This window comes from Olleya sp. AS48, assembly GCF_038900355.1.
In the GTDB taxonomy this organism is placed as follows: Bacteria; Bacteroidota; Bacteroidia; order Flavobacteriales; family Flavobacteriaceae; genus Olleya.
Genome location: NZ_JBBMRD010000008.1, coordinates 1 through 57671, shown reverse-complemented (window position 1 = coordinate 57671; position 57671 = coordinate 1). Strand labels below are relative to the sequence as shown.

The window sequence follows — 57671 nt, the reverse complement described above, 5'->3', positions numbered from 1 at the left end:
AACTCTTATTTAATACCGATTTTAATTTGTTTCCTCCCCAAATACGGTAGCTAAAAACTGGATTGAAAGTTAAGGGATATAATTTCATTTTATTTAAGTTGTTTGATATGACCAATAAATTTTTTAGTCATAGTTTTAAGATGTATGTTAGTGTTTTGCATGGCATCATCTAAGTTTTTTGCTTCGTTTATTATTTGTGAAGCATAATTAATTCCCATGTTTTTTAGTGCTTTTTCGTTAATGTCAATCGCACCACAAAAGACTGCTACATTAATATTATTTTTAGTTGAGGTATCTAAAACACCTTGAATAGTTTTTCCGGATAACGTTTGATTATCCAATTTGCCTTCTCCAGTAATAATCCAGTCTGCATTTGAAATTTGATTATCAAAATTTGATAACTGTTTAATTAATTTATTTCCGCTTTCAAGCGTTCCGTTTAAAAATATTTTAGAAGCTATTCCCATGCCTCCTGCAGCTCCAGAACCAGGTATTGACTGTGGATCTATTTTAAAGATTTGACTGATTAATTTTGAAAAATCTTTAAGTCCTTTATTAAGTAATAAAATATCTTGATGATTAGCTCCTTTTTGGGCAGCATAAACGTAAGCAGCACCTTTTTTACCATATAATGGATTAGTAACGTCACAAGCTATTTTAAAATCTGTTGAAAAAATTTGTGGATTTGCTTGACTAACGTCAATGGATTTTATAGATGACAGGTTTTTGCCAATAGGGTTTACTATTTCACCTTTTTTATCCAAAAAACGGTATCCTAATGCAGTTGCCATGCCAATACCACAATCGTTTGTAGCACTTCCACCAATACCAAGTATTATTTTTTTTGCACCTTTGTTTAAAGCGTCCAAAATAAGCTGGCCGGTTCCAAATGTTGAAGTTATTTTACAGTCTAATTGCTCTGGTTTTAAAAGCTTTAAACCTGAGGCTTCTGCCATTTCTATAAATGCAGTTTCATATTTTGGTGCATAAATATAGCTGGCCTCAATTGCTGTAAATAAAGGGTTACACACTGTAGTCTTGATAGTTTCTCCATCTAAATAATGTTTGACAATGTCAATGGTACCATCACCACCATCTGCTAATGGTAGTTTTACGATATTGGCATAAGGCAACTCTTTTTTAAGCTGTTTTTCAACGATATTACAAAACTCTAAACTGGTTAGTGAATTTTTAAACTTATCTGGAGCAATTACTATTTTCATGTTAACTTTTAATTTAAAATTTCACTAATAAAAATTGCAAACAGCACAATTAAAACAAAGTATGATAATAGTATAATGACTTCTTTTTTACCTGCTTTATAGACTTCAATATCTAAACCTGGTTTGGTTTCTTTTTTAATAACATAGCTTACAATTAAGGCTATTATAACAGTCACTAAACAACCTATTGCATTCCACCAAAACCAAAATATACTTGGTACATATAGCCATAAATACATATTAAATAACACACCTATAACGATACCAATATTAGCACCTAAAGCGTGGGTTTTTTTAGTTAGAATAGCTAATATAAAAGCAGCTAAAATGGGACCATAAAAAATAGAACTTATTTTGTTAATAACCTCAATAACAGTTCCTTCTATACTTCCGGCGAAAAACGCAAAAAACAAACATACTAATCCCCAGAATACAGATAATAAACGTGAGTATTGTACGTATTTTTTGTCTGGCATATCAGGATTAAATCGTTTTATAAAGTCTTCTAAGGTTACTGCAGATAATGAATTTACTGTGCTGCTTAAAGAGGACATTGCAGCAGACATTATTGCAACTATTAAAATACCGATTACACCATTTGGTAAGTATTTAATTATAAAAACAGGTACCATTAAGTCGGCTTTTTTACCTTCTAAACTTGTAATATTGGATTGGTAAACTGTATTTAATAACTCTTGAAAACTAGCGTCTTGTAATAATAATGTTCCTAAAATTAATCCCATTATACAATAGGTTAATGTAATTGGGAATCTAAACAATCCATTAGCTAGTAATAATTTTTTTATGGTAGGTAATCCTTTTGCAGATAGTAGTCTTTGTGATTGTGTTTGATCTGTACCATAATAGGAAGCATACAAAAAGAAACCTCCAATTACCATTGGCCAAAAACCAAATTCGTCATTTTTATCGGCATTATTAAATCCCCATTTAGAAAAATCTACTGCAGTTAATCTGTCTTTATCAACAAGATTTATAAAATTATCATAACCACCTAGCTCGCTTAAACCATAAAATAAGCAAATAATTATACCAAAAAAGAGAATACACATTTGTATGACGTCTCCCCAAATTACAGCCTTCATTCCACCTTGAAAGGAGTATACCATAGTTATAACACCAATAATTAATATCGAAATCCAAAACTCTATACCAATGGTAGCTTGTAAAATAAGTGCCATAGTATATACCATAACACCTGTTGCTACAGAGCGACTAATTTGAAAAACAAAACTAATAAGTAGCCTTGAAGAGGCATCAAAACGACGCTCTAGATATTCATAAACACTAACAATACCAGAATTATATAAGGTAGGTATTATGGCAATTAGTAAAAACGCCATAGCTAAAGGTACACCAAACTCATAGGTTAACCATTGCAATCCACCACCTTCTTTTAAACCAACAAATGCTGGTGCAGATATAAAGCTAATAGCCGATAATTGGGTTGCCATAGTTGATAAACTTAACGGGAACCATCCCATTGATTGACCACCAAGGAAGTAATCTTTAGAGTTTTTATTTTCTTTAAAGAAATACCCTATCCCTAAAAATCCGATTAAATATAATATGATGATGATGTAGTCTATATAATTCATGTGGTTAAAGCTAGTGGGTTATTTATTCATTTAATAAATCTATAAATAATGCAGCACTCCATGAAAAATTATGACCTCCATAACCTGCGTTACCATTTTTATGTTCTTGTTTTCTAGAATCAAAATACTCGTAAAACCCATTGTTATCAATAATCTCAATGGTATCCTGTTTCATTCTTTTGGCGATGTCATAAAAACCATATTGTTTTAACCCATAATATAACATCCAATTTAAATTCACCCAAACTGGACCTCTCCAATATTTTTTAGGATTAAATCTATCACTAGTTGGATCAAATGATGCACACAGATATTGATCTGGGTTACCAAATTTTTCCATCATTATATCTACCATTTTTTCTGCTCTAGTCTCACTTGGTAGATTAGCAAAAAGTGGTGCAAAAGAAGAGGAAGATATGTGTTTTAATAATTTTTCGTTTCTTAAATCGTAATGTACATAAACACCTAGTTCTTCATCATAGAGTTTATTATTAAATGATTTAGTCCCTTTGTCTTGCCATTTTTGAAGTTGGTGTATCTTATCGTTATTGTTTTTATTTCCTATAATACGATATAAATCTATTAGACTTTGATTAGATTTTAAAAGTACTGCGTTAAATAATGGATCTTGAACTAAAAAGGGAGAAAGCTCTGCTATTTTTTGATCATTGTAATTGTTTTGTTTGGCAATTTCAATAATGTGTAAATAATGATCGTATTCTCTTTTAGAAGGTCTTTGTGCAGCATCAACATGTGTTGTGTCACGTCTTTCAAAAGTATATTCAGGAGGATTCATAGTGTCCCAAATATCATCCCAAATAGGAGAGTTGTCTGTACCTGATTCCCAGTTATGGTATATGTAAACTAAACCTTCATCTTGAGGATCACGTTGGTTGTAAAAATATTCGTGATTTTTATACACTTTATCAATTACGGACTCTATAAATTTTAAAGTAGCGTCTCTATCCTTGCTAATACGGTATAAATCTTCTAAAACAAAACCAGTAACAGGAGGTTGTGTCATACCTGTAGATTTATATTTTTTGGAAGATTCTGGATGTAAATCTGAACGATGAAAATCAGGTCCAGGAAAATAGGTGTCAGTTTCGGTATGAAAAATAATATGAGGAATAAAACCATTACTCCATTGTGCATCAAGCAGTGTTTCTATTTCTTTTTCGGCTTTAGGCATGTCAAAATGAGCGAAACCAATTGCGATTAATCCTGAATCCCAGAACCATTGAAAAGGGTAAAGCTTTGCGCATGGAATGCTAAATTTATCTTTCCAGTTATTGTTTAATACTGTAATAGCGTTGTTTTGTAAATCCTTCATACACATTAAAGATTGTAAGTTTTTTTGATTTTAAAAAAATAACCCATCACTTTACTTAGCATAAAAAATGATGAGTTATATGACTAATTAAATTATTATAAATTAAAAATTGAATGTTGCTGTTAAGAACATACGTCTAGGTAAGATTGGTCGTCCAACAAAAAACTCGCCATCTCCAGATTGACCAGCAATACCAGCTCTTGGGTTTCCTTCTGTAATACCAGAACTATCAAATAAGTTAAATACAGATAATCCAAAACGTAAGGACGTATCTTCGTTAGTTTGTATTGTATAACCAGCACCTAATCTTGCAATTGTAATAGCATCTAACTCTACGTTATTAGTGTCGTCAGTAAACTTTTTTCCTGTGTGGTTAACAGCAAAGCTTGCATCAAAAACTTTGTTATCGTAGTTAAGACCTAAGTTTCCTAAAAGGTTTGGTTGTCTTGCAATTTCATTACCTTCATTAATAGTACTTGTTGTACCATTGACTAAATCTTCAGTTTGATTAGTTGTAATTTCATGATCTTGGTATGTTAGCGTCCCAGAAACATTTAAATGCTCTGTAAATTTATATCTTCCAGTTGCTTCAAGACCTAATGTTTGTGTTGATTGCTCACTTCTAGCTTGATCGACTAATTGACCTCCAGAAATTGCTTGATCTATACGTATACGGTCGCTTAACCCAACATAGTATGCAGCCACAGAACCAGAAAATTTATCTGTTCCAAATTTGGCTCCCATTTCACCTTGTAAAATCGTTTCAGCCTCATAATTGGTATCTCTTATTCCTGGAGTTGGTCCAAAACCACGTTGTTGCGGAAAAAAGTATCCTTTTGAGAAGTTAGCATATAAATTTGTGGCATCAGTTAGTTTGTATAAACCTGCTAATGATAATGCCCAATCTGTATCTTTAATTTCGCCAGTTGTAAAAGTACCATCAGCAAATTGAACATTTTGTAAGTTGGTTGTTAAGTCAGCGTCTTCATACACTTGAGTGGTTTCTAATCCTCCTTTTCTAAAGGTACCAGTTGTAGACTCTATACGGAATCCAACATCAAAACGCCATCTGTCAAAAACCATTTCATCTGTAAGATAAAAAGCAGTTCTACTTTGCGTTAGGTAATTATTGGCTGTCATACCAATCCTGTTGTATAAACCACCTTCAGAATAAATTACATTATTACCTCCAGCGTCAGTGTAGCTTAAGTTAACTAATTGCGGATTATTATTAAATTCTGAAAGGACTCTATATTGATAGTTAACATCTTCAGCTTCTGTTCTGGCTAAGAATGTTCCGGCAGTATAGGTGTGTATTCCATCATCAGAATTTAATATAAAGCTAGCCTCTCCAGAATAATCTGTCATTGGTCTTAACCTATCTACGTGTAGATTTTCTACCACTAAATCGTTACCGTTAATTTGGTTACCAGCACCACCTTGATATGTTGCGCTAAATGCTGTATTATCTGGTGCAATAGCAGCTACATAATCATTAATAGTAATTGGATTACCATAATCACCACTACCACCTACATATAATGCAAAATTATGTTGGTAGTTGGCATATTTTACTTTTGATTTAAATTTTAGATTGTCATTTAGGTTATAGTTAAAATCTGCTAAAAGGTAACCACCTTTTGTGTAGACACCATCTTCAATAGGACTTTCATATACACCTCCTGGAGTTAAAAATGAAGTGTTTGCCAGTTCACCAGACAATAGTTGGCTTACTTCTTCACCATCGTTACCATTTAAACGTTCTCTTGACGCTCCATCTAATGGTAATGGTAAGTAAAATTGAGCTCTATCATTAATATATTGTCCATGTACTGTAAAGGATCCGTTTTCAAATTTTTGTTTGATATTACCTCTAAACTGCACTCCTTTTGTGGTTAAACCAGTTTCAATTGGACCATCATCTTTTCTAACAAAACCTGTAAAAGCGTAATAAGTGTTAGAATCTTCGCTACCTAATTGTCCACCAGTATAAAAGTCAGTTTTTAATCTACCGTCATTTCCCCATTCTACATTAATTAAATTTTCGTCATTAGAATCTCCAGTTTTACTTGTATAGTTAATTATACCAGCAACCGATCCAGCACCATAAAGTACAGCAGATCCACCTCTAACAAATTCGACACCTTTAAAACCAACATCAGGTCTAGCGTAAACATCATGTGCAGATGAGTTTAATCCAAACGTGCTCATAAGTGGCATACCATCGTATTGTAAAGGGTTAAAGACATATTGTCCACCAGAAGGTAAACCTCTAACAAATAGGTTGGTTGCAGTTTCTCCACCACCACCTTCAGCAGTAATACCAGGTACATCTCTTAAAATATCTGCTTGACTGTTAGCCGATAGTCTAGTAATTTCTTTAATGCCTTTACTACTAATGGATAAAGGCGCTTGTTTTTGTGATCTAAAAGTAGAAGAGGCTGTAAGAACAATTTCATCTAAATTATTACCTTCTTGTAAGATAATATCAAGTGTTAATGGCGTACCGTTTAAATCTACTTTTTTAATCAAAGTAGTATAGCCAATGTAAGATACTTGTAACTCCTTAGACCCTGTAAGTTCAGGTACCGTAAAACTAAAATTTCCGTCAAAATCTGTAGAAGCTCCAACGTTTGAGTTAATAATTAAAATGTTAGCGTTTGGAATTGGTAATCCAGCTTTGTCTTTTACAGTTCCGGATATTTCTGTTTGTGCAAACATTGAAAAACAACAAAATAATAATAATAGTGTGGTGGTTAGTTTTTTCATTTTATTAAGAATTAGTTAATGTTAGGCTAATATAATTACGAATTAAGCATTGTTGTGTGCTAAAAAGTACGATATTTGTATGCAAACGTTTGCGAAAACGTTTGAAATTTTATTTTTATGAAGAAAGAAGTTACCACTTTAAAAAAATTAGCTCAGACTTTAGAATTATCAATATCAACAGTTTCTAGAGCATTAAATGATCATCCAGACATTAGCGTGCAAACTAAAGAGAAGGTAAAGGCATTAGCATTAAAATTAAATTACGTACCAAACATTTTTGCCAAAGGTTTTAGAAATCATAGATCTAACATTATTGGTGTTATCGTACCCAATATAACACATTACTTTACTACGACTATTGTTAGAGGTATTATGGAAGAGGCAGAAAGTAAAGGATTTAGGGTAATTATATCAGAATCTAACAATGATGTAGAAAAGCAAAAAGAGATGTTTAATACCATGATACAATTTGGTGTGGATGGTATATTAGCTTCACTAACCAAGCGTACTAGAGAAGTTGATCACATATTAGCAACGTTAAATACAATTCCAATTGTTTTATTTGATAAGGTTTCAAATAAAATTCCATGCACCCAAATTACAATTAATGATGAGGAAGCAGCCTATAATATAGTTGAACATTTAATTAATATTGGAAAAAAGCGAATAGCTATAATTAAGGAAGGTGAATATTCCTATAATTCGGAAAAAAGGTATTCGGGTTATTTAAAAGCTTTGAAGGATAATAACCTTGAGCTAGATCCCAAAATGGTTATTAGTGTCGAGGATATATCAATGAAAGAGGGAAAAAGAATGACCAATATATTATTGAGTTCAAAAGTACGACCTGATGCTATTTTCGCGATTACAGATGGTGCAGCAATAGGCGTAATACAAACACTAAATAAGTTTAATGTAAAAATACCTGAAGAAATAGCAGTTGTTGGATTTAGTAATTCTGTTAACTCTATTATAATAGAACCCAAATTAACCACAGTAGATCAACCTGGAGAAAAAATAGGACGTACAGCAGTACAATATCTTATAAATGAAATTAATGTGCCTGAAGATAATATTATTAGTAAGTTAGTTGAAATTAAAAGTAATATAGTAATTAGGGACTCTTCCTTTAGGTCATAAAAAAACGCCCTGAAATCAATGCTTCAGAGCGTTTAAAGTGGAGTCGGAGAGAATCGAACTCTCGTCCAAACAAGTAACCAAAAGGCTTTCTACACGTTTATTCTTTTCTTAGGTTTTCGATTAAAAGCTGGTTAAAGACAACCCACTTTTAACTTATCTTTTTTAGTTTCAACAAAGCATCAAAGCGCTACTAAGTCTATATTGACATTTTCGATGCCTCAAATGGAACGCTGTCAATCAAAGCTTTCCGGAGACATAAAGCTCGTACACCTTGTGTACCGAGGCTTAATCCTACTATAATTCGGATTAGGCAGCTAAAGCGTAGTTATTCTCGCCGATTAAAAAGTTGATCAAGTGTTTAACGAGTACAAAATCATTACTCGACGTGCTTACAATTTAATTAATCTCGATGTCAAAACCAGTCGACCCCATTTTAATAAATTGTGTTATTTATTGGATTGCAAAATTACTAAAAATTATAATGCAAAGGTTGTACCATTTAAGATTTATAATAAACTTAAGATAATATTAAGCCATATTTTTTAAATTGAAATAAAAAATAGAGATGATAAAAACAGGAACAGAAGTACAATGGGATTGGGGACACGGAACTGCTAAAGGAAAAGTAGAAGAAACCTACACTAAAAAAATAACAAAAACTATTAAAAGTACCAAAGTAACCAGAGAAGGGACTTCTGGAAACAAAGCGCTTTTTATAAAGCAATCGGATGGTGACTACGTTTTAAAAAGTGAAAACGAAGTAAAGCGTGTATAGTAAATTTGATTTGCTAAACCCTAATATTAAAGGTAATTTAGCAAGAATAAATTTAGATATATGAAATTTGCAATTATAAAAGAAGGTAAAAATCCACCAGATAGACGTGTCGTGTTTTCTCCTAATGACTTAAAAAATTTAAAAACTTCCTTTCCACAAGCAGAAGTAATGATTGAGGCTTCGGACATTCGTGTGTTTAATGATGATGAATATGAAAAAAATGGCTTTCAGATTTTTGATGACGTTTCAGATGCAGATGTGATGTTTGGTGTAAAAGAAGTGCCAATAGAAACGCTTATTCCTAATAAAAAATATTTTTTCTTCAGTCATACAATAAAAAAGCAACCCTATAATAGAGCGCTTTTAAAAGCTATCCTTGATAAAAATATTGAAATGTATGATCACGAAACTATTGTTAGACAAAATGGCGCAAGACTAATTGGTTTTGGACGTTATGCTGGTTTGGTAGGTGCTTACAACGGTTTTAGAGCTTTAGGACTTCGTGATAATTTATTTACACTACCTAAAGTAGAGCATTTAAAAGATTTAGATGAAGTAAAAAGCGAACTGGATAAAATTAAATTACCCAACATAAAAATTTTGCTTTCTGGTACTGGTAAAGTAGCTAAAGGTGCACAAGAAATTTTAGATCATCTTAAAATTAAGCAAGTCAGTGATGCTTTATACTTAACCTCTAATTTTACTGAGCCTGTTTATTGCTTAATTGATGTTATGGAATATAGTAAGCGTAAGGATGGTAAAGTGGGTAATAAAGGACAGTTTTATAAAGATCCTTCAGGTTACGAAAGCAATTTTATGCCTTATGCTAAACAAACAGACTTTTTTATAGCAGGTCACTTTTATGGTGATGGAGCTCCTTATTTATTTACAAGAGAAGATGCAAGACATCCAGATTTTAAAATTAACTTAATAGCCGATATTTCTTGCGATATTGATGGACCTGTAGCATCAACAATCCGTCCATCCACTATTGCTGACCCTTTTTATGGTTATAATGCAAAAACTGAAAAAGAAGTAGCTTATAATGATAAAGATGCAATAACTGTAATGGCAGTAGATAATTTACCTTGCGAACTACCAAAAGATGCAAGTGAAGGTTTTGGAGAGATGTTTTTAAAACATGTTATTCCTGCGTTTTTTAATAATGATGCAGATGGTATTTTAAAAAGAGCTAAAATTACCGAAAATGGTAAATTGACTAAAAGATTTAGTTATTTACAAAACTACGTAGACGGTAAAGAGTAATATCAAGTTAGGACTTTTTGGCCTTAATCTGTTATATTAATATAACCATTACAAAACTTAAAAGATGAAAAAACTAAAGTTTATAGTATCATTATTTGTTGTTTTATTAATTTTTTCTTGCGAAAAAGACAATAATATTCCGTTAAACCAACAACAAGTAGATGGTCAAGCTGGCAATCCTTTTTTAGAAAATTTTGGTGCATCTATGGATGCAAGATTTATAGGAAGGGTTATAAATGAAGAAGGTGACCCAATTATTGGAGCTAGTATTAACGTAGGTAACATGATGACCGTAACAGATGCAAACGGAGTGTTTTCAGTGGAGTCTGCAACGGTTTATGAAAAATTCGCCTATATAAAAGCGTCTAAAGTTGGTTTTATTGATGGTTCTAGATCTTTGGTGCCTACAAGTGGTGTCAACCAAGTAGACATTATGTTATTGGATGCCGATCCAAATGCTACAATTGGAGCAGGGCAACCTTTTAATATTGGCTTGCCAAACGGAACTTCTGTTAATTTTTCAGGTGATTTTGAAACTGAAAATGGTTTTGAGTATTTAGGAAATGTTCAGGTTGTTTTAAGACATTTAAATCCAGATAATGAGGCTATGGCTTTGCAAATGCCAGGAGCTTTAATAGCAGAAAATACGAGTGGTAATTTACAAGCTTTAGAAACTTATGGTATGATAGCTGTTAAGTTAATTGGAGAAAATGGTGAGGTTTTAAATATCGCAGAAGGTACCACTGCAGAATTATCTGTTCCTGTGCCTACTAATGCTACTAATCCTCCGGAAACAATACCATTATGGTATTTTGACGAAACATATGGATATTGGAAGGAAGAAGGTACAGCTGTTTTACAGGGTAATAAATACGTTGGAGAGGTATCTCATTTTAGTTTTTGGAACTGTGACATTGCTTTTGATACCGTTCAACTGTGTATTACTGTAGTGGATGATAATAACAATCCTTTGCCTAATACCATTGTACAATTGCAACGCGAATCGGTATCATGGACATCTGCAACTGCAGGGTACACTAATGCAAATGGTGAAGTTTGTGGTATTATTCCTGCTAACGAAACATTAACAGTAACCATTCCGGATTTTGGTTGTATTGATAATGATTATACTGAGATTGTTGGACCGTTTGATATAGACACTAATTTGACCATAACAGTATCAGATAGTAATGCACAAACGACTAATGTAACTGGTGTTTTTAACGATTGTTCTGGTACTCCAGCTACAAATGGTTATGTCTTTTTAAATTATAATAATTCTGTATCTATTATTCCAATAACCGACGGAATCTTGGATTTATCTATAGATTATTGTTTGACAGATACCGAGTATACCATGCAGTTTTTTGATATAACAAACAATCAATCTACAACTTTTGTAACAGGTAATTTTACAGTTCCTATCACAGATTTAGGCACGCAAATGTCTTGTACAACACTTTTGGATGCTGATGCAGATGGTGTGTTAGATTTTAATGAAGACTTAAATGCTAATGGCGATTATACTGATGACGATACAGATCAAGATGGTGTACCTGACTATTTGGATACTGATGATGATGGTGATGGTGTTGATACTATTGATGAGGATTATGATAGTGATGGAGATCCAATGAATGACGATAGTGATGGTGACTCAATACCAGATTATTTAGATAATTTAGATGTCTTAATTTACGCAACAGAGGTTTCAGGAATAGGTTGTATCCCATCATTAATTTATGATTTTGATAGTATTGTTTCAGAGGTTTATTTTGAATTAATTAATAATACCTATACTTTTTACTTAACTGAAGCTGATGCATTAGCTGATGTTAATCCATTAGCTAGTCCATTTATAGATGATGGGAATACGCAAATTATTTATGTAAAAGCGGTTAATACAATAACAAATCAATTTGATATTGCAGAAGTATACTTGTATCAGGAATATTTAGACACAGATGGTGATGGATTAACAGATTGCGAAGAGTTATCAGGTATTGATAGTGACCTTTCTATCTGTAATCCAAACGGTAATATAACAGATCCTAATGTGGCAGATAGTGATGGAGATGGTTTTGATGATTGTATTGAAGCTGCTAATGGTACAGATCCAAGTGATGACACTAGTGTGCCAACTAGTCCAAGTATAATTGTAAATGATCAAACGGTAACAGAAGGAGATATTTTGGAATATGCTTTTACTTTATCTAGTCCAGCTATCGATGATATTGTTATTAATTTTGAAATTGTTTCTAGTGAAGTAGATTTTGAAGATTATCAAATTGAAGGTATTTATGGTAATAACAATATTAATATTACCATTGAAGCAGGTAGCACAAATGGTGTATTTGCAATTGTAATTACAGATGATACAGAAGCTGAAGGGACTGAAAATTTTACTGTTGTAGGAACATTAATAAGTGGATCTGCAAGTGCGATAGGAGAAGCTACGATTTCAATTATAGATAATGATTAAAATTAATTTCATATTTAATTAGTATAAAAAAAAGCTTCCTAATGGGAAGCTTTTTTGTTTGTAGTGTAATTTGTTTTTATGGCGTAATAACAGACACATAAAAACAATCCAAATACAATTGTAAATAGCCACGCTGTGTAATTTAAATTTGGATTTAGTATTATAAATACTGTTGTTTCTAATATAGTCCATGGTTTATTTAATACTTCCCAAGAATTAAATCTTAAAAAGCGACCTAAGTAAACTCCAAAACCAACTAATATAAATAACAACGGAATACTGAATGCAACAATATGTTTTTCGACGTAAGTCTTAAAAATAATTTCCATGGTCCAAACAGATTTAAAAAACAAAATTAATCCGGTAATAGCAAACATGGTGATAATTAACGTGTCTATCCAGAGTAAATGTTGACTACTATATTTTAAATGAAATAAGTCCGTAACTATATAAGGTGCGTTTGGTAAAAATAGTAACCATAGTAAACTGTTAGTAATTAGAGTTGATGATTTTATGTGTTTAAAAGTTGCTAAATAACTACTTATTAAATAGGGTAGTCCTGCTAAAAATAAATTCCAGATTAAAAATAAATAGTAGTAATTATTAGTTAATTTAATTCTTATTAGTAATAAAACCAAACTAAAAAAAGTTAGGAATATTATAGATAGTATGGTTTTATGTTCTGCTTGGATGATTTGTTTAATTGTTTTCATTAGTGATGTAATTTGTATCTATAAAATAGATAGTGATAATACCTAATGTATATGCGACTAAGTCAGCTATACTAAAGTGGCTGCCAAGCACGATTGAGGCTATTTTGTTATGTTTTAAATGTAATGTGTCAAGTAGGTTTGTTAGTTGGGCAAACTCAATACAAAAAGAGATTGCTAATGCCCAAATTGAAGCCTGAATACAATGTATTTTAAAAATGCTTTTTAGGCCACAATAGACTAATATAGAAGCCAGAAAATCGCCAACTGTAAATCGTATAAAACCATTTTTTAAGTAGTATGCAATTGCAATTTCTGTTAAAAGTATAATTAGTGTTAGCGCTAAAAATTTAGTATCAATTTTTATTGTCATTATAAGCTTATTTTTGGACCCAAAAACTTAGGTTGTGTATTAATAATAACATCTATAATTGCTTTGGTACGTGCTAAATACTCTCTTGCTTTGGTGCGCAAACCGTAACGTCTTATTACATCTTTTGCGTTAAAGGCAATAACGTTTAAATTATAGTGTTGTGCTAAATAAATGGCACGTTGGTTATGAAATTTTTGTGAGATTATTGTAAAACTATCCAAACCAAATATTTTGTTGGCTCTAATAACAGAATCTAATGTTCTAAATCCAGCATAGTCTAATATTATCTTATCTGCAGGAATACCAAGATTGATAAGGTCTTGTTTAAATGTTGAAGGTTCGTCATAATAACTAGTACTGTTATCTCCACTAATCAAAATACGTTCAACTTTTTTGTTTTTGTAAAGTAAATAAGCAGCTTCCAAGCGGTATTTGTAATATAAGTTTATAGTGTTATTACTTGTGTATTTGCTGGTGCCAAGTAATAAACCTACCTGGTTTTTAGGAATTACGTTTACGTCATTATAAAGTTTGTCTTTAGCTTTATAATTAATATAAAAGTGCGCCATTAAAATGGCGAGTACCATTATAGTTATGGCAATAATTATAAGTTTGATATAGGTTTTCATTTTAATAATTTAGATTAATAAATATAGAGCTTCTTAAAGTGCTAACTGAGGTGTTTAGTAATCCTTTATAATTTAGATTGTAAAAGGCATTTGCATTTTTGCCTATACGATACGATTTTATATAATACTTCCAATATTCTGGTAATATTAAGGAGCCTATAGTAATCACGCCAAACAAGTATATGCTGCGTTTACCATTACCAAAGCAAAGGTATTGTAAGGCTATTTCGTCTTCCTCAGTGGTATTATAGCCAGTCATTACGTGGTAGGCGTCGTGACGTTCTACTTTAGGAATTAACTCAAACCCATTGTGTTGTAAAAACAGGCCTAAATGATAACCAAAGGTGTCTTTTGGAAATTGTAATAGGTGTTGTTTTTTTATATGCCAAGGTTTGTTTTTTTTGAAGTATTTGGTGTAAATATGTTGTGTTATTTTAAATAACCATGCGACTAATTGTTTACGATGTGTTTTCATATTTTAAAGTACTTTGTTTTTCAAAGTGAATAGATAAAAAAATAGATTACTGTTTTTTGATTAATTTTTCAAGTGCATTAATGTGTTTTTTAAATTCGGCTTGACCTAACTTAGTAACACTATAACGTGTGTTTGGTTTACGATCTATAAATTGTTTTTCTACTGTGATATAATCTGCTTTTTCTAATGCTTTAGTGTGACTTGCTAAATTACCATCTGTCGCATCTAATAACGTTTTTAGGGTTTTAAAATCTGCGTACTCATTTACCATTAAAACAGACATAATTCCTAGCCTAATCCTATGGTCAAATACTTTATTGATGTTGGTTATTATACTCATTTTATATTATGCGAAAATAGGAATCTTTGCTAATTAATCTGTTATCATAAACTTTTTAACTTTTGCTACCACATTGTTTTTAAAAGTGATTTGTAAACTATGAAACTGAACACCAAAGCCTGCACTAGATATTCCTAAATCATAAACCCACTGATTATCACTAGTGCTATTAGAAGGATTTCCCAGAAGCGTAACAACTTCAGACTTGTTTTTTAGTTTTAAAATTTGATTATCAATTATGTCATCTCTCATTTTATATCTTGATGTTTTTTCTGTACGCCATTTTTGTTCATTAAATGTTGACTCTGGTATGTACTCGATATAACTTATCAATAATAATATTAAACCATAATACACTAAAGGAGTGCTAATAATACTTATAACTATAGCTGTGATTTTGGCTTTTTTTAAATTATGATTGTACTTTTTTACAACCCAGAAAGTTGTGTAAAATAGTATTATTGCTATGATTGTTAATATAATCGGAACTTCAATGCTCATTTTTTATCGTATTTAAAATGCATATAAGTACCATAAATAATGTGCATAAAGCCAAAACCAATAACCCAAATCCAAAAACCATAACCAGGATAAAGTGTTGCTATAAGTCCTAAAATAATTTCGGTATAGCCCAAATATTTTATGTTTCCAATACTATATTTAGAGGCATTTATTAATGCCAAACCATAAAATATTAGCATCAAACCACCTGTTTGACCATAGCGACCTTGGCTAAGTATTATTAAAATATATAAACCACCAACGACTAACGGAATTAGAAAATTAAATATTAATCGTCTTGATGAGGTGTCCCAAATTTTTTCGTCATTTTTTTTTGCCTTTTTAGTAGTTAAATAAATACCAGTAACAATACTTAAAAAAGCAACCATAAATAGTATAAATATTATGGTTTTAAAAACCCATCCATCTAATAATAATGTACCATAACTATAGGTGGTTACGTAATAATAGGTCATTGCAGCACCTACAAGTGCATAGATACCAGCTAAAATTCCAGATAAACCACTTAGCGAAATAAACCTAGAAGACTTATTCATAAGGTTTTTAATCTCGCTGATATCTTTTAAATAATCTTTGTTGCTCATAATTAAAGTACTTTGAATTACAAAGTAAGTTTAATTAATTAGAATATAAAAGTTAAAGGTTTATTAATTTTCATTTTAACATTTGCCCAATGCATGGTTTATTTTTCATAAATTTATAATCTAACCAATTTAAATCAAATAAATCATGGCATTAACAGGATTACTATTAGACATTGCTAACATTTCTGGAGGCTTATTATTAGGATTAGCTACTTTAGATAAATGGGATGGTGAAGCTAATTTTTTTAATAAAATTGCAGGTGTTTTAGCACCTTTTCAAACCGTTATTGGTGGCGCACTTATAGTGTTGCCTATTTTAATTATACTAGGAGGAGGGTTTGGTATTTTTAGTATTGTAAGTATTATTGGAGGTATACTATTGTTAACTCACGTATTTGGAAAAGTGCCTGCTTTAGAAGAGACATTAAGAAAAATATCAGACAAGTTAATGCCTTTTAAAGCTATTATAGGTGTAGCATTATTAGCTATTGGTGTGCTTAGCTTACTACATATATTATAGAAAAAAGTGAATCCTGCAGCGCATTATATTTTAAAACAACCGGAACCCTATCGTTCTATATTATTGCATTTGCAGGTTATTATTGAGCATGCAATAATCAACTTTGAATTAAAGTACAAATGGAGCATTCCGTTTTATTACGTAAACGGAATGCCATTTTGTTATTTAAATGCAAGTCATAAAAATCAATTTGTTGATTTGGTTTTTGTTAAAGGCAATCAATTAACTGTTTTTAAGACACATCATGTTATTGAAAATAGGAAAAAAATGATATCATTAAGATACAAGTCTTTGGACAAAATAGATGATACCGTAATTAATGCTGTATTGCAAGAAGCTTTAACGTTGCAATAGACTATAGTCTAAAGCGTCCACCAATTGAAAAAACACGTTGTAAAAACCAAAAATGTTGCGATGCACTCTCATTAGCATTACTTGTTGTTCTAATATCTGGCATATTAATAAAGCCACCTCTTAAATCTGTTTGAATAAAAAAATATTTAAAAAAGGTAAGGTTTAAACCTACAGTTGCAGAAAATCCATATCCAGATAAATGAAACTCGTCATAAGTATCTTTACCTAAAAGTGTCGTATTAGATTTAGGATATAGCACTCCAGCACCAAGACCTTCAGTAATATTTAATTGAAATTTATCAGTGTTATTAATTTTAAAGATAGAAGAAATATCATCAAATCTATTTAACTCTAAATACACGTAGTTTAACCCATTGGTATGTTCAAATTTTAAAAAATCTTCTGAAACAACATACTCACTTCCATCAAATTCTTGGTTAAACACACTACCTTCTTCATCTGCAGGAAGGTTAACATAACCTGTAACATTCTGGCTACGGTTTCTGTTCATTACATATTTCATATGATCTACACCAAGTGAAATATTGTATTTGTCAGAAATAAAATAACCAGCTTTAAAATTAGTTTGTGGTATGGTCATTCTAGTTGGATTAATATAATCTATATGCCAACCTTTAGGTTTGTCTTCGGCAGTAGCGTTGTCAATAGTAAAGTCGTAACCATTACCTTTAAACCTAATGTCAGATTCAGAAAATGTTTCTCTGTTTCCTCCCCAACTGATATAAAACTTTCCTTTGTTGTTAGCAGTGTATTTTTGTAAGTCAATATTGTCTTGAGCAAATGTTAATGTAGACAATAGGGTAAGACCCACTAAGGCTATTTGCCTTAATAAATGTTTCATTTGTTATTATGTTTAAGGGATATTATAGGCTATTAATAGTCTTTCTAATAGCAGTTAAGTTAGTTAATAACGCTTCCAAGTTATCTAGGTGTAACATATTGGCACCATCACTTTTTGCATTTGCAGGATCAAAATGTGTTTCGATAAATAAACCATCAACATTATTTACAATTCCAGCACGAGCAATAGTTTCGATCATATCAGGTCTTCCACCAGTGACACCAGCAGTTTGATTAGGTTGTTGTAAAGAGTGTGTTACATCTAATACAGTTGGTGCATATTGACGCATTGTTGGGATACCTCTAAAGTCCACAATCATATCTTGGTAACCAAACATCGTCCCACGATCTGTAATCCAAGCTTTGTCGCTTCCTGCATCTTTTACTTTTTGTACCGCATGCTTCATTGCTTCAGGACTCATAAATTGTCCCTTTTTAAGGTTAACAACCTTACCTGTTTTTGCAGCAGCAACTACAAGATCTGTTTGACGTACCAAAAATGCAGGTATTTGTAAAACATCTACATATTGTGCAGCCTTTGCAGCATCACTAACTTCGTGAATATCTGTAACCGTTGGAATGTCAAATTTTTCAGACACTTTAGCTAAAATCTCTAAAGCTTTTTCGTCACCAATACCTGTAAAACTGTCAATCCTACTTCTGTTAGCTTTTTTAAAACTACCTTTAAATACGTAAGGTATTTCTAACTTATTAGTAATAGTAACAACTTTTTCGGCAATTCTATAAGCCATCTCTTCGCCTTCAATAGCACAAGGACCACAAAGTAAAAAAAAGTTGTTGCTAGCTGTATGTTTAATTTTAGGGATATCTTGAAGTGTCATAATCGTAATAATTTATCTTGCAAAGATAAGTTAATTTTCAGAAGATAGTAGACTTGTATTAGGTCTTAACATTTGTTTGATTTTACTATTAGTATGTTTACGATAATACAGGGCTAAGCTAATAAAAATCAATACGCTTAATATTACAGAATAAATTATAGAAGTTATATTTGGTTGTACTTGTAAAACACTTAAATATGGCGAAAATATATACTTACAAATAATACTAAGGGTTAGTGCTATAATAATTGAAACAGCTAAAATTTTAAAAGCAATAGCATGATATACTTTTGCTATTTGTACTTTAGAGTATCCTAAAAAATGAAGTTGTGTTATGGTTTGCTTATTTTTTAGAATAAGTAAATTAATGTTAGTAATAACAAGATAAATAGACAGAATGGTAATTAATAAGCCAATACCTAATACAATACTAAGTATTAGTTTTAAAACATAGCTAAGTTTAGAGTTTTGAATGTCGTTGGATAAGTAATTGTATTTTTTTGAAGCTAAAAATTCTAATAATTTAGGGTCAGATGGATTAATAACATCAAGTATAATACGTGATATTTTATTTGCCTTTAAAGGACTTAATTTTTTGTTGGTATAGTTTAAAAAGGATTCTGGGACTAATATAGAATTTATTTTTTCTGAAGCATCTAAAATATACGCACGATAATTTTCTGTTTTATGTGTTCCGGATAACGTTAAGTCTATAGGGACTTGTCTTATTATTTTCTCGTTAACTTGTGGTAATCCAGAGCTAGTTGCATATCCAAAATTATATAAATTAATATAGTTTTTAGGAATAATTATTGGCACTTCTTTATCTCCTGGTTGCCATTTCCAGTCTTCATTGGTAATGTCAATAAACTCATCAGACACAGCCTCTAAAAACATTTCGGTTGATATTCCTGCATGATTAGGAAACGTAACACTTGCCAAAACACGATAAGTACCATGTGTAAAACCACCTGTTTTATTAATAAATGGTTGAGCGTTTAACTCAGTAATTTCATCAGATGTAAAAGCATTATCACGTCCTAAGTCCTTATATATTATTAAATTTTGGTTACCTAATAAGTCGTTTTTAGAATTAAAGATGGATTGTGTATCAACTAATAATTGAACTACAATTAATAAAATACCTAATCCTAAACTAGAGCTTAGCGCAAAAAATAATAGCTGTGATTTATGGACCTGTTTTTTTAAAAGTTGATCAATCATAATAATATTGTTTTAGTGTAGTCAATATTATATGTGTCTCCTAAACTAGCAATTATTAAGGTTGCTTGGTTAGTGGCAACTTCTTTATTTACAAGCGTGATGGCATTTGCAATTTGAGCCTCATCAATATGGCTAAAGGGTTCGTCAAGTAGTAACAATTTAAAAGGTTGGCACAATGCTCTGATAATAGCAATACGTTGTTGTTGACCGTAAGACAGGGTTTCAGCTTTTTTATGTGCTAATTGGTCGACCTCTAATTGTGACATCATCTCCAAGATTTCAGTCTCAGTTTTATGATTTGTAAGAGTGTTTTTTAACTGAATATTTTCTAAAGCAGTCAGTTCTGGAAACAATTTTAATCCCTGAAATACAATAGCGATTTGTTGCTTTCTAATAGTTGTCCAATCAGTATCTGTGAATGACGAAATTGAGGTGTCGTTAAACAAAATAGAGCCAGAGTATCTATTATTTAAACCGTACATAAAATTAAATAACGAGCTTTTTCCGCTTCCTGACACAGCTTTAACCAAGTATTTAGAATTAGGTTGAAACTCAAAATTTTTACTCCAGACTTCTGACGAAGCTGGAGTAAAATAATCTGGTACTATGGATTGTATATTGACTTGCACTTAGTCTAGTTTGATTCTGTAGATTCGATAACGGTTTCTTCAATTTCTATTTCATCCTCATCCTCATCTTTATTATTGTTTTCATATATAGTACTCATAGTTTTTGCTACTTCGTCACCATATAAAATGGTCTGTATTAATGAGTTTTTGTTTCCTTTAGTATAAGTAAAAGATTCGCCTCCATCTGTGTCAATAAAATAATGGTTTTCGCCATAATATTTAGTGTAAATCTCACTGCTTTTTTCTGAAATTTCATCCATAGCTGTATCGTTTCCATATCTATTGTAACTACTATAAGGATTGTACATATTGCCTAAACTTTTTGTAAAGTCATTGCTAAGTTCTGCAATATTTCCTTTTGTGTAAAGGTAAACGCTGTGTGATAATTTATCTTTATGTTTAAAGTCGCTTAAATTGTTGGCAAGTTTTCCGTTACTACTTATTTCATCAGCTTTACTTTGATCGTTTGTAAAAAAGATGTAATCTTCTGTAATAACCATAAAAGTACTACCGTCTATTTTAAAATAATTGGAGTTTAAGGTTTCTATTTGTGCACCTTTCTTTTTTACAATACTAAAAAACTGGTCAAATTTATTTTTATCTTTTAGGGCTACTGTACCGTACATGTTAGGTGTTTTTTTATCTACTACTTCATAGGTTTCTTCGTCAGTAAAATAATTATAATCATAAATAGTATCTTTTATTGTTTTACCTTCTGTCATGGCAAACATTAATGATCCATCAAATATTTTAGAAAAAGATTTAACGTCCATGCCTAGTTCTTTTTCTGTTTCGTTATTAGAATTTTTTATGTTTTTTCTTAATTCTTCTCTAGCTTGGATAGGTAAAGTTTTGTTGTCTTGTAGACTTAAAATATGCTCGTATAAGTTTTCAGGATCAATAGATAATTTTGCAAATAACAATGGGTTATCAGGCAATGCATTAAGCATAGACTTATCGTAGGACGTAGACATCCATTTTTTATAACCAATTAATGATTTAAAATCATCATTTAATTTTAAATTGGTTTTAGTGTATATGTGGTCTTGCTCAAAGCTACCATAATAAGATAGGTTGTTGTTTTCTAGATTAACATCCAAACCTGCAAAAGTATTTAGTAATCCATCAAATGCATCTCCTAATGGAGTAGAGGTTATGTGTAAACCCATGTCTTGTTTAGTGTCAAAAAAGGCATCAAAATAGTTGGTTGCTAATATGCAATTTTCTCTTTTTAATGTGGTAAGGTCCTTTAATTCTGCAGCAGCATAATTATTTGCACCAATAATTAATGCAGTTTTACCATTCCATCCAATTGCAATTTCTTTGTTTGCGTAAATAGTAAATTCTTGATCTTTACCAACATTAGTTTCTTTTTCTAAATTAGGAACTTCATCAATCATTGGTTGTATAAAGGCTTCAAAAGACGCTGCATCCTTAATAGGTAATATTAATCCACCAACACCAGATAGTCTTTTAAACGTACCAAAGCCTAAAATATATTCTTTTCTAAAGGTTTTATCTAAATTATCTTTTGATAGTAACTCTTGCACAAAACGCTTAATCTCTTTGGGTGCTTTATCTTCAATAAGTGTATTAATGTTTAATTGATTAAAGTCTAAATCTTTACTTTTTTCTGAAAGCGATTTTAAATTAACATACATAACACCAATAGCGTCTTTTGGTACAAAGTATGATTCTTCAATTTTTTTACTACAACTAGCAAATAATAATACGATAAGTAATACAAAGATAATTTTTTTCATGATGTGGTGAAAATGGTTTTTAAGTCGTTGATTAATAAGAATACAAAACTAATGATATATTGTTTTTGAAGAAATTTATTGGTTTAATTTACAAATATTTTCTTTAAATAGGCCTAACTATCTGTGTCTGTTAAGTTCAAAAAGTTACAATTTTTTAAAATGAATTTGTCAAATATAAATTAAAACGCTTTTTTATATAAAAAATGAGTACCTTTGCACGCTTAAAATAAGGCACAATTATGGCTAATATTAAAAACATTGCAATTATTGCACACGTTGACCACGGAAAAACGACGTTGGTTGATAAAATCATGTACCATTGTCAACTGTTTCGTGAAAACGAAAACACAGGAGACTTAATTTTAGATAATAACGATTTAGAACGTGAACGTGGAATTACGATTACATCTAAAAACGTATCAGTTATTTATAAGGATACTAAAATTAACATCATTGATACACCTGGTCACGCCGATTTTGGAGGAGAAGTAGAGCGTGTATTAAACATGGCAGATGGTGTTGTGTTATTAGTTGATGCTTTTGAAGGTCCTATGCCTCAAACGCGTTTTGTATTACAAAAAGCGATTGACTTAGGGTTAAAGCCTTGTGTGGTTGTAAACAAAGTTGATAAAGAAAACTGTACTCCAGATGAAGTACATGAAAAAGTTTTTGATTTAATGTTCGAGTTAGGAGCAGAAGAGTGGCAATTGGATTTTCCAACAGTTTACGGTTCGGCTAAAAATAACTGGATGAGTGATGATTGGAGAAAAGAAACAACTAACGTTGAGCCTTTATTAGATATGGTTGTGGAGCATGTACCTACACCAGTTTTTCCAGAAGGAACAACACAAATGTTAATTACATCTTTAGACTTTTCTTCTTTTACAGGTCGTATCGCGATTGGTAGATTACAAAGAGGAGAATTAAAAGAAGGTCAACAAATATCTTTAGTTAAAAGAGATGGTTCTATAACTAAAAGTAGAGTAAAAGAACTTTTTATATTTGAAGGTTTAGGACGTAAACGTGTTGATAGCGTACAAACAGGAGATATTTGTGCTGTTGTTGGTATTGAAGGTTTTGAAATTGGAGATACTATTGCAGATATCGAAAATCCAGAAGGTTTAAAATCAATTGCTATTGATGAGCCTACAATGAGTATGTTATTTACAATTAACGATTCTCCATTTTTTGGTAAAGACGGTAAATATGTAACATCTAGACACATTAAAGATCGTTTAGAAAAAGAATTAGAAAAAAACTTAGCACTTAGATTAGGTGAAACTGGTAGTGCAGATAAATTTATGGTTTTTGGACGTGGTGTATTACACTTATCAGTTTTAATTGAAACTATGCGTCGTGAAGGTTATGAATTACAAATTGGACAACCACAAGTTATCATTAAAGAAATTGATGGTGTTAAATGTGAGCCAGTTGAAGAGTTAACTATTGACCTTCCTGAAAGTGTATCAGGTAAAGCTGTAGAGTTTGTAACTTTACGTAAAGGTGAATTGTTAAGTATGGAAACAAAAGGAGATCGTATGATTTGCGAATTCTTAATTCCTTCTCGTGGTATTATTGGTTTACGTAACCAATTATTAACTGCAACTGCAGGTGAAGCTATTATGGCACACCGTTTTAAAGAATACCAACCATTAAGAGGTGCTATTCCTGGACGTATTTCAGGATCTTTAATCTCTATGGAAAATGGTAAAGCAATACCTTACTCTATCGATAAATTACAAGATAGAGGTAAGTTTTTTGTTGAGCCGGGAGAAGATATTTACGAAGGTCAAGTAATTGGTGAGAACTCTCGTCAAGATGATATGGCTGTAAACATTACTAAAGCTAAAAAGCAAAGTAACGTACGTAGTTCTGGAGCAGATGATAAAGCTAAGATTGTACCAGCTATCAAATTCTCGTTAGAAGAAGCTTTAGAATATATCCAAAAAGATGAGTATGTAGAGGTTACACCAAACCATATTCGTTTACGTAAGATCTATTTAACAGAAAACGATCGTAAGAGAAATAAGATTGCTTAATATTAGATTAGTTGTAAATACAACGGTCTAAATTATATAATATTAAAAGAGGTTTCTAGTTTAGAAACCTCTTTTTTTTGTTTACTACTAAATCTATCTTTATGCTTTAAGATAGATCTAAAACTGTTTAATCAAAGCGCTTGCAGTTTCATACTTTTAAATTTAGGTTTGCTGCGGTACATACTGTGTCTACCCTTATATTTATTCAGCAATTGGCTATAACTTATTTTTATAGTAAATTCTTCAATAAAAATTAGTACTTTCATTGCTTAAATAAAAGTGCGCTATTTTTTCTTTAACCATATATTCCGCTAAACATAAAAAGCTTTGGAACAGTTTTATTACTGAATCCAACAATGCAACATTTTTATTAAATCGAAATTTTATAGAATACCATAAAGATCGATTTGATGATTTTTCAGTGCTTATTTTTAAAGGAGAAAAACTAATTGCGGTTTTACCAGCAAATAAGGTTGGTGACACACTACATTCTCATCAAGGATTAACGTATGGTGGATTGGTAACACATAAGGCTCTAAAATTTAATGAAGTCTTAGAGGTCTTTAAATTACTTTTACAGTTTTTAGAAGATCACAATATATTGTATTTAAATATCAAGAGTTTACCTTCAATTTATGCTTCAGGACCAGACAGTCAGTTAGCCTATTTAATGTTTTTACTAAAAGCTAATGTACTAAGGCGTGATGCATTATCTGTTATTGATTATAACTTTATGCCAGAATCGATTTCTAGTAACAGAAAAAGAGGGTTTAAAAAAGGACAAGCCAATAATTTAGTAGTAAAGGAGGAAAGCAGTTTAGAAAATTTTTGGAATGCTATTTTAATACCTAATCTAAAAGCACAACATAATGTCAAACCTGTGCATACTTTAGAAGAAATGACATTGCTGCAATCCCATTTTCCAAATAATATACGACAGTTTAATGTATATAAAGGCGATACCATTGTAGCTGGAACAACTATTTTTGAAACTAAAAACGTCGCACATGCGCAGTACATTTCGGCTAATAGTGATAAGCAAGAACTTGGTAGTTTAGATGTATTGTTTCAATATTTAATACATATCGTTTTTAAGGATAAATTATTTTTTGATTTTGGAACATCAAATGTAAATAATGGATTAAATATTAACAAAGGACTATTGTATTGGAAAGAAAGTTTTGGAGCAAGAATGATTGTGCACGACTTTTATAGTGTTAGCACAAAAAATCACGAATTATTAAATTCAGTGTTTATATGATTAAGTTTTTAGACCTACCAAAAATAAACGCAAGATTTGAGACCCAATTTAAACACCAATTTGATTCGTTTTTAAGTACAGGTCAATACATATTAGGCGATGGTGTTAATACCTTTGAAACTAACTATGCAGCCTTTTGCGGAACTAAACATTGTATTGGTGTTAGCAATGGTTTTGACGCCTTAGTATTAATTTTTAAAGGATATATGGAGCTTGGTATATTAAATAAAGGAGACCAAGTTATTGTGCCTGCTAATACATTTATTGCTTCCATTTTGGCTTTGTTAGAAGTTGGGTTGGAACCAATCTTGGTGGAGCCTAATCCAATTACCTTTAATATTGAAGCTAAAGACATACAAAAAAGTTTATCCCATAAAACTAAAGCTATTTTAGTAGTGCATTTATATGGTCAGCTTAGTGATATGGAAGCTATAAAAAGTTTAGCAAATCAAAAACAATTATTAGTTATTGAGGATGCAGCACAGGCACATGGAGCTTTACATAAAAGGTTAAGTACAAAAGCAGGAAATTTAGGAGATGCTGCAGCGTTTAGTTTTTATCCAAGTAAAAACTTAGGGGCTTTAGGAGATGCAGGTGCAATTACCACTAATAATAGCCAATTAGCTGACATGATTTTTAAATTAAGAAATTATGGTACTAGCACTAAATATGAAAATGAAGTACTAGGTGTTAATAACAGAATGGACGAAATACAAGCTTTGTTTTTGGATATAAAGCTTAAAGCGCTAGAAAATGATAATAGCCATAGGCAATCAATAGCTAAACAATATATATCCAAAATCAACAATAATAAAATAAAACTGCCTTTTTATGATGGTACTAAAAACCATGTATTTCATTTATTTGTGATTTTAGTGGATAATAGAGAACAGTTTTTAGACTATTTAAAAGTAAATAATATAGAAGCAGCAGTACATTATCCTATTCCGCCACATAAACAAATTGCGCTTCAACGATTTAACCATATAAAATTTCCAATAACAGAAAAAATTCACGAAACTTGTGTAAGCTTACCTATTAGTCCAATAATGACTAGTTTAGAGGTAGATACAGTGATTGAAAAATTGAATAATTACTAATTGAAAAAAGTTCTAGACTACATAAATAATAATGTCCTAGTTAAGGTAGCTTCCCTTAATTCTGTGTCTGTAATTGTAAAAATTATAGCTGGATTTTTAACATCCAAATTTATAGCATTATTTGTGGGTTCAGAGGGTATGGCATTAGTTGGTAACTTACGTAACTTTGTAGGTTCTGTGCAATCCTTATCCATTTTAGGACTTTACAAAGGTGTTGTTAAGTATATCGCTCAGTTTAAAGATGATGCTTTTCAATTAAGTAAAACAATTTCTACCGTATTTTACATGGGATTTTGTTCTACACTATTAATGTCTATTCTAGTTTATTTTAAAGCAGAATTTATTAATGATTTAATTTTTAAAGACTACAACAACTACGCGTACGTTATTAGGATATTCTCTATGGCACTTCCGTTTTACGCGTTAAATATGTTTGCTTTTTCCATAATGAATGGCTTTGCAAAATATAAATACTTGATTGTATTTAATATTTTTGGTCAAATTTTAGGTGCTGTTATTACCATTTTACTGATTTGGCAAGAAAAAATTGATGGTGCATTAATCGCAGTTGTGATAGCAGAGTCCATTATTTTTTTAATAACACTTGTAGGTATTGCAAACCGAAAAAACTTTATTCCATTAATTAAAGCCAGTAACTTTAGTTTAAACTTTGCTAAAAAGCTTGGGTCATACTCAGGAATGGCGTTGTTTTCTGCAATTATTTTACCCTTAGTTGCAATATTAATTAGAAGTTATATTATTGATAATATAGGTTTAGAACAAGCCGGTTTTTGGGAAGCAATGAATCGGATTTCTAAATATTACTTACTATTTGTAAGTACATTATTAACCATGTATATTTTACCTAGATTCTCTGAAATAGACAATATTAAGGATTTTAGAAAAGAGGTATTTAGTTTTTATAAAACAATAATTCCAATATTTGCTTTAGGTTTAATCGTAGTCTATTTTTTAAGAAGTTTTATTGTTAGTTTAGTTTTTACTGAAGAATTTAGACCAGTTGAAGACTTGTTTTTATGGCAATTATTAGGCGATTTTATCAAAGTACTTTCAATTGTTATAGCTTACCAATTTTTAGCTAAACGTATGTTTTGGCATTATATAATTACCGAAGCTTTTTCAGTTACAACATTGTACTTTACTAGCAAGTATTTTATAGATGAGTTTGGTTTAGTTGGAGCAAATATGGCACATTTTGCAACTTATGTTATGTACTACGCTATTATCTTACTAATTTTCTATTCGTCATTATTTGGTGTAATTCCGGATAAATTAGAAGAGGATTAATTAGTTTTTATTCCAAGTATCTAAATAACGTTGTGCTATTGTAATGTAATCATGATGTTGCTTTACAAATGCGCTGGCATGACTTCCTATACTTTGTATTTGATTTGGATTATTAATTAACCATTCAAGTTTTTCAACTAAATAATCAGCATTAGGTAAGGCGTTAATAGCGACACTATTTTCTTTTAAGTTATAATATTGTAACCATTCTTTTTCAGCTCCTGTAAATAGCACTTTACCTTTATACATGGCTTCTAATGCATTGTATCCTTGGTCATATGAATAGACTTGATCTAATATTATATGTGCTTGATCGTAACTTTGTATGTACTTAGTATAGGGTAGATCAATGGTGCTAGATATGCTAACTTTTTCCGGATATTTATTAGCAATAATTTGCAACGCTTCAGAAAAATAATTGGCACCTTTTTTTAAACTTGATGTCGAGTTAATACCATGGAAAATATGAATTTTACCATCTGTTTCTAATGGTTTAAATTCTAATAAATCTGTGTTAATTGGATTTGGGATTAACCCTAAATATTTAGAATGGTTTATATAAGCTCTGTGGTAATCCATATCAGAACAGATTACACCATTAATGTTTTTGTTTATAAACTCATGTAAGTTTTTATAAGCTTTTGTTGTGTATTTTAACGAAAAATTAAATGTGTTTTTTAAGGCAGTATTGTTTAAATAAGGTGTTAAAACAGAATAGCCATTTGCTGGATTTAAAAAATAATTTATGGTTACATAATCTTCTCCACAAGCCAATAAATAGATAGACTTATTTTGCTTAAAAAGCTGTGAGTATAATTTTATAGACTGTTTTGGTGTTACGCCAAGTGCATCTTCATTTATTAATTGGACAACATCAAAATTTTTAAATTGTGGTAATAATTTTTTAAACTGCTGGTAGTATTCATTCTGAATTAAATTAACACCAAAAAGTCTAATTAATCCAGAGTTTAATAAACTTAAAAAGCGATTATTTTTAATTTTTGAAGTTAACAGATAATCAGATTCAAATTGTTTTAAGCCATCACCAGAACTAACTAAAGTCACCTGATGTCCTAAAGCAATCAAACCTTCTTTTAAAGAATTGTGTAGTCTGCTATATTCGCCAATTAATAATATCTTCATTTATATTTTATACATTTGTTTTCAAAGATAGAAGTTAATGGGCAATGCCAAAAAGAAAGATGTAAAATTAGAGTTGTTAGTAGCAACTATGTTTCAGACATCTATGGATTTTCTATCAAATATGTTTCCAAATAGTTCTTTTAAAAACTATAACATCCTGATAATTAATCAAACAGATCAATCTCACATTTTGGAGTCGACTGTAGATAATATTAGAGTGATAAATAGTTTTGAAAAAGGTTTGGCTAAAAGCCGAAACATGGCAATAAAAAATACGATTGGTCAGTTATGTTTAATTGTAGACGATGATGTTAAATTTAAACCAGATTTTGATAAAATTATTTTAGAAGCATATAATAGTAATCCTAATGCAGCTATTATAACTTTTAAAATGGAAGATTTTGAAGGTAATTTATTTAAAAATTATCCTCAAGTTAAGTGTCATGATTTAGAGTCCATTAAAGAAGTTAATTCTGTAGTGATTACGTTTAACACTAAATTAATAAAGCAAAACAGCCTACTTTTTAATGTCAATTTTGGATTAGGGTCCACTTTTGAAACCGCAGACGAATATATTTTTATGCGAGAGGCTTTAAAATTAAAAATGCAGACTATATTTGAGCCCAAGGTAATATTGTCGCATCCGTTTTTTAGTTCAGGCAAAGACTCTGGAAATGACAAATTAGTATATGCCAGAAGTGCCTTATATTACAAATATTCTGGTGTATTGGGATACTTAAAACTATGTAAATATTTATACATTGTACATAAGCAAGGTGCAATAAAAACAAATCAAATTATTAAAAAATTTAAAGTAGGTTTAAAAGGAATTTCAACTTATAAAAATCTAGTTAAATTAGGAATTGAAAAGTCTTAAAATGAAATTAAAATCAACGACTGTAAACGCAGTATCTATTATAGAAATACCTAAAATCACTGATGAAGAAGGACGTGGTAATTTGTCAGTTATAGAAAAAGATTGCGTTCCATTTGATATCAAACGCGTGTATTATTTATACGATGTACCTAGTGATGCTTATAGAGGAGGTCATGCTCATAAAGCTTTATTTCAGTTTTTGATACCCTTAAGTGGTAGTTTTGATGTGATTTTAAAAGATGGTAAAAACACTAAAACAGTCAGTTTAAATAAGCCTAATAAAGGGTTGATGATTGTACCAGGTATTTGGAGAGAACTTGAAAATTTTTCTTCAGGAGCAGTATGTTTAGTCTTAGCATCAGAGGTTTACAATGAAGAGGATTATGTTAGAGATTATAGCGAATTTGAATTACTTAAAAGCTGATAAGTAAATGTTGTTTTTTATTAAAAAACTATGAAGCTTTTTTAATCCAATTAAAATAGAGGAAGGACAATTTACAAGGACTTTTTGTTTATAGTTTAAATTTTTAAAATCGATGTCTTGCTTTACTTTTTTAGCGTCAATAGGTTGGTCTAATAATTTATAACGAATGACTAATGCATATCTATTTATGTCTAAATACTTTTTTAATGAAGCGTTGTTTTGTGCTTCATTCTTATAATTATTAATTAGTAAATATCTGTCCTCATTATAATCACGATTTGATAAACTAGATTGATCAAAGAAGTTATATAGCATCGTTATTTTTGGGTTAAAAGCGATTTTGCCAATTAAACCAAATTTAATCCACAAATCAATATCTTGTCCTGTTCTTAATTTAGTATTATATCCATTAACTTTTAAAAAGTCCTGTTTCTTAAAAGCAACGGAAGATGAAGTAGGAATAAAATTAATAATGTTAGCTTTAAAAAAGTCGTTAATTATCAAGCAACTATTGTCATATTCAAAATTAAATTTAGATTTAGTTATAAATCCATCATGACGCTTAATATTATAATTGGTACAAAATAGTACAGCTTCAGGACAAGTGTTTATGCATTTTTTTAGTTCTAATAGATGGTTTTTATCCCAAATATCGTCAGCGTCTAATGTGGCTATATAGCTTCCGTTTGAGGTTGCAATAGCAGTGTTTCTTGCTATGGATGCGCCTTGATTTTCTTGTTGGATGACTGTTATTTTGTCATTATTTAGACTCTTAACTATTGCTAAGCTTTGATCGGTACTACCATCATCGACTATTACAATATCAAAATTTTGAAAACTTTGTTGTAAAACAGATGTAATAGTTTTTAAAACATATTTTTCCTTGTTATAAAGCGGTATAATTACAGAAAAAAAAGACATTATAATTATTAAATTTTGGTTATTTGGTTTGTTATGGACCTACAGTTTTAATATGCTGTAGCAGTTTTTCAAATCTAAGCATTAATATAGATTTATAAATAGACAAGTTGATAATTTTCAAAGTGATATATTTACAAATGATATTATTATTTAATTAATGAATTCTTTTTTTAAAAACGCATTACTTTTTACCATTCCATTACTCTTAGTTTTTATTGCTATAGAATGTTTTTATAGGTATGTTCCAAATAATTATTCATACAAAAACAAGCAAATACAAACGCAATATGGTAATATAGAAACACTAGTTTTTGGGGATTCTCATGCTTTTTATGGAATAGATCCTAAAGGTTTTGACAGATCAACCTTTAATATTTCTAATGTTAGCCAATCTATATATTTTGATAAGTTATTGTTTGAAAAACATGTGGATAGTTTTCCTAAACTAAAAAACATTATTTTAACTGTTGCTTATACAACGCTAAGTGAGGTAGATGATAAGTTAGACTTAAAATGGCGAAAGTATTTTTATAAAAACCACATGGGATTAACCATTCCTTTGATCTCTAAATATGATTTAAAACAACATAGTCTTGCATTAGTACACAAACTATCCAAAACTATTAAATATGTCAGAGATTATTTTAAAAACGGTACTTTAGTAACTAGTGATACTCATGGATTTATTACAACTAATTTAGTTGAAAATAGTACTAAAGATTTAGATGGTTTTGCCAAACGGGTTACTATAAACCATGAAGATGGATTGTTAGATTTTACTCAAAACACCAAAAGGATCCAAGAAATTATCAAGCAATGTCAGTCTAGAGATATTAACGTGTATTTAGTAAGTTTACCAGTTAATTATAGATATGTAAATTTAGTAAATTCTAAAAAAGTAGCTAAAATTTACGATACAGCAGATGCTTTAGCATTAGGTAATAGTAATACAACGTATATCAACTTGTTTGAAGATAACCGATTTGATGATTCAGATTTTTTTGATGCTAATCACCTTAATGTTAAAGGTGCTAAAAAATGTACAGTAATTTTAAACCAAATTATACAGTAGTCTTACGCTGTACCACTTCAAAAATTCTGTTATCGTCACATTTTAATGTTTTACTTGGGTATTTTAAAAGTAAAGCATAATCATGAGTAGCCATTAAGATTGTGTTACCATTTTTATTAATGTCTTGTAATACTTCCATGACCTCAATACTAGTTTGTGGGTCAAGATTACCAGTAGGCTCATCTGCTAAAATTAATTCAGGATCATTTAGCAACGCACGTGCAATTGCAATACGTTGTTGCTCTCCTCCAGACAATTCATGCGGAAATTTAAAACCTTTAGTTTTCATGTCAACTTTGTCTAAAACAGAAGCGACGCGCTCATTCATTTTAGTTTTATCCTTCCAACCTGTTGCTTTTAGTACAAATAGTAAATTGTCATTAATGGTACGGTCAGTCAATAATTTAAAATCTTGGAAAACAATACCTAGTTTTCTTCGTAAAAACGGAATGTCTTTTTCCTTTAAAGACGGTAAGTCAAACTCAACAATATGTCCTTCACCTTGTGATAATTTTAAATCACCATATAAGGTTTTCATAAAACTACTTTTACCAGAACCTGTTTTACCAATCAGATAAACAAACTCTCCTTTTTTAACTTCTAAATTAACTTCAGAAAGGATTAGACTTTCACCCTGAAAAATAGAGGCGTTTTTTAATTCTAAGACAGTGTTTGACATAAAAAGGTTTATTTTTTTGAAGTAATAACGTCTTTGTAAGACCAAATATTATTGATGACAAAGTAAACAATTAATGGGAAAAATGGAAAACAAAATCTACTATTGTTTCCGTAGGCAATTAATGCTTGTGCTAAGGATCCTGAAACGATTATACAAACTATAAAAAGGTCAGGGTCGTAAGTGCGCATTTTGTTTTTTAAAAAAAGGATCATTTTTTTGAAAGCAAATATTAGAAATAAGACATTAAATATTATTAAGGCATAGCGTTGTATGTAAATCCACACTATCAACGTGCCTTGCTTAAAATAAACATTGTTTATCTTTTCAATATTCCAATAAAAACTACTTTGATTACCCCAAAAAAGTAGCCAAGATTTACCTGCTTGTTTTAGATAAAGTAGTGGGTTGTCTCTTATAAGCTGTTTAGAGATATCTCCTAATTTAAAATACAGGTCCTTTTGAGATAAATTTGTTACTTGTAATAACTCAATTTGTGCGTCCCAAACACTCATAGCTTCAAGTTTTGGATTATGTATAAGTATAGAATCTCGATGTCTAACTATAATATCTCTTATTTGGGCATGTTCGTCCTTTGCTAGTTCAAAAAAAGGAGTTGCTGTTTGTGTTAAATTAATTCCAAAATATGTAGTATTAGTAAAGTGTCCAATGGTTTTTTTATTATGGTTGTTCCACATGTAATAGGTCAATAGTGGTAAGCATAAAACTAATGTACTTTTAAAAAGGACCGACTTTAAATTAATTTTAAAAGATGCTACAATAAAAAACATAGCAAAACCTACAGGAACATATATAAAAAAAGGTCTTGTAAGATATAACCAGGTTAGTATTAACGATAATAAAAAGTAAAAGTACCATTTGGTTTTGCTCTCAAATAATCTGCAATAGACTATTAGCCATATACTAAAAATTAATAAAAAAGTAGTTAATGTTTCCGTTAGTATAGCAAAATCAAATAGTACAACGTTAGCAAAAGATGTAAATATAATGGCAGTCCAAAAGCCAATTGCTTTATCCTTACTAAGGACACTAGTAATACTATATGTAAAATAGGTTGTCATTACACCTAAAATTAATTGGAAACCTACAACCCAAGTTAAATTATATCCAAGTAGATTGATAATTACTGGTAGTCCAGGTGTTCTTTTTCCGTCATAACCAGTTAAATCAAAAACAGTTTTTGATAAATTAATATAATCTTCAGAGTCAGGAAATAGGGTTACTGTATTATATAAAACAACAAAAATAAAACGAATAATTGTAGCATAAATAACAACTAAAAGTCCTGCATGATTAGTTATTAAATGTTGTAATTTATTCTTAATAGACATTTATGGGATTGTTTTAAATAAGACTGTAAATATAGAATAATTAAATCTACCTTTTTTTGATAATATATAAATCGGTTTATAATTATTAGTTAAATCTATCGTTAGAGATATAGATTAATTTATCTTTGATTTTGAATTTAAAAATAGTATCAATGTTAGTAAAAAAACAGCTTACATTTTTCATTACCATAGTCTTTTGTTTCCAGTTACTTGGACAAGAAACTGCAGTTTATACCAATAGTCTAGGCGATTATCAAAAAGCGTTACAGCTTTATAACAGTCAGCAATATTTAGCTTCTCAAAATTTGTTTAGTCAGATTAAAAAAGAGACCAATGACCAAAACGTAAAAAGCAATTGCGCGTTTTATATTGCAAATGCAGCCATAAGATTAAATCAGCAAAATGCAGACGTTTTAATGGAGCGTTTTGTAGAAGATTATCCAACCAGTACAAAAAAAAATACAGCATTTTTAGATGTTGCAGAATATTACTTTGCTAATGGTAAATACGCCTATGCTCAAAAGTGGTATGCAAAAGTAGACGAGAATGGACTGTCCAAAGCAGATAAGGAATCTTATAACTTTAATAATGGTTATGCTTCATTTACAACTAAAAACTATAAAGATGCTAAAAAGTATTTAACACGTGTAGAGACCTCTCAAAAATATGGTTCTCAGGCTAAATATTATTTAGGTTTTATGTCCTATGAAGGTGATGATTATGATGGAGCTAATAAGTATTTTGAGCAAGTTGGTCAAGAAGAAAAATATAAAGAAAAACTAAGTTACTATCAGGCTGATTTAAACTTTAAATTAGGAAAATTTGATAAAGCAATAGAGCTTGCTAAATCTAAACTAGAAACTAGTGATAGAGATGAAGTTTCAGAATTAAATAAAATTATAGGTGAAAGTTATTTCAACTTAAAAAAATATGACGAAGCTATTCCATACCTAACCCAATATAAAGGTAAAAAAGGAAAATGGAGTAATACAGATTATTACCAATTAGGTTATGCTTACTACAAGCAAAAGGATTATGATAAAGCCATTTCAGAATTTAACAAAATTGTAAGTGCAGATAATAGCGTAGCTCAAAATGCTTACTATCATTTAGGAGAAAGCTATGTTAATGTAGGTAAAAAACAAGAAGCGTTAAATGCTTTTAGAAACGCCTCTCAAATGGATTACGATTTAAAAATCCAAGAAGACGCCTGGTTAAACTACGCTAAAATAAGTTACGAAATTGGTAACGCTTATCAATCGGTACCTCAAATACTAACAGGTTATTTAGATAAATATCCAGACACACAATATAAAGATGAGGTAGAGGTATTATTAATAGACTCGTACATTACCTCTAAAAACTACAAGGAAGCTTTAGAGTTATTGAAAAATAAAAATAGTTTTGAAAGTAAAGTTGCGTTACAAAAAGTAGCGTTTTATAGAGGTTTAGAATTGTATAACGAAAGTAAATACCAAGAGGCAGAAACCCTTTTTGATAAATCTTTGAAAGAACAACAAAATCAAAAATTTACTGCAAGAGCAACATTTTGGAAAGCCGAAACAGATTATAATCTAACCAACTACGAAGATGCCTTAATTGGATTTAAACAATTTAAACAACAAGGTGAAGCTTCGTCAACAAAGGAATTTGAAAATTTAGATTATAATATAGCTTACACGTATTTTAAGCAAAAAAACTACGATCAATCAACAGTGTTTTTTAATCAATTTATTCAGAAAAATCAATCGGATAAAGTTAGGTTAAACGATGCGTATTTACGTTTAGCAGATGGTTATTTTGTGTCTAGTCGTTATACGGAAGCTATAACAGCTTATGAAAAAGCGATGCAAGTAGGTAAAATTGAAAATGACTATGCGTATTTTCAAAAAGCGATGAGCTACGGTTACATTGGTCAAGAAGGTGATCAAACAAATCAATTAGAACAATTTATTGCAAAATACCCAACATCAAAATTACGTGATGATGCTATGTATGCTTTAGGTAATAGCTACGTAAAAGCAGGTAAAGATGCTAAAGCAATTGCAATTTATGGTCAGTTAAAAAAAGAATATAGTACAAGTCCATTTACAAGCAAGGCTCAGTTACGTCAAGGTTTAGTCTATTATAACGCGAGTCAAAACCAACAAGCATTATCAACCTTTAAGTCCGTTGCCAAGGACTATCCAAGTACACCAGAAGCTAATCAAGCGGTAGCAACAGCTAGACTAATTTATATAGATTTAGGTAAAGTGGATGAGTATGCAGCTTGGGTTAGAACTTTAGATTTTGTAGAGGTTACAGACGCAGATTTAGACAACGCAACGTATCAAGCAGCAGAAAAACAATATTTAGACGAAAACGTAAATGATGCCATAAAGCAATTTAATGGGTATTTAAATCAGTTTTCTAATGGATTACATGCTACTCAAGCTCATTTTTATTTAGCACAATTGTACTTTAAAAAAGATTTAAAATCTAATGCAGAGCCACATTATGCTTATGTAGTCAGTAAATCTCAAAGCGAATTTTCAGAAGAAGCCTTATTGCGCTTATCTCAAATTCAGTTAGATAAAAAAGATTGGAATGCAGCAATACCAACCTTAAAACGCTTAGAGGCAGAAGCAAACTTTCCGCAAAACAGTTTATTTGCTCAGTCTAATTTAATGCAATCTAATTATCAATTAAATAACTATAATCAAGCGGTCGCTTACGCGGAAAAAGTGCTAGGTAATGGTAATTTAGATAACAAAATTAGAAGTGATGCTCATGTTATTATTGCACGTTCGGCAATTAAAACTAACGATGCTGCTAAAGCAAGAACAGCTTATGCACAAGTCGAAACGTTTGCAACTGGTGAAACTGCAGCAGAAGCACTATACTATAATGCATATTTTAAAAACAAAGATGGTTTATACGCAGAGTCTAACCAAGTGACACAACGTTTAGCTAAAGATTATTCCGGTTATAAATATTATGGAGCTAAAGGTTTAGTGGTAATGGCTAAGAATTTTTATGCCTTAGGTGACGCCTTTCAAGCGACATACATTCTAGAAAGTGTTATCAAAAACTTTAGCAATTTTGAAGATGTTAAAACAGAAGCACAAACCGAATTGAATAAAATTAAAACAGAAGAAGCTAAAACAAACTCTTCAGTAATATCTGAAGACTAATAACAGCAATCGACACAATCGTAATTCATAAATATAAATTATGTTTAGTACAAAAAAGCAAATCATTTTAACGATAGCATCACTATTAATCACTGTCTTCGCTTTTGCACAAGAAAGAGAAGGCGGTACCATTCAAACAGGAGTAATAGATGTTGTTAAACCGTATACGCCTAGTATTTCTGACGCTTTTAAAGTTAAAGAAACACCAACATTAGACGATACTGAGACTGCAACTAAAAAAGAAGTAAAGTATAATATTTTTTCATTTCCCGTAGCTTCTACTTTTACGCCTGCAAAAGGAAAAGCAGCAGTTGTAGATAAAGCAAAAAAAGTTAAGTTATACGATAACTATGCAACTTTAGGCGTTGGTACGTATACCACAATAGTTGGAGAAGCGTATCTTAATCATGCCATAGGTCGAGATCAGATTTTTAGTGCATATGTAGGACATCACTCGTCACAAGGTGATATAGAAAATGTATTGACAGATAATGGATTTTCAGATTCAAAGCTTAATTTAACATATACTAAAAAAGATCGTGATTATAGCTGGACTGCTTTAGGTGGTTTTCAATACCAAACGTATAATTGGTATGGTTTACAACAGCCATTATTTAATCAAGCAACAGCAGATAGCTTAGATGTTGGTCATAGTTTTATTAATGGCTATGTTGGAGGAGATATTACTTTTGAAGACGCTATAGTATCTTCAGGAAGTATTTTATATAGACGCTTTGGAGATAATTTTGGATCAGGAGAAAATAGATTTAAAGCCAACGCAATTGGTACAATTAATATTCAGGATAACGATGTAGATATTGAAGTGTTTATGGATTACATTGGTGGTAGTTTTGATAAGGCTTATGCAGATCCTAATCAGATTAACTATGGTAACTTTCAGATTGGTTTAGCACCAACTTTTCAATTAAAACAAGACGACTTAACTGTAGATTTAGGTGTTAAGGCTGTGTATTTAAATGATACAGAAGCAAGTAAAAGTAAGTTTTTTATCTATCCAAATATAGCAGCAAGTTATAGGTTGGTGGATGAGGTTTTAATTGCTTTTGGAGGTGTAACAGGAGGATTAAATCAAAATTCGTATTATGATTTTGCTCAAGAAAATCCCTTTATATCACCTAATTTATTTATTGCACCTACAGACCAACAATACAAAGCATTTGCAGGAATAAAAGGTAAACTGTCTAATACAATGAGTTACTCAGTTAGTGGAAATTACACCTCAGAAAAAAACAAAGCATTATATATTAATAACGATATTTCAACAACATCAGAGCCTTACACTTACGGTAACTCGTTTGGTTTAGTGTATGATGATGTGACTACTTTTAGTGTTGCTGGAGAATTAAATGTAGACATAAACCGTAACTTTACTTTAGGTATTAAAGGTGAGTATTTTTCGTATGATGTTACTAACCAAATGGAAGCTTGGAATCTACCAGATTTAACAGCATCTGTCTTTTTAGATTATCAAATAACCGATCAATGGTTTGCAGGAGCTAATCTATTTTATGTAGGTGAGCGTAAAGATCAATTTAACATTCCTAACTTGATTAGTCCAAACTCAGGTATTGTAACCTTAGATAGTTATTTTGATGCTAATGCACATGTAGGCTATCATATAAATGACCGTTTTTCAGTATTTGCTAAAGCTAATAATATTGTAGGAGAGGAGTATACTAAATGGCAAAACACACCTGTTCAAGGTATACAGTTTCTAGCAGGAGCAACGTATAAATTTGATTTTCAGTAAAATTAAATAATTCACTTATAGGTTTTAAACTCCCTAATATTTTAAATTAAAAGCCTCTATTTGAGGCTTTTTTTTTATGTTTATATTTACAAAAAATATTAAAAATGAGAATCACCAAAGTTTTATTATTATTCTTAATTATAGTTTCCTGTGCTTCAGATAAAATTGAAGTCGATACTATCATTACCAACGGAACGGTTTATACTGTTGATGCAGATTTTAACACTACAGAAGCGTTTGCCATTAAAGATGGTAAATTTTTAGCAGTTGGTGCAACTAATGATATTAATAAAAAATACAAAGCTACCAATACAATTGATGCTAAAGGACAAACCATTTTGCCTGGATTTATCGATGCACATTGTCACTTTTACGGTTTAGGTTTAAACCAATTACAAGTAAATCTTAGGGATACTAAAAGTTTTGATGAGGTAATGAAACGTGTTATCGATTTTCATAATAACCGACCATCTAATTTTATTATTGGTAGAGGTTGGGATCAAAATGATTGGGACGACAAAACTTACCCAAATAAAGCATTATTGGATAAATTATATCCAGATACACCTGTGGTTCTAACTAGAATAGATGGTCATGCTATGTTATGTAATCAAGCAGCTTTAGATTTAGCTAAAATAGATATTAATACAAAAATTGAAGGAGGCGAAATTTTAAAGAAAGATGGCAAACTTACAGGAGTATTAATTGACAATCCAATGGAGTTGGTTGAGGCTATTTTTCCGGAACCGACAAAACAACAACAAATTGATGCTTTGCTTGAAGCACATAAAATATGCACAGATTTAGGTTTAACAACCGTGTCTGATGCTGGTTTGGACAAACAAGTCATTCAATTAATTGATAGTCTACAACAAGCAGGAGCATTAGATATGCGTATGTATGCTATGATTAGCAATAAAAAAGAAAATTTAGAGTATTACCTATCAAAAGGAAAAATTAAGACAGACAGATTAAATGTGCAATCTGTAAAAGTCTATGCAGATGGAGCTTTAGGCTCTAGAGGAGCAGCTTTAAAACAAGAATATTCAGACCAACATGATCATTTTGGTGCTTTAGTTATTGGTACTGATGCTTTTATTAATTTAGCTGACCAAATAGCAAAAGCAGGATACCAAATGAATACTCATGCTATTGGAGACTCAGCTAACAGATTTGTTTTACAGACTTATCAAAAAACATTAAAAGATCTAACTAACAGACGTTGGAGAGTAGAGCACGCTCAAATTATCACAGATAATGACTTTGACTATTTTAAAAACGAAAACATCGTACCTTCCATACAACCAACACATGCAACAAGTGATATGTATTGGGCAGAAGACCGTTTAGGAAAAGACCGTATTAAAGGTGCTTACGCCTATAAAACCTTACTAGAAAAAAGCGGAAGATTAGCCTTAGGGACAGACTTTCCGGTAGAGCAAGTAAGTCCGTTTTTAACCTTTTACGCAGCAGTATCTCGTCAAGATGTAAACCAATATCCAGCAGGCGGTTTTAATAAAGACAATGGATTAACAAGAGAAGAGACCTTAAAAGGAATGACTATTTGGGCTGCTTATGCTAATTTTGAAGAAGAAGAAAAAGGAAGTATTGAAGCTGGTAAATTTGCGGATTTTATTATCTTAGATAACAATATAATGACTATCGAAGAGAAAGAAATCCCTAATATCAAGGTAAATCAAACGTACATTAATGGAGTGGCACAGTAGTTGCTATTTTATAATAACTTAAACAATTTTAAAATGAAAAAAATTATCGCATTTGTGTGCTTTTTAGCAATAGGTACAGTAAGTATTGCTCAAAATGATCAGTATAGTAAAGATGTTAAAACGTGCATACAAAGCAACGGAACAATAACTTATTATGAAGGGGTTATAGACCAAATGTTTACAATGTTAGAAGAACAATTTAAGTCTCAGGACGTACCAGCAGCTGTATGGAAAGATCTAAAAAAAGTTAAACCTGATGCAATGGATGATTTAGCTGTAATGATAGTATCTGCTTACAAAGCTCATTTTACTCATAATGACGTAAAAAATATGAATGCGCTATATAAAACAAAAGCAGGTAAAAATATGTTTAAGCCTGAAGCCTTAACAGAAGGCGATAAAATAATTTTAAAAGAATTTTATCAAAGCGATACTGGTCAAAAAATCGTAAGTTCTCAAGACTCCATGAACGCCTCAATGAGTGATATTTCTGTAATGTGGAGTGGTGATTTATACAAAAGTATGATAGCAAAATTATCAGAAAAAGGATACGATATCTAAATAAATAGCTTTGCTAAATAGTCATAATGCTCGCCTTCAGCGAGCATTTCGCATTTTAAACCAGAAGTTTCACAGGCTTGTTGTAGTAACTTAAAATCTAAATATAACCACTTCATTGGTAATTCAGCTTCTCCTTTATAACTTAAAAAATAATCTAATTCGCCATAATAATTAGCATTCATATCTTGCCAAAATCCACCATCTTCATCTAAGTACATATACTTTATGTCGCTAGAGTCTATTAAAATTTGACCACCTGTATTTAATAATGTTTTTAAATGCGATAAATACATTGCTACCTGATTTAAGGTTTCAAAAATACCAGTACCATTCATTAATAATAGAATTGTATCAAAAGTTTCAGTTTCATCTAAAAGCGCAAGGTGTGCAACCTGTTTTACACCTCTAGCGTGACTTACTTCAATAGCACCTTTAGAGATGTCAATAGCTTTGACGTTTAGTCCCTGGTCTTGTAAGTATAAACTATGACTTCCAGAACCACATCCTACATCTAATGTCAGTCCTTTAGATAGTTGCAATGCTTTTTGTTCTAATTTTGGCATGTCTTGATAATCCCTGAAAAGATAAGGAAGTGGTAACTCATCGTCGTCAGAGATGTTAGTAGACGTTATTAAGTCTTCTGTATAATTACCATTTTGATAATCTAATAATGCTTTTCCGAAAAGGTCTTTCATTTAAAATACTATTTTTGCACTATGGAACAATTTTTAAATGGTCTTCCAAAGCTTGCCAAAGATAAGCATAAGGAGAATAAAACCTTTTTTACTAAGCTAAAAAAGAAAGCACCAAAGCAATTAGATTACTTAATGCAAGAGTTGCATGATAACGAGTTTAAAAAGACCGATTGTTTAACGTGTGCTAATTGTTGTAAAACTACTGGACCATTATTTACAGATAAAGATATCCAACGTATTGCCAAACATTTTAAGCAAAAACCGCAACAATTTATAGATAACTATTTACGTCTGGATGAAGAGAATGACTATGTATTACAATCTGTACCTTGTACCTTTTTAGGAGCAGATAACTACTGTTCAATATACAATGTGCGTCCAAAAGCCTGTTCAGAGTTTCCGCATACTGACCGTAAAAAGTTTCAGCAAATATCTAATTTGACTTTAAAAAATGTAGCTATTTGTCCTGCTGCTTTTAATATAGTTGAAGAGATGAAAAAACGAATTAATTATTAATACGTGGTATTTTTATTATTTAATCAAGTCATAATCGATGTGTGTTTTTTGAGAAGTTTATTGACTTTGTTTTAAAAAAATAGTAAAAACTTACAATCTTGGTATATTTATTGAATATCTCATAATTAATTAGCGGTTAAAGCTTTAAATCATTGATAATCAGATAAATTAACTATTCGTCGACTATTTTATGTAGTTCGGCTAATTATATATAAATTATGTTCAGATTTGTATGTAATATCCCAATTTCATAATACATTTGGTCTCCCTTATAACTGATTTTTAGCGTAACTATATAAAATTTATATTATGATTAGGCAAAAAATAACATTCCTACTATTCTTAATGTTAATGCTAAGTACTTCGGTATTTTCGCAAGTTAAAACAACTATAGTTGAAAATGTAAATGCAACCAAAGCAGGACTTGTTCATGTACTAAACAGAACAGGAGATACTATTATACTTAAAAGTAGCTCATCTATCTATAGATTTAGTTTTTTATATCATTCTCAAAAAGAGTCTGTTTTAATGGATCTAGATAGTAAGGAAGCAAAAATTCCATTACACCATTTTGAAGTAGGACAATATACCGTTGTTGCCTATCGCGAAGATGCTGTATATCCAATTTCTTTAAACAGAGTTGGTGCTATTACTAAGCCAATAGATGCTATTGCAGATTTAGAAGAAGATGTTTTAAGAGCCAGTTTGTCTAATGACGAGCAACGTAAAAGAAATATCAAGCCTAGACACAATTCAAGTAGTGACACACGTTTAGCTAGTGTTGCAAATAAAAGCAAAGAAGCTGCTGAAGCTAAAGAAAGAGAACAAAGAGTGTTGATAAAAAGAGCAGCAGAAGATACAGCTAGAAAAAATCAGGCTTTAGCTGAAGCGAAACAAAAAGAGCAAGAGCAAAGAGAATTAATTAAAAAAGAAGCTGAAGCTAGATCTAAACAAGAACACGCTTTAGCGGAAGCTAATAGAGCAAAAGCTGAAAGAGAGAAAGCAGACAGACAATTAGCACAAATTGAAGCTAATAAACAAGCCATAAAAGAGAGAGCATTAGCAGAAAAAAGAAGAGAAGAGTTAAGAGCTATTGCTGAAGCTGAAAGAAAAGAAGCAGATGCACGTATTGCAAATGTTCAAACTGTAGCGACAGAAGACAATAAGCATGAGAAAAAAGAAGTCAAATATAACATCTCTGTTATACAAGATGGATCTGTAGAAAAGCAAACCAGAGAAGAATACAGAAAAGAAAACTTAAGACCTAACGGTTTGCCTTACGAAGATTAATCTTTATTGATATAATAAATAAGGTTTACGTTTAACCATAAAATCATTCAAGCCACTTGTCCAAGTGGCTTTTATTTTGTCCTCACTCCAACCTGCTTCAATTTGTTGTTGCAGTTTTTTAGTACCAGCAAGTTTTGTAAAAAAGCCATTAGCAATAAAAAAATCAGATTTAGTGGATGTAGTATTGTAAGCGTTAATCAAGTAGCTTAAGTTTAAACCACTTTGTTGTTTAATATTACTTAAATTATAACCATGGCATACTTTGTTTTCATGCTTTGGGTATTTAGCACCTTCGTTAGATTTAGGCGTAAAAGTATAATCTGTTTTTGGTAAAAAAGGCGAACCATATATCTGGAACTGCAAATCCGTACCACGACCAGCACTTACATTAGTACCTTCAAAAAAGCATAAACTAGGGTATAAGTTTATAGCCTGAACATTAGGTAAGTTTGGAGACGGTTTAATAGGTAAGTCATAAGCCATTTGTCTATTGTAATTTTTTATAGTAATTACTTTTAAATTACACTTTACGCCATTGTTTAGCCAATTTTCGCCATTAATCATTTGTGCATATTCACCAATAGTCAAACCATGCACTACAGGTACAGGATGCATACCTACAAAGCTAGTATGTTCTTTTTCTAAAATTGGACCATCAATATAATGTCCATTTGGATTTGGTCTATCTAAAACAATCAAGGTTTTATTTTGTTCAGCGCAAGCTTCCATGACATAATGTAAAGACGATATATAGGTGTAAAAACGTGCACCAACATCTTGAATATCAAAAATAACAACATCAACATCTTGTAATTGTGCAACGGTAGGTTTTTTATTATTTCCGTATAATGATATTATAGGTAAACCCGTTTTTGTATCAATACCATCTTTTACCACTTCGCCAGCATCTGCAGTGCCTCTAAAACCATGTTCTGGAGCAAATACTTTTTTAACAGTAACACGTAGGTCTAGTAAAGTATCAACAATATGGGTATTACTATCATAGGTTGGTGTTTTACTAAGGGAAGTATTTTTAAAGATCACGCTAGTTTGATTAGCAACTATACCAACACGCTTCCCATTTAATAAAGGTAAATACGCTTCGGTTTGGTTGGCTCCAACAATAATAGGCTTAGTTGTGCTGTTATCTAAAGTAGTTTCGGTTTTAGCCAAAACAGTATTAGTTTCATTTATATTATTTTTCGTTTTAGAAGCGCAAGAAATTAGTATTAAAACAAATAATAAAGCTGTATTTTTGAAAACATTAAATCGCATAATCTAGTTTGAATTTCGAGTTTTTTATAGCTAAACGCATAATTGATAGTAAAGCGTATAAAAGTAGCATATCGGCACCAATAATAAAAATTGGTATCGTAGCAATTGCATTAGGTATTATTGTAATGATGATTGCTATTGCAACAGGTATTGGTTTACAACAAAAAATCAGAGAAAAAGTAATCGCTTTTAATGGTCATAGTATTATTCAAAATTACGATAATAACAACTCGCAAGAAAGCATAAGACCAATCTCTACCAATCAAGACTTTTATCCAACATTTAAAAATGTACCAGAAGTAACACATATACAAGGTACTGCAACTAAATCCGGAATTATTAGATTAGAAAACGATTTTGAATATGTTGTTATAAAAGGTGTAGGCGCAGACTACGACTGGCAATATTTTGAAACATTTTTAATAGACGGTCGCTTACCTGACTACACAAAGGATATCAGTACAGATGTTTTAATATCGCAATACCTAGCTAATAGATTACAATTAAAATTAAACGATCGTATAAACACTTATTTTTTAAGAGAGGACACGACCAAACCTCCACGTGTGATTACCTATAATATTGTGGGTGTTTACAATTCAGGTTTGCAAGAGATGGACCAACTATATATGATTGGTGACATCAAACAAATCCAACGATTAAACAAATGGGAGGACGACCAAGTAGGACGTTTCGAGGTTTTTATTGACGATTATAATACCTTAGAAGCCACAGGAGATGCCATTTTTAAAGAGGTGCCTTCTACATTAAATGCTAAAACGGTTGATAAAGAATATCCCTTTATATTCGAGTGGATTAAAATCTTTGATAATAACATTTACGCCATCATCGGGATTATGATATTAGTAGCAGGTATTAACATGATCACAGCATTGCTAGTCTTAATTTTAGAACGTACCCAAATGATAGGTATCCTAAAAGCCTTAGGAAGTGCTAACAATAGCATTCGTAAAATATTTTTATACAACGCAGCCTATTTAATATTAAAAGGACTATTTTGGGGTAATGTCATAGGATTAAGTTTACTATTATTACAAAAATATTTCGGTTTATTCCCATTAGACCCAAAAACCTATCACGTCTCTGCAGTGCCAGTTTACATTAATATAGGTTACATAATAGCGTTAAACATTGGTACCTTTATTTTGTGCTTGTTAATGCTGTTAGTCCCATCATATATTATTTCAAAAATTTCGCCAGTAAAGGCCATCCGTTTTGATTAAATAATTTGGGCGTTACCACAAGGGTCGCGTCATCCACTATATCTTTTTTGCGCATAAGCGCGCACAAAAAAGGATGTCGTTTCTACCGCTAACGCAATCAAAGCTAAGGACAGTTTTAAAATAAATTAATGTAGTTTTAACTTTCAATTTTAGACAATTAACGTACTTTTGCAAAATCAAAATTAGAAACAAGCACGTCTTAATTTCAAGCTTTAGCTTAAAGGATTAATCATAAATTAGACGCTTTTTTCTTCAATAAAAAAAATAAAATACCTTAATGAAATACGCAAATAACATTTTAGAAACCATCGGTAATACACCATTAGTAAAACTAAACAAACTAACAGCAGAGTTACCATGTTTAGTACTGTCTAAATACGAAACCTTTAACCCAGGAAACTCCGTTAAAGACCGTATGGCATTACAAATGATAGAAGATGCAGAAGCAGATGGACGTCTTAAACCAGGAGGAACAATTATAGAAGGGACTTCGGGTAATACAGGAATGGGATTAGCACTAGCAGCAATTATAAAAGGATACAAGTGTATTTTTGTAATGGCAGATAAACAAAGTAAAGAAAAGGTAGATATCTTAAAAGCAGTAGGCGCAGAGGTAGTGGTTTGCCCAACAGCAGTTGAGCCTGAGGATCCAAGATCTTACTACTCGGTATCAAAAAGATTAAGCACAGAAATAGAAAACAGTTGGTACGTAAACCAATATGATAATCCAAGTAATGCCAAAGCACATTACCAAAGTACTGGACCAGAAATCTGGGAACAAACAGATGGTAAAATCACGCACTTTGTTGTTGGTGTAGGTACAGGAGGAACAATCTCTGGAGTTGGTAAATACTTAAAAGAACAAAATCCAAATATTAAAATTTGGGGAATAGATACCTACGGATCGGTATTTAAAAAGTACCACGAAACAGGGATTTTTGACGAAAACGAAATCTACCCATACGTAACAGAAGGTATTGGAGAAGATATCCTTCCAAAAAACGTAGACTTTAGTATTATCGATGGGTTTACTAAAGTAACAGATAAAGATGCTGCAGTATATACACAAAGACTATCAAAAGAAGAAGGTATGTTTTTAGGTAATAGTGCAGGAGCAGCAATTAAAGGTGTGTTACAATTAAAAGAGCACTTTACTAAAGACGATGTTGTAGTGGTATTATTCCATGATCATGGAAGTCGTTATGTTGGTAAAATGTTTAACGACGACTGGATGCGTAAAATGGGTTACATAGACTAATCCTAATTAATCTAATAATTTAAAAAGCTCACAAAGTAACTTGTGGGCTTTTTTTATGACCTACAATTTACTAAAATGTTACATGGGTATTTTGCAGTTTTGACACCTTAATTTTTTGTTATTTACATAAACATGACAGAGTTGCTGATTTGCGTAAATAAATATTTTTTAAATTTTATAAACACTAAAAACAGCTACAGTACTATCACCAAAGGAATGGGAGGCGTTTAGTAAATCGCAATTTAAGCTAAAATAGGTTTGTTGACCCTTAGTGTAGGGTTTGGCTTGGTTTTAGCGTTTAACCTGTCAGTACGTTTAAACTATAATAATTACAGCATAAAAATTATGCAAAACGTACGTTTTAAAATTTATAATGTAGTATGAATCAAGTAAAAGAAAACAACACAGTTAAAGTAAATTACACAGGTAAATTATCTGATGGACAAATTTTTGATACGTCTGAAGGAAGAGAGCCTTTAGAGTTTACTTTAGGTCAAGGACAATTAATTCCTGGTTTTGAAAAAGGAGTTATTGATATGAAATTAAACGAAAAAAAGACCATCACAATTGCTAAAGAAGAAGCTTATGGTGATGTTAATCCAGCTTTAATTCAAGAAGTAAGTAAAGCAGATTTACCTCAGGATATGACGCCAGAAGTAGGTATGGGATTAGTGTCTAAAACACAAGATGGTCGCGAGACTAACTTAATGGTAGTAGAAGTTAAAGAAGAAACTATCGTTTTGGATGCAAACCATCCATTAGCTGGTAAAGATCTTGTTTTTGATTTAGAAGTGGTCGACATCAAATAATACAAGTTATCAAATAAAATAAGTCGCTTATTTTATAAATATCCCAATACGGATTGTGTGTAGTAATACAACAATTAGTATTGGGATTTTTTTAGTTTATTGGCTAATAGTAGGTTTCTTTTTATCACTTAAAGCAAGTAAACCCAAAATTGGACCTAAAGCTAAAATCACATAAATTCCATTGGAAGTAGTCGTTTCAATTAAAGCAGTTAATAATTGTATACTTATTATAGAGATTGCAAAACCAATACAATTTACAATAGTAAGTGAGGTGCCTTTAAGTTGTGGTGTTGCACTTTCAGCAATTAAAGTCGATAATAAAGGTGAGTCAGCAACGACCACCATTCCCCAAAACATTAAAAAACCAACAAATATATTTGTTGAGGTTACTGTAAATAGTAAAGGCGATAGTAAACAACAAATACAAGATAATAGCAATGCTATAAAAGCAGTCTTTTTAGTCCCAATACGTTGTGCAGCATAGCCACTTATAATACAGGCAACACCTCCTAATCCAATAATTAAAAAAGATAATAGCGGAATATTTAAATCTGCAATACTATGGTTAATACTATATTGTTTAAGCATTATTGGTGTAAAAACCCAAAACGCATATAATTCCCACATGTGACCAAAATAACCAAAAGCAGCATGTCTAAAGTTGTGTTTTTTAAAGATTGTAAAACACGCTTTAAAAGTAGTGTGTAAACTAGGTTTACGATAAGGACCATTTGGTACTAAAAATAAAATTAATAAACCTCCAATTACAGCAAGTGTGGATGTTGTAATTATTACAGACTTCCATGGATAGCTACTTGTAAAATCTTTTAATAAATGCGGAAAAGCAGTACCAAGCACTAAAGCGCCAACCAAGAAACCAAGCGATTTACCCAAACCTGTATTAAAGTAGTCCGTTGCTATTTTCATACCAATAGGATAGATACCAGCTAAACAAAAACCTGTTAAAAACCGAAGCAGTAATAAGCTTGTTAAAGTATGTCCATTCCAGATAATAGCTAAGTTAAAGGTTGCTCCAAACAAGGCGCTTATAAAAAACACTTTGGATGGCGAAAAGCGATCTGCAATTGTTAAAATAGCAAATACTAGTGTTCCAATAATAAATCCAAATTGTACGGCAGATGTTAAATGCCCTAAAGCACTAAGCTTTAAATTAAAATTTAGGACCATGTCATTAATCACACCATTACCTGCAAACCAAAGTGAGGTACAGCAAAATTGAGCGATGACAATTATGGGTAGTATTAGTTTAGCGCGTTTCAATACTAGTAGATGGCTATATTATGGTCTGTTAAGCGAAGTTAAAGGTTTTAATTGATTTACTAAGTGTGTTTGTGTAGGTTTAGTAGCGTGATTTAGCGATCAAATTAGCTATAATTATTTATATGTTGTGGTTTGGTTATTTATCTATTCGTTTTAAAATAGCTGCTCTTATATTTTTAAATTCAACTATTCCGAATTGCAAATTTGGAAGATAAGCATTGTATAATTTCTGGTAACTACTTATAACATAACGTCTATATTCTTGACTATTTACAAAATAATCTTGCAGCTCTTCACTGCTATTATCTTTTGTTATTCTTTTGCTTATCCATTCTGGATACCACTTGTAATTATCTCTAAATATATTTACAACTTGGTAGCATTCGTCAGAAATTTTTTTCTCTATAGTGTTAAGGGTTGTTGAAGTATCATATAATTCAATTAAGTGCAACGATAAACTATCTTTTGAAGCGATTGATTTTAAGCGTTCAATACCACCTTTATTCATATTAATTATTGGACCTCCAGCCATTATTCTAGATAATCCATCGTCTAATAAATCTACTGTTCTAGTATCTAAAATGACAGCATCATAAATGGGTTTAATAGAATCGTAAAATTTGATAACGCTTGAAAACTCGCTAATATCATTATCTAAATCAAGTGCAATCTGGTTGTAAATATCTATAATTTCAGATTGTTGCTTTCGGTTCTCATTCCAATTGTTAATCTGTAATGCAATTAAAATTCCAATAACTACAAGTATTATTTCTCCGATTGCGTATTTAATGTACTTTCCCAGTTTTCCTTCTGAAAGTAAATTTTGTCTAATTTTTCTAAAAAAATTTATCATTGGTTAGCGGTTTGTGTTAATGATACGTAACATATAGATAAGACAAGTTTTTAATTTGCTTTATCCAAGGTTCAGTCAAGTTAATAGTTTTAAGTTTAGAAATCAATACGTATAACTACGTATTTTTCTTACATAAAAAAGTGTAACTTTAAGCCATGCAAGAAGATTTTTTACACTATCTCTGGAAACTTAAAAAATTTGAAACCTTAAATCTCCAGACCACAAAAGGAGAGCAAGTTGTTATCCAAAATGTAGGTACACATAATTATCATACTGGTCCAGATTTTTTTAATGCGCAACTTATAATTGCTGGTCAATTATGGGCTGGCAATGTCGAGATCCATATTAAATCTAGCGATTGGTACGTGCATAATCATGAAGTTGATCCAAATTACGATAATGTAATTTTACATGTTGTTTGGGAGCATGACACACCTGTTTTTAGAAAAGACAACTCAGAAATCCCAACCATCCAGCTTAAGAATTATGTATCACAAGTGGCTTTAAATAATTATGCTAAGTTATTTAATAGTAAACAAACTTGGATTAATTGCGAAAACACGATTACTAATGTTACTCCTTTTGTTGTCACAAATTGGTTAGAGCGTTTGTTTTTTGAGCGTTTAGAGAGTAAAGCAAAAGCTATTGAAGCGATATTAAAAACTTCTAATAATAACTGGGAAGCTGTTTTGTTTAAATTACTTGCTAAAAATTTTGGTCTTAAAGTTAATGGCGACGCTTTTTTTAGTTTGGCTAATAGTTTTGATTTTTCGGTCGTTAGAAAACAGCAAAGTAATTTACAAAGTTTAGAAGCTTTGTTTTTTGGTCAAGCAGGTTTATTGGATCAGGATATTCAGGAGGCGTATTATATTGCACTACAAAAAGATTATGCGTTTTTAAAACAAAAATTTAAAATTGATAATGCTAGTATTAGTCCGTTTCAGTTTTTTAGACTGCGTCCACCAAATTTTCCTACGATTAGGTTGTCACAATTAGCCAATGTATACCATTTGCACCAAAACGTGTTCTCAAAAGTTATTGCTTCGGATAGTGTTGCGGATATTTATAAATTATTTTCGGTGTCAACCTCACCATTTTGGGAGTCGCATTATACGTTTGACAAAGCATCTTCAACTAGAAAAAAGCAAATTACAAAGTCTTTTGTGGATCTGTTATTAATAAACACAATCATTCCGCTTAAATTTTGTTATGCACAACAACAAGGTAAATCTATTGAGGAAGAGATTGTTAGTTTAATGCAACAACTAAAACCAGAAAAAAACGGAATAGTAGATAAGTTTGCTAGCTTAAAAGTGGTTTCCGGATCAGCGTTGGATAGTCAAGCAGTTATTCAGCTTAAAAATTTATATTGCGATACAAACCGTTGCTTAAAATGTGCAATTGGTAATACTATACTTGCACAAAATTAATTATCTTGCAGTATGCAATTTTTATATAAACAGCTACACTATTTTCAAAAACGAGGCTATCACGTCTGTCAGCGTATTGCAGATCGTTTGGGTATTAGAGCCAAAGTGGTGCGCACCACGTTTATGTATTTAACCTTTGCAACACTAGGTTTTGGTTTTGCGTTGTACTTATTTTTAGCATTTTGGATGCGCATAAAAGATATTGTATACACTAAACGCTCATCTGTGTTTGACCTTTAAATTATGACTAACCCACTAATTACGCTTTACAGATCTAAAATATATACTGCAATTGCATTATTAATTATACTATTAGTTATTGGTGTTATTGGCTTTAGATTTATGTCTCACTACACTTGGGTGGACGCTTTTTATATGACAGTAATAACTATAACTACTGTTGGCTTTGGAGAGGTGCAACCTTTAGACGATAAGTCTAAAATTTTTACAATATTTTTAATTTTAAACAGTGTTGTAATTGTAGGTTATGCTTTAACTATTATTACCGAATTTATTTTAAGTAAAAATAATATTGAAGAACTAAAACAAAAGAAAATGCAGAAAAAAATTGATGCACTAAATAACCATATTATTATATGTGGTTTTGGTCGAAACGGTAAACAAGCTGCAACCAAATTATTGGCGCATAAGCAACCTTTTGTAATTATAGAACGAAACAAAGAGATTATTGAAAAATTTGAAGACGACAACACACCTTTTGTTTTAGGTAATGCTAATGAAGATGAAATTTTATTACAAGCTGGAATCACTAGAGCAAGCACCTTAATTTCTGCCTTACCAAATGATGCAGATAATTTATTTGTGGTATTATCTGCAAGACAAATGAAAAATGATTTACGCATTATAAGTCGTGCTTCTCAAGAAACTTCTTATGAAAAATTAAAGCTAGCTGGTGCCAATAACGTGATTTTACCAGATCGTATTGGTGGTGATCATATGGCTTCCTTAGTGGTTGTACCAGATTTAATAGAGTTTATTGATAATCTAGCTATAGTAGGAGAAAGTAATATTAATATTGAAGAAGTACAAGTAGAAAAACTTTACGATCCTAAAACAGGAATCAAGACTATTAAAGACTTAGACTTGCGTCATAAGACAGGATGTACAGTCATTGGTTTTAAGGATGGTAATGGCGAGTATATTGTAAATCCTGAAGCCGAATTAAAATTAGTGCCTAACTCTAAAGTTATTGTCCTTGGACGACCAGAACAAATCCAAAAACTAAACACTGTTTTTAGTTTAGACTAATTAATGTATTTAACAAGAATTCTTTTAAAAATTCAGCATTTTTTTGCATCTTGCTAATCTTAACTTAAAATTAACTAACAAATAAATAAATTATGAAGAAATATCTTCTCTCGATGTTTACATTAATATTACCATTGCTAACCTTTGCTCAAGATAGTACAGCAGATAATATAGACGCTATCTTTAAAAAATATACAGGTTGGTTTGTTGAAGGTATTTTCTCTGAAATTCCTTTTACAGATACTATAAGAATTCCATGGGTATTAATTGTTCTTATTGGAGGTGCTTTATTTTTTACAATTTATTTCAAGTTTATCAATTTTACTGGATTTAGAACTGCAATTAAGGTAGTACAAGGTAAATATGAAGATATTGAAAAACATGGTGTAGACTCGTTATATGGTGATCAAACACCAGGAGGAGACATTATTGAAACAATGAAGGCTGAAGGTGCAGATGGAGAAGTGTCTCACTTCCAAGCGTTAACAGCAGCATTATCTGCTACAGTAGGTTTAGGTAATATTGCAGGTGTGGCTGTAGCACTATCAATTGGTGGTCCAGGTGCAACATTTTGGATGATTATTGCAGGTCTTTTAGGTATGGCATCTAAGTTTGCCGAGTGTACTTTAGGTGTAAAGTATAGAGATGTAGGTGAAGACGGAACAGTATATGGTGGACCAATGTACTACCTAACTAAAGGATTAAAAGAAAAAGGAGCAGGTGGAATTGGTAAAGTTTTAGCTGTGCTTTTTGCAATATTTGTAGTTGGTGGATCTTTTGGAGGTGGTAACATGTTCCAAGCCAATCAAGCAGCAGCTCAGTTTACAAAATTATTTAATCTTACAGGAGAAAATGCAGGAATGTACTTTGGTATTGTAATGGCTGTATTGGTAGCTATTGTAATTATTGGAGGTATTAAGCGTATTGCATCAGTAACAGAAAAAGTAGTGCCATTTATGGCTGGTATTTATGTATTAGCAGCACTAATTATATTGTTTGCTAACTTCACGTTAATTGATGATGCGTTTATGGCGATATTTAATGGTGCATTTACACCATTAGCAGGATTAGGTGGTGTTATTGGAGTAATGATTCAGGGTGTACGTCGTGGAGCATTCTCTAATGAAGCTGGTGTAGGGTCTGCAGCAATTGCACACTCTGCTGTACGTACTAAATATCCAGCAAGTGAAGGTATTGTTGCGTTATTAGAGCCTTTTGTAGATACAGTTGTTATTTGTACTATGACAGCTTTAGTAATTGTTATTACAAACTTTGATGGTGGTTTTATGGAATATGGAGTAGAAATTAAAGAAGGTGTAGAGATTACAGCTACAGCTTTTGATACGGTTATTCCTCACTTCTCAATTGTGTTAACAATAGCAGTTATTTTATTTGCTTTTAGTACAATGATTTCTTGGTCATATTATGGTATGCAAGGATGGGTTTTCTTATTCGGAAAAGGAAAAATTACAGATTTAATTTATAAAATTTTATTCTTATTATTTGTTGTTGTAGGAGCTTCGATTAGTTTAGGAGCTGTTATTGACTTCTCTGATGCTATGATTTTTGCAATGGTAGTGCCAAATATTATTGGTGTAGTTATGTTATCTCCAGTTATTAAAAAGGAGCTTACTAAGTATATGAATGCTATCAATAAAAAAGAAGATGCAATTGAAGATGGTGCAACAGATTTAGTTGATGAAATGTAAAATATAAAAAACATTATAATGACTTTTAAATCCCACTTCCAGTTTTCTAAAAAGCAACGAAGTGGGATTTTTTTATTGCTATTAATTTTGATTGTTGTGCAAAGTTTTTATCACTTTGTATTACCAAAATTGATGGATACAAATCCTGATTTTGCTTCAAATGATACAGAAGTTATTGCATTTGTAAAACAAATAGACTCGCTTAAAGCAATTCAATTAGAAAAACGTAAGCCAAAGATTTATCCCTTTAATCCAAATTTTATTACAGATTATAAAGGTTACACTTTAGGATTAAGCAATCAAGAGATTGATAGATTGTTAGCTTTTAGAAAGCAAGACAAATGGATTAATTCTGTAAAACAATTTCAAGACGTTACTAAGGTATCCGATTCGGTATTGAACAAAATTTCGCCTTTTTTTAAATTTCCTGATTGGGTAACAAATCCAAAGCCAAAGCATGCTAATTTTAAAACAGGTTATTCAAAAACAGTAAAAACCGAAGCGCAGAAGCTTGATTTAAATTCCGCTACAGCGATACAATTACAAAAAGTATATGGCATAGGACCGTCATACTCTGAACGTATCATTAAATTTAGGAATAAAATTAATGGATTTCACTCGTTTATTGAGTTGCAACAAGTATACGGATTAACGCCAGAGGTTATAGATAATATTAAATCGGATTTTAGTATTAAAACACCAAGAGCAATTACTAAAATTGCATTAAATACAGCAACTAAAGAGCAGTTGGTGACTATTAAGTATATTGATTATGAGGTAGCACACAGTATAATTGAAGAACGCACCTTGCGTGATGGGTTTAAGTCCATTGACGAATTAACAAAAGTTAACGGTTTTCCTGTTAATAAATTAGAGATAATTAAGTTATCTTTACGTCTAGATTAGAACTTAACAATAACACAACGTATTATGGAAAATATGTACTTCAGTGAAGAGCATAATTTATTTAGAGAAAGCTTATGCGAATTTTTAAAAAAAGAAGTCGTACCTCATATTGATAAATGGGAAAAAACAGGAAGTATAGAACGCTTTATTTGGAAAAAATTTGGCGATATGGGCTTTTTTGGTATTAGTTACCCAGAGCAATATGGCGGAATGGATTTAGATATTTTCTATATGGTTATTTTGCTAGAAGAATTACAAAAAATCAACTCAGCTGGTTTTGCTGCAGCAATGTGGGCACATGCCTATTTAGCAATGACGCATTTAAAAGCAGAAGGTAGTGATGCCATAAAAGAAAAATATCTAACAGCTAGTATTACTGGAGACATGATTGGATGTCTTTGTATTACAGAACCTTTTGGAGGTAGTGATGTTGCAGGAATGCGATCTACAGCTGTTAAAAAAGGAGATACATATGTAATTAATGGATCAAAAACCTTTATTACAAACGGAGTATACAGTGATTATTTAGTAGTTGCAGCAAAAACAAATCCAGAAATAGGTAATAAGGGTATTAGTATTTTCTTAATTGATAGAGATACGCCTGGTGTGTCTGCAACTAAATTAGATAAATTAGGTTGGAGAGCATCAGACACTGGAGAGATTGCATTTGATAATGTAACAATTCCAGCATCTAACTTAATGGGAGAAGAAAATAAAGGGTTTGCATACATCATGCAACATTTTGCGACAGAGCGTTTAATTATGGGTGTAAATGCACATGCTAGAGCAGAGTTTGCTTTGGATTACACGATGCAATACATGTCAGAGCGTACAGCTTTTGGTAAAACAATTGACCGTTTTCAGGCATTAAGACACCGTTTAGCAGACCATATTACTGAAGTAGAAATCTGTAAAACATTTAACTATACAATTGCAGATAGATTAGGAAAAGGTGAGTACGTAGTAAAAGAAGCTACGATGTCTAAATTAAAATCTACAAAAGTAGCAGATGAGGTTATTTACGATTGTCTTCAGTTTTTAGGTGGTTATGGTTACATGGAAGAATATCCATTAGCAAGACTATTAAGAGACAGTAGGCTTGGACCAATTGGTGGTGGTACTTCCGAAATCTTAAGAGAGATTATCGCTAAAATGGTAATCGATGGTAAGGATTATAAGCCAGCTACAAAATAATTTGATTAGCTTTTTAGCGAAAATTATTCAAGATTATCGCTAAAATGGTAATCGATGGTAAGGATTATAAGCCAGCTACAAAATAATTTGATTAGCTTTTTAGCGAA

General features: G+C 31.2%; 53 protein-coding genes and 1 other RNA gene (1 of these 54 running past the window's edge). 28 read left to right on the top strand and 26 right to left on the bottom strand.

Going from position 1 to position 57671, the window contains the following annotated elements:
* The 5 genes from WNY60_RS10935 to WNY60_RS10915 form a co-directional block, all read right to left on the bottom strand.
* A protein-coding gene (locus WNY60_RS10935; protein WP_342862391.1) for a type I phosphomannose isomerase catalytic subunit crosses the window boundary here: on the bottom strand, positions 1-88 show its start. It extends 890 nt beyond the left edge of the window; the window shows 88 of its 978 coding nt (coding positions 1-88); it begins with the start codon at positions 86-88; its stop codon lies beyond the left edge, outside the window.
* A 1-nt stretch (position 89) separates the two neighbouring features.
* Positions 90-1223 carry a glycerate kinase gene (locus WNY60_RS10930; protein ID WP_145002704.1) on the bottom strand — a complete coding sequence of 378 codons (1134 nt, stop codon included), beginning with the start codon at positions 1221-1223 and terminating at the stop codon, positions 90-92.
* 8 nt (positions 1224-1231) lie between these two features.
* Positions 1232-2839 carry a sodium:solute symporter gene (locus WNY60_RS10925; RefSeq protein ID WP_339808389.1) on the bottom strand — a complete coding sequence of 536 codons (1608 nt, stop codon included), beginning with the start codon at positions 2837-2839 and terminating at the stop codon, positions 1232-1234.
* Positions 2840-2861: 22 nt separating this feature from the next.
* Positions 2862-4172 carry a trehalase family glycosidase gene (locus tag WNY60_RS10920; RefSeq protein ID WP_342862390.1) on the bottom strand — a complete coding sequence of 437 codons (1311 nt, stop codon included), beginning with the start codon at positions 4170-4172 and terminating at the stop codon, positions 2862-2864.
* 102 nt (positions 4173-4274) lie between these two features.
* Positions 4275-6941: a TonB-dependent receptor gene (locus WNY60_RS10915; protein WP_339808391.1), complete on the bottom strand. Its 2667-nt coding sequence runs from the start codon at positions 6939-6941 to the stop codon at positions 4275-4277.
* 117 nt (positions 6942-7058) lie between these two features.
* Between WNY60_RS10915 and WNY60_RS10910 the strand changes: the two genes are divergently transcribed.
* Positions 7059-8081, top strand: coding sequence for a LacI family DNA-binding transcriptional regulator (locus tag WNY60_RS10910; protein WP_145002692.1), 1023 nt, complete (start codon positions 7059-7061; stop codon positions 8079-8081).
* A 35-nt stretch (positions 8082-8116) separates the two neighbouring features.
* Here WNY60_RS10910 and ssrA read toward each other — a convergent pair.
* Positions 8117-8511: a transfer-messenger RNA gene (ssrA, locus tag WNY60_RS10905) on the bottom strand.
* Positions 8512-8646: 135 nt separating this feature from the next.
* Here ssrA and WNY60_RS10900 point away from each other — a divergent pair.
* The 3 genes from WNY60_RS10900 (at position 8647) to WNY60_RS10890 (ending at position 12604) form a co-directional block, all read left to right on the top strand.
* A complete protein-coding gene (locus WNY60_RS10900; RefSeq protein WP_342862389.1) occupies positions 8647-8856 on the top strand; it encodes a DUF2945 domain-containing protein in 210 nt (69 codons plus the stop codon).
* 60 nt (positions 8857-8916) lie between these two features.
* Positions 8917-10122 (top strand): NAD(P)-dependent oxidoreductase, encoded by a 1206-nt coding sequence (locus tag WNY60_RS10895; RefSeq protein ID WP_342862388.1) that lies wholly within the window; start codon positions 8917-8919, stop codon positions 10120-10122.
* Between the two features lie 64 nt (positions 10123-10186).
* Positions 10187-12604, top strand: a complete 2418-nt coding sequence (locus WNY60_RS10890) for a hypothetical protein (protein WP_342862387.1) — start codon at positions 10187-10189, stop codon at positions 12602-12604.
* Positions 12605-12642: 38 nt separating this feature from the next.
* Here the strand turns inward: WNY60_RS10890 and WNY60_RS10885 are convergent, their stop codons facing one another.
* The 7 genes from WNY60_RS10885 to WNY60_RS10855 are packed head-to-tail and all read right to left on the bottom strand — an operon-like array spanning position 12643 to position 16237.
* Complete coding sequence (locus WNY60_RS10885) at positions 12643-13317, bottom strand: DUF1361 domain-containing protein (RefSeq protein WP_342862386.1); 675 nt, start codon at positions 13315-13317, stop codon at positions 12643-12645.
* Entirely contained in the window at positions 13304-13687 is a 384-nt protein-coding gene (locus WNY60_RS10880) for a DUF2809 domain-containing protein (RefSeq protein ID WP_339808408.1), read from the bottom strand. Before WNY60_RS10880 ends, WNY60_RS10885 begins: the two co-directional genes overlap by 14 nt.
* Positions 13687-14316 (bottom strand): ElyC/SanA/YdcF family protein, encoded by a 630-nt coding sequence (locus tag WNY60_RS10875; protein WP_342862385.1) that lies wholly within the window; start codon positions 14314-14316, stop codon positions 13687-13689. Before WNY60_RS10875 ends, WNY60_RS10880 begins: the two co-directional genes overlap by 1 nt.
* Position 14317: 1 nt before the next feature.
* Positions 14318-14791: a Coq4 family protein gene (locus WNY60_RS10870; protein ID WP_342862384.1), complete on the bottom strand. Its 474-nt coding sequence runs from the start codon at positions 14789-14791 to the stop codon at positions 14318-14320.
* A gap of 46 nt (positions 14792-14837) precedes the next feature.
* Positions 14838-15131, bottom strand: coding sequence for a transcriptional regulator (locus WNY60_RS10865; protein WP_342862383.1), 294 nt, complete (start codon positions 15129-15131; stop codon positions 14838-14840).
* Between the two features lie 33 nt (positions 15132-15164).
* Positions 15165-15632, bottom strand: coding sequence for a hypothetical protein (locus tag WNY60_RS10860; RefSeq protein ID WP_145002664.1), 468 nt, complete (start codon positions 15630-15632; stop codon positions 15165-15167).
* Positions 15629-16237: a hypothetical protein gene (locus tag WNY60_RS10855; RefSeq protein ID WP_342862382.1), complete on the bottom strand. Its 609-nt coding sequence runs from the start codon at positions 16235-16237 to the stop codon at positions 15629-15631. The genes WNY60_RS10860 and WNY60_RS10855 overlap by 4 nt, the downstream gene beginning before the upstream one ends.
* Positions 16238-16382: 145 nt before the next feature.
* Here WNY60_RS10855 and WNY60_RS10850 point away from each other — a divergent pair, with 145 nt between their 5' ends.
* Entirely contained in the window at positions 16383-16757 is a 375-nt protein-coding gene (locus tag WNY60_RS10850; protein WP_145002658.1) for a hypothetical protein, read from the top strand.
* A gap of 6 nt (positions 16758-16763) precedes the next feature.
* Entirely contained in the window at positions 16764-17111 is a 348-nt protein-coding gene (locus tag WNY60_RS10845; RefSeq protein WP_342862381.1) for a DUF1801 domain-containing protein, read from the top strand.
* Between the two features lies 1 nt (position 17112).
* Here WNY60_RS10845 and WNY60_RS10840 read toward each other — a convergent pair whose 3' ends face one another.
* Genes WNY60_RS10840 through WNY60_RS10820 form a run of 5 tightly spaced genes read right to left on the bottom strand, consistent with a single transcriptional unit; the run spans position 17113 to position 22430 of the window.
* Positions 17113-17973: a hypothetical protein gene (locus WNY60_RS10840; RefSeq protein WP_339808412.1), complete on the bottom strand. Its 861-nt coding sequence runs from the start codon at positions 17971-17973 to the stop codon at positions 17113-17115.
* A 22-nt stretch (positions 17974-17995) separates the two neighbouring features.
* A complete protein-coding gene (gene kdsA / locus WNY60_RS10835; protein WP_145002649.1) occupies positions 17996-18814 on the bottom strand; it encodes a 3-deoxy-8-phosphooctulonate synthase in 819 nt (272 codons plus the stop codon).
* A gap of 30 nt (positions 18815-18844) precedes the next feature.
* On the bottom strand, positions 18845-20038 hold the full coding sequence (locus tag WNY60_RS10830) for an FtsX-like permease family protein (RefSeq protein ID WP_342862380.1): 1194 nt from the start codon (positions 20036-20038) through the stop codon (positions 18845-18847).
* On the bottom strand, positions 20035-20667 hold the full coding sequence (locus WNY60_RS10825) for an ATP-binding cassette domain-containing protein (protein ID WP_342862378.1): 633 nt from the start codon (positions 20665-20667) through the stop codon (positions 20035-20037). The genes WNY60_RS10830 and WNY60_RS10825 overlap by 4 nt, the downstream gene beginning before the upstream one ends.
* Before the next feature lie 5 nt (positions 20668-20672).
* Positions 20673-22430, bottom strand: coding sequence for a DUF4836 family protein (locus WNY60_RS10820; RefSeq protein ID WP_342862377.1), 1758 nt, complete (start codon positions 22428-22430; stop codon positions 20673-20675).
* A gap of 239 nt (positions 22431-22669) precedes the next feature.
* Here WNY60_RS10820 and typA point away from each other — a divergent pair, with 239 nt between their 5' ends.
* From typA to WNY60_RS10800, 4 genes are all read left to right on the top strand, one after another.
* On the top strand, positions 22670-24469 hold the full coding sequence (gene typA / locus WNY60_RS10815; protein ID WP_145002636.1) for a translational GTPase TypA: 1800 nt from the start codon (positions 22670-22672) through the stop codon (positions 24467-24469).
* Between the two features lie 421 nt (positions 24470-24890).
* Positions 24891-25730 (top strand): GNAT family N-acetyltransferase, encoded by an 840-nt coding sequence (locus WNY60_RS10810; protein ID WP_342862376.1) that lies wholly within the window; start codon positions 24891-24893, stop codon positions 25728-25730.
* Positions 25727-26830 carry a DegT/DnrJ/EryC1/StrS family aminotransferase gene (locus WNY60_RS10805; RefSeq protein WP_342862375.1) on the top strand — a complete coding sequence of 368 codons (1104 nt, stop codon included), beginning with the start codon at positions 25727-25729 and terminating at the stop codon, positions 26828-26830. The genes WNY60_RS10810 and WNY60_RS10805 overlap by 4 nt, the downstream gene beginning before the upstream one ends.
* Positions 26831-28138: an O-antigen translocase gene (locus WNY60_RS10800; RefSeq protein WP_145002626.1), complete on the top strand. Its 1308-nt coding sequence runs from the start codon at positions 26831-26833 to the stop codon at positions 28136-28138.
* Here the strand turns inward: WNY60_RS10800 and WNY60_RS10795 are convergent, their stop codons facing one another.
* Entirely contained in the window at positions 28139-29281 is a 1143-nt protein-coding gene (locus WNY60_RS10795; RefSeq protein WP_342862373.1) for a glycosyltransferase, read from the bottom strand.
* A gap of 37 nt (positions 29282-29318) precedes the next feature.
* Between WNY60_RS10795 and WNY60_RS10790 the strand changes: the two genes are divergently transcribed.
* A complete protein-coding gene (locus tag WNY60_RS10790; RefSeq protein ID WP_145002619.1) occupies positions 29319-30158 on the top strand; it encodes a glycosyltransferase family A protein in 840 nt (279 codons plus the stop codon).
* A gap of 1 nt (position 30159) precedes the next feature.
* Positions 30160-30582 (top strand): FdtA/QdtA family cupin domain-containing protein, encoded by a 423-nt coding sequence (locus tag WNY60_RS10785; RefSeq protein ID WP_145002616.1) that lies wholly within the window; start codon positions 30160-30162, stop codon positions 30580-30582.
* On the opposite strand, the gene WNY60_RS10780 is transcribed toward WNY60_RS10785, so the two are convergent.
* On the bottom strand, positions 30568-31503 hold the full coding sequence (locus WNY60_RS10780) for a glycosyltransferase family 2 protein (protein ID WP_342862371.1): 936 nt from the start codon (positions 31501-31503) through the stop codon (positions 30568-30570). The two genes, WNY60_RS10785 and WNY60_RS10780, sit on opposite strands and share 15 nt — an antisense overlap.
* Before the next feature lie 157 nt (positions 31504-31660).
* Between WNY60_RS10780 and WNY60_RS10775 the strand changes: the two genes are divergently transcribed.
* Positions 31661-32575, top strand: coding sequence for a hypothetical protein (locus tag WNY60_RS10775; protein ID WP_342862370.1), 915 nt, complete (start codon positions 31661-31663; stop codon positions 32573-32575).
* Here the strand turns inward: WNY60_RS10775 and WNY60_RS10770 are convergent.
* Complete coding sequence (locus WNY60_RS10770) at positions 32565-33254, bottom strand: ATP-binding cassette domain-containing protein (RefSeq protein ID WP_341588142.1); 690 nt, start codon at positions 33252-33254, stop codon at positions 32565-32567. The genes WNY60_RS10775 and WNY60_RS10770 overlap by 11 nt on opposite strands.
* Before the next feature lie 8 nt (positions 33255-33262).
* The gene (locus WNY60_RS10765) at positions 33263-34603 is read right to left on the bottom strand and encodes a hypothetical protein (RefSeq protein WP_342862369.1); all 1341 of its coding nucleotides are present in this window, start codon (positions 34601-34603) and stop codon (positions 33263-33265) included.
* 152 nt (positions 34604-34755) lie between these two features.
* Between WNY60_RS10765 and WNY60_RS10760 the strand changes: the two genes are divergently transcribed.
* The 4 genes from WNY60_RS10760 (at position 34756) to WNY60_RS10745 (ending at position 41835) form a co-directional block, all read left to right on the top strand.
* Positions 34756-37776: a tetratricopeptide repeat protein gene (locus WNY60_RS10760; protein WP_342862368.1), complete on the top strand. Its 3021-nt coding sequence runs from the start codon at positions 34756-34758 to the stop codon at positions 37774-37776.
* A gap of 40 nt (positions 37777-37816) precedes the next feature.
* Entirely contained in the window at positions 37817-39547 is a 1731-nt protein-coding gene (locus WNY60_RS10755) for a TonB-dependent receptor (protein WP_342862367.1), read from the top strand.
* A gap of 104 nt (positions 39548-39651) precedes the next feature.
* Entirely contained in the window at positions 39652-41274 is a 1623-nt protein-coding gene (locus WNY60_RS10750) for an amidohydrolase (protein WP_342862366.1), read from the top strand.
* 33 nt (positions 41275-41307) lie between these two features.
* Positions 41308-41835, top strand: coding sequence for a DUF2059 domain-containing protein (locus WNY60_RS10745; protein WP_342862365.1), 528 nt, complete (start codon positions 41308-41310; stop codon positions 41833-41835).
* Here WNY60_RS10745 and WNY60_RS10740 read toward each other — a convergent pair.
* Positions 41832-42530, bottom strand: coding sequence for a methyltransferase domain-containing protein (locus tag WNY60_RS10740; RefSeq protein WP_342862364.1), 699 nt, complete (start codon positions 42528-42530; stop codon positions 41832-41834). The two genes, WNY60_RS10745 and WNY60_RS10740, sit on opposite strands and share 4 nt — an antisense overlap.
* A gap of 21 nt (positions 42531-42551) precedes the next feature.
* Between WNY60_RS10740 and WNY60_RS10735 the strand changes: the two genes are divergently transcribed.
* Together WNY60_RS10735 and WNY60_RS10730 are read left to right on the top strand one after the other, a co-directional pair.
* Positions 42552-43046 carry a YkgJ family cysteine cluster protein gene (locus WNY60_RS10735; protein ID WP_342862363.1) on the top strand — a complete coding sequence of 165 codons (495 nt, stop codon included), beginning with the start codon at positions 42552-42554 and terminating at the stop codon, positions 43044-43046.
* Positions 43047-43355: 309 nt separating this feature from the next.
* Positions 43356-44336: a hypothetical protein gene (locus tag WNY60_RS10730; RefSeq protein WP_342862362.1), complete on the top strand. Its 981-nt coding sequence runs from the start codon at positions 43356-43358 to the stop codon at positions 44334-44336.
* Between the two features lie 3 nt (positions 44337-44339).
* Here WNY60_RS10730 and WNY60_RS10725 read toward each other — a convergent pair whose 3' ends face one another.
* Complete coding sequence (locus WNY60_RS10725) at positions 44340-45611, bottom strand: DUF1343 domain-containing protein (protein WP_342862361.1); 1272 nt, start codon at positions 45609-45611, stop codon at positions 44340-44342.
* A gap of 8 nt (positions 45612-45619) precedes the next feature.
* On the opposite strand from WNY60_RS10725, the gene WNY60_RS10720 reads away from it, so the two are divergent.
* From WNY60_RS10720 to WNY60_RS10710, 3 genes are all read left to right on the top strand, one after another.
* Entirely contained in the window at positions 45620-46855 is a 1236-nt protein-coding gene (locus tag WNY60_RS10720; protein ID WP_342862360.1) for an FtsX-like permease family protein, read from the top strand.
* Between the two features lie 277 nt (positions 46856-47132).
* On the top strand, positions 47133-48113 hold the full coding sequence (locus tag WNY60_RS10715; protein ID WP_145002575.1) for a pyridoxal-phosphate dependent enzyme: 981 nt from the start codon (positions 47133-47135) through the stop codon (positions 48111-48113).
* A gap of 380 nt (positions 48114-48493) precedes the next feature.
* The gene (locus WNY60_RS10710; RefSeq protein WP_028283634.1) at positions 48494-48922 is read left to right on the top strand and encodes a peptidylprolyl isomerase; all 429 of its coding nucleotides are present in this window, start codon (positions 48494-48496) and stop codon (positions 48920-48922) included.
* Positions 48923-49018: 96 nt separating this feature from the next.
* Here WNY60_RS10710 and WNY60_RS10705 read toward each other — a convergent pair whose 3' ends face one another.
* Together WNY60_RS10705 and WNY60_RS10700 are read right to left on the bottom strand one after the other, a co-directional pair.
* Complete coding sequence (locus WNY60_RS10705; RefSeq protein WP_342862359.1) at positions 49019-50203, bottom strand: MFS transporter; 1185 nt, start codon at positions 50201-50203, stop codon at positions 49019-49021.
* A 136-nt stretch (positions 50204-50339) separates the two neighbouring features.
* A complete protein-coding gene (locus tag WNY60_RS10700; protein WP_342862358.1) occupies positions 50340-51056 on the bottom strand; it encodes a DUF6090 family protein in 717 nt (238 codons plus the stop codon).
* A gap of 155 nt (positions 51057-51211) precedes the next feature.
* On the opposite strand from WNY60_RS10700, the gene WNY60_RS10695 reads away from it, so the two are divergent.
* The 6 genes from WNY60_RS10695 to WNY60_RS10670 all read left to right on the top strand — a co-directional run bounded on the left by WNY60_RS10695 (position 51212) and on the right by WNY60_RS10670 (position 57564).
* Positions 51212-52486: a DUF2851 family protein gene (locus WNY60_RS10695; RefSeq protein WP_342862357.1), complete on the top strand. Its 1275-nt coding sequence runs from the start codon at positions 51212-51214 to the stop codon at positions 52484-52486.
* 12 nt (positions 52487-52498) lie between these two features.
* Positions 52499-52726 carry a PspC domain-containing protein gene (locus WNY60_RS10690; RefSeq protein WP_028283630.1) on the top strand — a complete coding sequence of 76 codons (228 nt, stop codon included), beginning with the start codon at positions 52499-52501 and terminating at the stop codon, positions 52724-52726.
* Positions 52727-52729: 3 nt separating this feature from the next.
* A complete protein-coding gene (locus WNY60_RS10685; RefSeq protein WP_342862356.1) occupies positions 52730-53755 on the top strand; it encodes an NAD-binding protein in 1026 nt (341 codons plus the stop codon).
* Positions 53756-53847: 92 nt separating this feature from the next.
* Positions 53848-55464, top strand: coding sequence for an alanine/glycine:cation symporter family protein (locus tag WNY60_RS10680; protein ID WP_145002560.1), 1617 nt, complete (start codon positions 53848-53850; stop codon positions 55462-55464).
* Positions 55465-55482: 18 nt separating this feature from the next.
* Positions 55483-56370 carry a helix-hairpin-helix domain-containing protein gene (locus WNY60_RS10675; protein WP_342862355.1) on the top strand — a complete coding sequence of 296 codons (888 nt, stop codon included), beginning with the start codon at positions 55483-55485 and terminating at the stop codon, positions 56368-56370.
* Between the two features lie 24 nt (positions 56371-56394).
* Entirely contained in the window at positions 56395-57564 is a 1170-nt protein-coding gene (locus tag WNY60_RS10670) for an acyl-CoA dehydrogenase family protein (RefSeq protein ID WP_145002554.1), read from the top strand.
* Positions 57565-57671: the final 107 nt, after the last annotated feature.

Coding starts and splice junctions, on each gene's coding strand:
- WNY60_RS10930 (WP_145002704.1), bottom strand. CDS start 1,223: ATGAAAATAGTAATTGCTCCAGATAAGTTTAAAAATTCACTAACCAGT.
- WNY60_RS10925 (WP_339808389.1), bottom strand. CDS start 2,839: ATGAATTATATAGACTACATCATCATCATATTATATTTAATCGGATTT.
- WNY60_RS10920 (WP_342862390.1), bottom strand. CDS start 4,172: ATGAAGGATTTACAAAACAACGCTATTACAGTATTAAACAATAACTGG.
- WNY60_RS10915 (WP_339808391.1), bottom strand. CDS start 6,941: ATGAAAAAACTAACCACCACACTATTATTATTATTTTGTTGTTTTTCA.
- WNY60_RS10910 (WP_145002692.1), top strand. CDS start 7,059: ATGAAGAAAGAAGTTACCACTTTAAAAAAATTAGCTCAGACTTTAGAA.
- WNY60_RS10900 (WP_342862389.1), top strand. CDS start 8,647: ATGATAAAAACAGGAACAGAAGTACAATGGGATTGGGGACACGGAACT.
- WNY60_RS10895 (WP_342862388.1), top strand. CDS start 8,917: ATGAAATTTGCAATTATAAAAGAAGGTAAAAATCCACCAGATAGACGT.
- WNY60_RS10890 (WP_342862387.1), top strand. CDS start 10,187: ATGAAAAAACTAAAGTTTATAGTATCATTATTTGTTGTTTTATTAATT.
- WNY60_RS10885 (WP_342862386.1), bottom strand. CDS start 13,317: ATGAAAACAATTAAACAAATCATCCAAGCAGAACATAAAACCATACTA.
- WNY60_RS10880 (WP_339808408.1), bottom strand. CDS start 13,687: ATGACAATAAAAATTGATACTAAATTTTTAGCGCTAACACTAATTATA.
- WNY60_RS10875 (WP_342862385.1), bottom strand. CDS start 14,316: ATGAAAACCTATATCAAACTTATAATTATTGCCATAACTATAATGGTA.
- WNY60_RS10870 (WP_342862384.1), bottom strand. CDS start 14,791: ATGAAAACACATCGTAAACAATTAGTCGCATGGTTATTTAAAATAACA.
- WNY60_RS10865 (WP_342862383.1), bottom strand. CDS start 15,131: ATGAGTATAATAACCAACATCAATAAAGTATTTGACCATAGGATTAGG.
- WNY60_RS10860 (WP_145002664.1), bottom strand. CDS start 15,632: ATGAGCATTGAAGTTCCGATTATATTAACAATCATAGCAATAATACTA.
- WNY60_RS10855 (WP_342862382.1), bottom strand. CDS start 16,237: ATGAGCAACAAAGATTATTTAAAAGATATCAGCGAGATTAAAAACCTT.
- WNY60_RS10850 (WP_145002658.1), top strand. CDS start 16,383: ATGGCATTAACAGGATTACTATTAGACATTGCTAACATTTCTGGAGGC.
- WNY60_RS10840 (WP_339808412.1), bottom strand. CDS start 17,973: ATGAAACATTTATTAAGGCAAATAGCCTTAGTGGGTCTTACCCTATTG.
- kdsA (WP_145002649.1), bottom strand. CDS start 18,814: ATGACACTTCAAGATATCCCTAAAATTAAACATACAGCTAGCAACAAC.
- WNY60_RS10830 (WP_342862380.1), bottom strand. CDS start 20,038: ATGATTGATCAACTTTTAAAAAAACAGGTCCATAAATCACAGCTATTA.
- WNY60_RS10820 (WP_342862377.1), bottom strand. CDS start 22,430: ATGAAAAAAATTATCTTTGTATTACTTATCGTATTATTATTTGCTAGT.
- typA (WP_145002636.1), top strand. CDS start 22,670: ATGGCTAATATTAAAAACATTGCAATTATTGCACACGTTGACCACGGA.
- WNY60_RS10805 (WP_342862375.1), top strand. CDS start 25,727: ATGATTAAGTTTTTAGACCTACCAAAAATAAACGCAAGATTTGAGACC.
- WNY60_RS10795 (WP_342862373.1), bottom strand. CDS start 29,281: ATGAAGATATTATTAATTGGCGAATATAGCAGACTACACAATTCTTTA.
- WNY60_RS10790 (WP_145002619.1), top strand. CDS start 29,319: ATGGGCAATGCCAAAAAGAAAGATGTAAAATTAGAGTTGTTAGTAGCA.
- WNY60_RS10785 (WP_145002616.1), top strand. CDS start 30,160: ATGAAATTAAAATCAACGACTGTAAACGCAGTATCTATTATAGAAATA.
- WNY60_RS10780 (WP_342862371.1), bottom strand. CDS start 31,503: ATGTCTTTTTTTTCTGTAATTATACCGCTTTATAACAAGGAAAAATAT.
- WNY60_RS10775 (WP_342862370.1), top strand. CDS start 31,661: ATGAATTCTTTTTTTAAAAACGCATTACTTTTTACCATTCCATTACTC.
- WNY60_RS10770 (WP_341588142.1), bottom strand. CDS start 33,254: ATGTCAAACACTGTCTTAGAATTAAAAAACGCCTCTATTTTTCAGGGT.
- WNY60_RS10765 (WP_342862369.1), bottom strand. CDS start 34,603: ATGTCTATTAAGAATAAATTACAACATTTAATAACTAATCATGCAGGA.
- WNY60_RS10760 (WP_342862368.1), top strand. CDS start 34,756: ATGTTAGTAAAAAAACAGCTTACATTTTTCATTACCATAGTCTTTTGT.
- WNY60_RS10755 (WP_342862367.1), top strand. CDS start 37,817: ATGTTTAGTACAAAAAAGCAAATCATTTTAACGATAGCATCACTATTA.
- WNY60_RS10750 (WP_342862366.1), top strand. CDS start 39,652: ATGAGAATCACCAAAGTTTTATTATTATTCTTAATTATAGTTTCCTGT.
- WNY60_RS10745 (WP_342862365.1), top strand. CDS start 41,308: ATGAAAAAAATTATCGCATTTGTGTGCTTTTTAGCAATAGGTACAGTA.
- WNY60_RS10740 (WP_342862364.1), bottom strand. CDS start 42,530: ATGAAAGACCTTTTCGGAAAAGCATTATTAGATTATCAAAATGGTAAT.
- WNY60_RS10735 (WP_342862363.1), top strand. CDS start 42,552: ATGGAACAATTTTTAAATGGTCTTCCAAAGCTTGCCAAAGATAAGCAT.
- WNY60_RS10730 (WP_342862362.1), top strand. CDS start 43,356: ATGATTAGGCAAAAAATAACATTCCTACTATTCTTAATGTTAATGCTA.
- WNY60_RS10725 (WP_342862361.1), bottom strand. CDS start 45,611: ATGCGATTTAATGTTTTCAAAAATACAGCTTTATTATTTGTTTTAATA.
- WNY60_RS10715 (WP_145002575.1), top strand. CDS start 47,133: ATGAAATACGCAAATAACATTTTAGAAACCATCGGTAATACACCATTA.
- WNY60_RS10710 (WP_028283634.1), top strand. CDS start 48,494: ATGAATCAAGTAAAAGAAAACAACACAGTTAAAGTAAATTACACAGGT.
- WNY60_RS10700 (WP_342862358.1), bottom strand. CDS start 51,056: ATGATAAATTTTTTTAGAAAAATTAGACAAAATTTACTTTCAGAAGGA.
- WNY60_RS10695 (WP_342862357.1), top strand. CDS start 51,212: ATGCAAGAAGATTTTTTACACTATCTCTGGAAACTTAAAAAATTTGAA.
- WNY60_RS10690 (WP_028283630.1), top strand. CDS start 52,499: ATGCAATTTTTATATAAACAGCTACACTATTTTCAAAAACGAGGCTAT.
- WNY60_RS10685 (WP_342862356.1), top strand. CDS start 52,730: ATGACTAACCCACTAATTACGCTTTACAGATCTAAAATATATACTGCA.
- WNY60_RS10680 (WP_145002560.1), top strand. CDS start 53,848: ATGAAGAAATATCTTCTCTCGATGTTTACATTAATATTACCATTGCTA.
- WNY60_RS10675 (WP_342862355.1), top strand. CDS start 55,483: ATGACTTTTAAATCCCACTTCCAGTTTTCTAAAAAGCAACGAAGTGGG.
- WNY60_RS10670 (WP_145002554.1), top strand. CDS start 56,395: ATGGAAAATATGTACTTCAGTGAAGAGCATAATTTATTTAGAGAAAGC.